We start from the raw sequence: 55,938 nt of genomic DNA, 5'->3' as shown, positions 1-55,938 counted from the left end.
CAGCGCCAACTCCTCGAGCCGCGCCTCGTCGGACCCTTCCTCGACCACTCCGAGCCGAACCTCTGACTCCACAGCCCCTCCCCACCCCCAAGGCCCCCACGTCTAACCATGCGCTCGCCCCGCCCCGACGACAAGGCGTGACGGGCGTCGGGCCCGGCGCACCGATAGGGTTCGGGAACCCGAAGGGGCAGGGCGAACGTCGGAGGGGCGTCATGGTTGGCAAGCGAGGACGCGTGATCGGCCGGATCGCACCGGGAATCGTCGGCGAGGTGATGCTGCCGGTCCGCGGTGCCACCGAGGCCTTCTACGCTTACCCCGCGGCCGACGAGGTCATCGAGGTGGGGACTCCGGTCGTGGTGGTCGAGTACGACCCGCCACGCACGGTCTACGTCGCCCGCGCCTTCTGATCCACGCTGCTCTGTTCCCTGGAGGGGAAATGCTCTGGACGTACCTGATCACCGGCGCCGTCGCGCTGGTGGTCCTCCTGATCCTGTTCCGGATGGTCTGGCGGGTGGCGGAGCCGAACGAGGCCCTGATCATCTCCGGGCTCGGCGCGCACTCGAGCACCGAGCAGGTCAACGAGACCCTCGGCTTCAAGATCGTCGTCGGCCGCGGTACCGCGGTACTGCCCGGTTTCCAGACCGTACGGCGGCTGCCGCTCGACATCCGGGCGACTCCGCTGACGGTCACCTGCGTCTCGAGCCAGGGCATTCCCCTGCACATCAAGGGCGTCACGGCGTACAAGGTCGGTGACGACTACGGCTCGATCGCGAACGCGGCCCGGCGGTTCCTGGAGCAGAGCGACGAGCAGGTGATGGGCACCATCCACGAGCTGTTCGCGGGTCACCTGCGCGCGATCGTCGGCTCCACCACGGTCGAGGAGATGCTGCACGACCGGGAGACGCTGACCACGAACATCCGCGGCTCGCTGGCCGGCGACATGGAGAAGCTCGGCCTGGTGGTGGACTCGCTGCAGATCCAGGAGATCGACGACGAGTCCGGCTACATCAAGAACCTGGGCAAGCCGCAGGCCGCCGCCGTCGAGGCGGCCGCCCGGATCGCGCAGGCCGAGCGGGACCGCGAGGCCACCGAGCGCGAGCAGGTCGCCGCCGCGGCCAAGGCGGCCGCAGTACGGCAGAGCTCGATCGCGCAGGCCGGCTACCAGGCCGAGGTCGACCAGGCGAACTCGAAGGCGTCGCAGTCCGGCCCGCTGGCCGAGGCGCTGGCCCGCCAGGAGGTCGTGGTCGCCGAGACCGAGACCGCGAAGCTGAACGCGTCGCTGGCCGAGAAGCAACTGGAGTCGTCGGTGCTGAAGCCGGCCGACGCCGAGGCGTACAAGCAGCGCACGCTGGCCGCCGCTTCCCGGGACGCGCAGATCGCGGCCGCCGAGGCACAGGCCCGTGAGGTCACCCTGCGCGGTGAGGCGGAGGCGAAGGCCACCGAGCTGAACGGTAAGGCCGAGGCGCTCGCGGTCCAGGCGAAGGCGATGGCGGAGGCAGCCGGTATCAAGGCGCGCGCCGAGGCGCTGGCCACCAACACCGACGCGGTCGTCGCCCAGCAGCTGGCCGAGGCCTACCCGGAGATCGTCCGCGCGGCGGCGGGCTCGTTCGAGAAGGTCGGCAACATGGTCGTACTGAACGGTGCCCAGGGCATCGAGGACACCCTGGTCAAGACCATCACGATGGGTGGCTCGGGCTTCGCGCTGGCCAAGCAGCTGATCGACTCGCTCAGCACCAATAGGACCCCGACGCTGGAAGCCGTACCGGACGAGAGCACCCCGGCCTGACCGCACTATTCGACCGTAGGTTAATCACTAACGTCTGATCGACACGATCAGTTCCTAAGTCACGGAGTCTGCGCTACCTTCAGTCCCATCACTCCAGGCGTCACGGACCTCACCGTCCGTGACCGGTCGCGTAGGGACTGATCCATAGTGCCGCTCAGACGATTCCTCGCTGTCCTCGCCTCGCTCCTGCTCGGTACCGCCACGCTGGTGGCGGTACCGACCCAGGCGCAGGCCGCGCCGAACTTCAAGGCCCCGTACCCCTGTGGCCAACGCTGGACCTACAGCCACCACTCCGCCGAGGTCCGCCGCGCTCTCGACTTCGTCCGCGCCGACGGCGGAACCACCAACGGCACGCCGGTACTCGCCTCCGCCGCCGGTACGGCGTACCGGTTCTCGGAGCCCACTGGCGCCGGCAACTACATCGCCATCGAGCACGGTGGCGGCTGGAAGACCTACTACTTCCACCTCGGCCAGTACTCCGTTGCCAATGGCGCCCAAGTCGCCCAGGGCCAGCAGATCGGGACGACCGGGAGCACCGGCAACTCCAGTGGTCCGCACATCCACTACGAGCAGTTGTACAACGGTGTCGGGCAGAACATCGTCATCAACGGCTCCGGCCTCGCCTACCCCGGCTCGTACAACCAGTACTACCTGACCAGCGACAACGGCTGCGGCGGTGGCACCGGTGGCGCCTTCATGACCTGGGGTTCCGGCATCCGGGTCCGCACCGACGCCCGGCTGTCCGCGCCGGTGGTCACCACCCTGGACGGGCCGACGTCGGTCTGGGTCACCTGCCAGAAGCAGGGCGACACCGTGACCGCCGAGGGCTACACCAACAACTGGTGGTCCAAGCTGCGCGACCAGGGCGGCTTCATCACCAACATCTACATCGACTATCCGGCGGCGCAGCTACCAGGCGTCCCAGTCTGCCCCTGACCGCCCTGGGCCCGGATCTACCTTGTTCGCAAGGCAGATCCGGGCTTGTCGTGCGGTGGAGAGAGTCAGGCGGTGTGGAGGGTCAGGCCGTAGGCGCCGAGGATCTCGTTGACCGGCTGGAACCAGGTCTCACCGCCGGTGCGGCAGTTGCCCCAGCCGCCCGAGGTGACACCTTGGGCCTGGTCGCCGGTGATGAAGGAGCCACCCGAGTCGCCGCCCTCGGCGCACACGTTGGTCTTGGTGGCGCCGTAGAACAGCTGGCCGTTGCCGTAGTTCACCGTCTCGTTCTTGGCCAGGATGGTGCCGCAGTGCCAGTGCGTCGTCGAGCCGCTGCGGCAGACCGAAGTACCGACGGGTGCTTCCCAGGAGCCGCGGACCAGTCGGTCGCTTACCTGGCCCCAACCGAGTACGACCGGCACTGTCCACCAGCCACTGTCGATCTGGACCCAGGCGTAGTCGTTGCCGGGGAAGGACGAGCCACGGAAGACTCCTTGGGCCGAGCCGTCCCAGCCCCGGGTCCTGGCGCCCGCGCCGGAGCAGTGCCCTGCAGTGACGTAGCCGCCATGCACGGAGAAGCCGATCGAGCAGCGGACGTTGCCGGTGTAGTACGGGTCTCCCCCGACGGTGCCGGCGGCGAAGGTCCGAGGCGCCTGGGCCACGACTTCCTTCACTGTGACGGCACCGGCCTTGGAGACCTTGGCGACGAAGGCGTCGACCGCCTGGGATCGCTTGCCTGCTTGGACATTGACCACCACGCTGCCGGTGCGCGGGTCAGCGGCCCAGCCGCTCACTGCCGCAGGCACAGCCTTTCCAGCCAGCTTGTCGACCGCAGCCTTCCGCTGATCCAACTGCTTCGCAGTAGCCGGTACTACGGTCGCCTCCGCACCAGCAGCCCGTACTGCGTCCGCAGCGGCTGAGCTGGTCACTCCGACGACCAGCTTCTGCGTGGCGGCGTCGTACCAGACACCTCCGAAGCTGGTTCCGGCGGCGCGCTGTGCGACGGGGACCAGCTTGGAAGCGGCTGACTCTGCCTTGAGTCGTTCCTGGACCTGCTGCTTGGTCAAACCCAGGCCTTGCTGCATGGCGGCTTCTTGCCGTGGCACTGTCAACGGCTGATCGGTCGTTGCCGCGACGGCCTGGCTTGGGACGGCCACCGCGCTCGCAACGAGCACGGCAGCTAGTAAGACCTTCATCGGACTCTCCTCACCTTCGGGGCGGATCGGGTGCGGTGAGAGCGCTCTCGCGACACAGCGTGCGGGATCGGACGCGAACCGTCAAGGCCTCATGTCATCGTTGTCAGCGCCAAACGGCGGGCAAGCGGTTGCAGGATTGTTTAGCCGACCACCCGGAGGGCACCCCAGCGCGGAGAGGAGCGAGGGTGACTTTGACGCAGCAGGTGACGACCGTCGTCGTGAGCCGCAACCGCAGGGCGGAGCTGTTGCGAAGCCTCGCCTACCACGATGATCCGGTCATCCTGATCGACAACGGATCCGACGACAGCACCGCCGAAGCCGTCGCGCGGCTCCATCCCGAGGTCCGCGTGGTCCGGCTGACCCGGAACCGGGGCGCACCGGCGCGGAATGTCGGCGTCCGCCTCGCCGCCACCCCGTACGTCGCCTTCGCCGACGACGACTCCTGGTGGGCGGCGGAGGCGCTGGCGGAAGCGACCCGCCTGCTCGCCGGCAATCCGCAGCTGGGACTCGTTGCCGCCCGCATCCTTCTCGGCGACGCGAACCTGGAGGATCCGCTGTGCCGGATCATGGCCTAGTCGCCGCTGATGGCAAGCCGCTTCGGGCACGATCCTGCGGCGCGTGCGGCAGCTCAGCAGGCAAGCCGGTTCTCGGGTTCGCGGCCTGTGGGGCGGTCATGCGTCGGGACGCATTCCTCGGCGTGGGTGGGTTCGATCCGGTGGTGTTCTTCGGTGGCGAGGAGACCAGAGTGGCGCTGGACCTGGCGGCCGACGGCTGGCAACTGCGCTACTTCCCCGAGTTGATCGTCCATCACCATCCGTCCAGCAACCGACAGTCCGAGGCCACGCACCGGGCGCGGATCGCCCGCAACCTGCTGCTGACCGCGGTGATGCGACGACCTTGGCCTGTGGTCGACGCGCATCTCAAGAACGCGGCCAGGTCCGGGCCCGGTCGGCGCGGTCTCGCCTCGGCCGCTCGCGCACTCCCCCGAGCCTTGGTCCGGCGCCGCCAAATCCCCGACTGGCTGGAGGCCGAGCTCCGTCACCTCGAGAATTGGGAAGCCGAGTTCCGCCGCAAACGCCTGAGCGAGCTGCCGAACTCCGGTTGACCCGTCAGAGCCCGAGGTGCGCCAGTACTGCGAGGACGCGCCGGTGGCCCGAGTCCGTCGGCGGTAGGTCGAGCTTGAGGAACACGTTGCCGACGTGTTTGTGGACGGCACCCTCGCTGATCACCAGCTTCTCGGCGATCGCGGTGTTGCCGAGACCCTCGGCCATCAGGGCGAGCACCTCCCGCTCACGCGGAGTCAGCCGCTCCAGCGGATCACTGCGCCTCACCATCAGCTGGCTGACCACTTCGGGGTCGAGGACGGTACCGCCCGCAGCGACCCGGCGTACGGCCTCCAGGAACTCGTCGACCCGGGAGACCCGGTCCTTGAGCAGGTAGCCGACCCCCTCACTCCCGGCAGCCAGGAGCTCCGCCGCGTACACCTCCTCGACGTACTGCGAGAAGACAAGCACCGGCAGACCCGGTCGCACCCGTCGGGCCTCGATCGCAGCCCGCAGACCTTCGTCCGTGTAGGTAGGCGGCAGCCGTACGTCGACCACCGTCATGTCCGGGTGGTGCTCCGCCACGGCCTTGGCGAACTCTTCGGCGTCACCGGCGACGGCGACCACCTCGAAGCCCGAGTTGCCCAGCAGCAGGCCGAGCCCTTCGGCCAGGATCGGGTTGTCCTCAAGGATCACTACTCGCACGGCAGGATCACCTCGACCGTCGTAGGCCCGCCGATGGGACTCTGCAGCTCCAGGTGTCCGTCGATCGCTTCCACCCGGTGCACCATGCCATGCAGGCCACTCCCCCGGCCCAGCAGGTCGGGCTGCTCGTTGATCCGGGCACCGCCGATCCCGTCATCGGTGATGGCGAGGTAGAGCTCTGGGCCACGCCGCTCGAGGAGGAGGTCGACATGGCCGGCTGCTGAATGCTTGGTGACGTTGGTGAGGGATTCGGCGACCACGAAGTACGCGGCTGCTTCCACGGAAGCAGGGACTGTTCCCAGGTCACCTACGCGGAGTTCTACCGAGATCGGGCAGCGGGCGGACAGTGCGGAGACAGCACCCGCCAGGCCGCGATCCGCGAGGATCGGCGGGTACATGGTTCGCAGTACGCCTCTGAGTTCAGTCATGGCCTGCTCGGCGCCGTCCCTGGCGTCGTCGAGCAGCTTGGCCGCCTTCTCGGGGTCCTCTGCCATCGTCTGCTTGGCGATGCCGATCCGCATGGCGAGTGAAACCAGCTGCGCCTGGGTGCCGTCGTGCAGATCTCGCTCGATCCGCCGCAGCTCGGCTCCATGCGAGTCCACCGCGCCGGCCCGAGTCCGGGTCAACTCCTCCACCCGCTCCGCCAGCCGCGCGGTCTCCAACTCGCCCGACGTCGGCGCGAGCAGGCCACGAACGGCCTTGGCATGTCGGGCAGCGACAGCGGGAACTCCCCAGCCGAGCAGGCCGATCCCGGTCAGAATCTGCAGCGGGCCGAAGAGCAGCGACTTCCACCAGCTGTCGATCGGTACGGCCATCAGGTTGAAGTTGCCGGGGTCGAGCGGCCAAAGGACCATGCTGCCCAGGGCAGCAGGCACCGCCACCAGCGCGACCACCACCACGATCAGCTCGGGAATCACCACCACGGGCAGCAGCAGGATCCGCAGGCTCCGGCGGAAGGCCTTGTCCCGGAACAGCGCGACGACGTTTCCCATCCCGCGTGGCGCCGCCGATGGCAGCGCCGGCTCCGGCAGGAGCCCGAGGTACTTCGACGCCTCCCGCTGCTCGCGATTGGCCAGCCTGACCAGCGCCGCGGTGACGTCGGGGCTCACCCAGCCCAGCAGCACGCTGAGCGGCAGGATCGCCAGCAGCGAGACACCGAGCAGAAACCGGGTGAGCAGGTATCTGCACGCCGGCCAGCCCCGGTGCAGGATCTTCGTGAGCATCGCAGGAACCTCTCGTCGTCGTCACCACGATCCTGCGACAACGGACCCCTCACCGTCGGTACAGCAGGCTCTACTCTTCACCAGGGCGCCTACTGGATCGTACCCAGACAGCAGCGGCCCAGGGTCCACCAGACGGGGACCCCGGACCGCTGTCGCTTCAGCTGTCTAGCTGGTGCAGATGGGCACACCTGGCAGCTGAGCCGCCGGATGGTCGATGTAGATGTTGGTCATGTACCCGCCCTGGTCGCGCAGCTTCGACCACCAGTTGTTGGTGGTGCCCTCGGCGGTGACCGGGTCACCCTGCTTCTGGCACGTCACGAACACCTGTGTCGGACCGGCCAGCGTGGTGACGATCGAGGCGGTCAGCTTCGCGTCCGAGCGGACCCGGACCCCGCTGCCGTAGGTGGTGAAGTTGTACGTCGGCGGGTTGCCGCCGTTGACCAACTGCATGTAGTAGGTCCAGTTCCAGTTCGGACCCGGGTCGGTGTGGTCGTTGTTCGGCATCTCGTTGTGGCCTCTGATGTGGGCCCGGTCCTTCGGGATGCCCCGCCGGTCGGCGATGTTGCGGGTCACCGCGGCGGACGACCGGTACATCGCGTCGGTGAACCAGGACGGCTGGTCCACGAAGCCCTCGTGCTCGAGGCCGATCGTGTACGGGTTGGCGCTGCGCACGTGCCAGGCGGTGTCCTTCTCGGCCACCATCTGGGTCACCTGGCCGTCGCTGGACCGGAGTACGTAGTGGGCACTGACCTGGGACGCCGGGTTCTTGAACCAGCTGATCGTGCCGGCGTACGAGCCCTGGGTCACGTGGATGACGATGGTGGAGATCGCGGCGGTCCGGCCGACCCGGTAGTTGCTGGTGCTGGCGGCGTTCCAGATCGCGCCCGGGTAGTCGACCGCCTGGATGGAGGCCGGCGTACGGGTGCCGAGCGGGGCCACCTTGGCGTAGGCGCCGCGGTCCGGGTTCACCGGCTTGGGCTCGGTGCGGACACCCGCGGCGCCGACACCCTGGCCGATGATCTTGTAGACCTCGTCGGTGTAGAGCCGGCCGGTCGGGGCGTCGGCGGAGTGCGAGTACTTCGCGATCATCGGGTACCACTTGGCCAGGTCCTTGCGGGCGTCTCCGGCGAGCCCGGCCTGGTCGGCGTACGCGTCGAGCACCGCGGCGGCGCCGGTGATGTTCGCGGCCGTGTCCTTGGCGAGTCGCTCGACCGGCATCCCGGTCAGCTTGGCCGCTTCGGACATGGTCGGGTTCAGCGGGTTGCTGACCAGGTGCATGACGCCGTATCCGTTGGACTGGCTCGGCTGTCCGTTGTGGCCGTCGAGATGCGACTCGGCGTACCCGATGCCGACGAGCACCTCACGCGGTACGTCGTACTGGTCGGCGGCGGTCTGGAAGGCCGTGGCGAGGTCGCTCGGCATCGCGGAGCCGGCCGGTTCGGGCGCTGGGGCGGCGTTGCCGGGGAGCGCGCCGCTGAGCGCGATCGCTCCGGCGGCCGCCGCGGCCAGCAACGCGGTCATCCTGGGCATGGTTCTGAGCGAAATTCTGGGCACTCGGGCGGTCTTACCCATCGGGGTTCGTTCCTTCCCTTGCGACGTCCGCCGCGCCTCCCGCGACGGACGTCCCGCCGAGGGGCGTCGGCGGGTGCGACTCACGGTAGGGCAAAATCTTCCGCCGCGACCAGTAGTTACGTGAATATTTCCCGTAACTCGCTGAAATTGTTCGGTCACACAGCCGTTCTGGCCGCGATCCTCGCAGATTCCGGGGTCAGGGCGTGTAGACGCGGCCGCGCAGGACGATATGGCGCGGGTGGCTGAGGATCGCCGGGTTCTTGCGAGGATCCTCGTCGTAGACGACCAGGTCGGCCGGTACGCCGGGAACCAGGTCGGCCGGCGCACCGAGCCACTCGCGGGCGGCCCACGAGCCGGCCGCCAGGGCCTGCTCACCGGTCAGGCCGATCGTGGTGAGGGCCTGGATCTCCTGGGCGACCAGACCGTGCCCGAGGACGCCACCCGCGTCAGTGCCGGCGTACACCGGTACTCCGGCCTCGAACGCCGAGCGCAGGGTGTCCCGACGGCGGACGTACAGGTCGCGCATGTGGTCGGCGTACACGGGGAACTTCGCGGCCGCCTGGTCGGCGTACAGGGGGAAGTTCTCCAACTGGACGACCGTCGGCACCACCGCCACGCCGTGCTGCGCCATCTGGTCGAGCATGTCCGGCATCAACCCGGTGCCGTGCTCGATGCAGTCGATGCCGGCGGCAAGCAAGTCCGGCAGGGCGTGCTCGCCGAAGACGTGCGCGGTGACCCGGACGCCGAGCTCGTGGGCCCGCGCGATCGCGGCGGTGAGGGCTTCCGCCGGCCAGCAGGGGGTCAGGTCGCCGGCGTCGCGGTCGATCCAGTCGCCGACCAGCTTGACCCAGCCGTCGCCCGCCCGCGCCTCCTGCTCGACGTACGCGACCAGTTCGTGAGGCTCGATCTCCCAGCCGTAGTTGCGCAGGTAGCGCTTCGAGCGGGCGATGTGGCGGCCGGCCCGGATGATCTTCGGCAGGTCCTCGCGGTCGTCGATCCAGTGCGTGTCCACCGGCGAACCTGCGTCGCGGACCAGCAGCGCGCCGGCGTCGCGGTCGGCGATCGCCTGCTGCTCCTGGACCTCCCGGTCGACGCCGCCGTGCTGGTCGAGGCCGATGTGGCAGTGCGCGTCCACCAGGCCGGGCACGATCCAGCCGCCGGTGCTGACGGTGGTGACGTCAGCAGTGGCGGGCCGGTCGACCACCAGCCCGCCACTGAGGTGAAGCTCCTGCTGCTCTCCGGCCGGCAGAACCGTGCCGGCGAGCCGTAGTACACCGGTTTCGGTCATACGGCGACCGTAACTGGAGTTGGGCTAGCCGTGCGAGCCGCTGCCCTGGGTGCAGGGAGTGGGGTTCGTCTCGGCGGAGCAGGGGTTGCTCGACGGGGTGCCCGTCGGAGTCGGGGTCGGGGTGGGCGTGGGGGTCGGCGTCGGGGTGGGAGTCGGCGTCGGCGTGGGAGTCGGCGTCGGGGTCGGCGTCGGCTTGTCCGTGGGCCGGTCGGTCGGCTTGAAGGTCGGGCGGCCGGTCGGCGTGTCCACCGGGTCCGGCACCGTCGGCTGGTCTGTGGGCCGGCTGGTCGGCTTCGGCGCCGGCGTAACTGTGGCGGTGTCGTCCGGGATCTCCGGCACCTCACGCGGGTCGACCTTGCGCACGGCGTTGCCGGTCGACTTCGGCGTCGGCAGCTTGCCGGTCGCGTTCGGCACCAGGACGGCGCTCTTGCTGTAGACGCGCATCCAGCGCAGTACGGTGGCGACGAAGTCCTTGGAGTGCTGGTAGCGCAGCAGGGCCGCGACCAGGTCCCGCGGGCGCTTCAGGTCGTCGCCCTCGGAGCACAGGTAGACGGCGACCGTGGTGACCGCGTCGTAGACGTTGTTCGGGTTGCGGAAGCCGTCACCGTTGCCGTCGGCGCCGAACTCGGTCCAGACACCCGGGATGATCTGCATCGGGCCGACCGCACGATCCCAGCCCGTGTCGCTGTCGTAGCGGCCCTTGTCGGTGTCCCTGACCCGGCCCATCCCGAAGCGGCCGTTCAGCACCGGGCCGAGGATCTTGCCCCGGGTGGTGCCGGCCACGTCGACCTTGCCGCCGCTGGCGTGGTCCGACTCGACCTTGCCGAGCCCGGCCAGCAGGGGCCAGGTGAGCCCACAGTTCGGGCGGACCACGGCGAGATTCGCGGTGGCCCTGCGGTACGCGGGGAAGACCCCGCGGGGGATGCCGTTGACGGCACCGGGTCGTCCCGGCCGGACCACGGACCGGCCGTCGGTCGCACCCTGCACGGGCACGTCGGCGAGGGCAGGTTTGTCGGATCCGACTTGGCCATCCACTCCTGGACGCTGGGGGACGATCATGGTCAGTTCGTCGAATTCACCGCTGTTCAGTCCGGCTCCAGGCGATGGGGCGACCGGGCTGTCCGCCGCGAGCTGGCCGGAGGCACCGGCTCCGCCCGAGGCGACTGTCACGATGGCCCCGACCAGGAGGGGGGCCGTGCACAGTGAAGCGATGATGATTTTGACCCGACGGTTTCCACTACGGGTTAGGCGCATAGTTCCCACAACGACCGACGCGCCGGAAAGTTACCAAGGTGCGACCCAAAGTTACCTGAGCCGATAGCCCAGCGGTCCGGCTCAGCCCTCGACCACGCTCAGCCGGGACTGCGGGGGCTCCGGCCGGTTGCCGACCGGAGGGGAAATCTTAACGTTCAGAGGCCGATTTCAGCCGCTCAGGAGGTCTTCGAGGTCCCGCCCGCGGACGGCACGGCGGTGGTCTCCGGCGCGGTGGTCTCCGGCGGCGCGGTGCAGGTCGGAGCCGGCTCCGAGGTGGGCGGCGGCGTCTCGGTCGAAGTACACGGCGTCGGGGTCGGTGTCGGCGTGGGAGTCGGCGTCGGGGTGGGGGTCGGCGTCGGAGTCGGAGTCGGCGTCGGCGTCGGCGTCGGCGTCGGCGTGGGAGTCGGCGTCGGTGTGGGAGTCGGCGTGGGGGTCGGCGTCGGAGTGGGCGTCGGCGTCGGCGTCGGGGTCGTCGTCGGCGTCCCCGGGGTGTTCGACGGCGTCGGCTTGGAGGGCGACGGCTTCGGGGTGGTCGGCTTCGTCGGCGACGGCGTCGGGGTCAGCGTGGGCGACCTGGTCGCGGTCGGCTGTACGGAGGTCGACGTGGTCGGGGTCGGCGTGTTCGGGACCTCGGTCCGGTCGTCGCCCTGCTCGACGTTGCCCGTCTCGTCGGTCGGCGGGCTGATCACGCCGTCCGTGTCCGGGATCTTCACGGTGGACTTGCTGTACGACTGCATCCACCGCAGCACCGTGGACACGTAGTCCATCGAGTGGTTGTACCGCAGTACGGCCTGGACCAGGCCCTGCGGGTCCTTCAGGTTGGCGCCACCGGAGCAGAGGTACTCCGCCGCGGCCCGGGACGCGTCGAACACGTTGTGCGGGTCCTTGACCCCGTCACCGTTGCCGTCGGCACCGAAACCGTTCCAGGTGCCCGGAATGAACTGCATCGGGCCGACCGCGCGGTCCCAGCGGGTGTCGCCGTCGAACCTGCCCTGGTCCGTGTCGCTGATCGCGGCCATCCCCGGGCCGCCGTCGAGCACCGGGCCGAGGATCTTGCCGCGGGTGACGCCGTTGGCGTCGACCCGGCCACCGCTCGCGTGGGCGGACTCGACCTTGCCGATGCCGGCCAGCAGCGGCCAGGTGATGCCGCAGTTGGGCTGTGAGACGTTCAGGTCGGCAGCGGCCTTCTGGTACGCCGCCAAAACGGTGCCCGGGATCCCCGACGCGTCACCGGTCACACCGGTGACGGGTGGCACGGTGCTGTCGACCGTGCCGGTCACCGGGACCTGGATCTGGGACTTCTCCTCGGTCGCGACGCTGCCGTCGACACCGGGCTGCTTCGGCAGGTCGTTGGCCAACTCGTCGAAGACCGAGTCCTGCCGCGGCTGGCTCAGCGCGTGCGCGTCGACGATGAACGTGTTCGAGGTGACTCCGCCGGCGACGAACACCGCCACCATCGCGGTCGGAGGCGCAAGACAGACCCAGGCGGCGGTCAACTTGCCCCGCCACGTATCCAGGTTTGCGAACTGCTGCCTCATCCGAACCGTCCCCACGTTCAGCAGTACTTCGTTACTTCGGGCGTAGCCACGATCTTATCCGCCGGTGGGGTTCCGGCAACCGCGGGCGAGTGGCCAGAGGTTTCTGCCCGACCGGAGACTTGCGCTCCGTGGCCGATCCATGGCAGCCCAGGTCGCCCGGCTACCGAGCGTAGCGACCGGGGGTTTTTCTCTCGAGAATGTTCTCGAACTGGTGCGGTTACTTACCGCCGAGCATCTTCTTCAGGTCGTCCGGCAGTTCGAAGCCGTCGCCACCCGCGGCGCCGCCGAACGCGGCCGGCAACTGACCCGGCTGCGGCTCGGCCGGCGCCCCGCCACCCTGGCCGGCCCGCTTGGCCGGGTTACCGGAACCGCGCTTGGGCTTGCTCTTCTTCGCCTGCTGCTTGCCCTTCTTCCCGCCGCCCATGCCCGGCATCCCGGGCATGCCCGGCATTCCGGGCATGCCCTTGCCGGACGCCATCGCCGACATCATCTTGCGGGCCTCGAAGAACCGCTCGACCAGGCCGCTGACGGTGGCCACCTCGGTGCCCGAGCCGTTCGCGATCCGCAGCCGGCGGGAGCCGTTGATGATGTTCGGGTCGGCCCGCTCGGCCGGCGTCATCGAGTGGATGACCGCCTCGATCCGGTCGATCTCGCGCTCGTCGAAGTTCTCCAACTGGTCCTTGAACTGGGACGCGCCGGGCAGCATGCCGAAGATCTTGGTCAGCGGGCCCATCTTGCGGACCGACTGCATCTGGGCGAGGAAGTCGTCCAGGGTGAAGTCCTTGCCGCCCTTCTTCTGCAGCTTGGCGGCCGTCTTCGCCGCCTCCTCGGCGTCGAACGACTGCTCGGCCTTCTCGATCAGGCTCATCACGTCGCCCATGCCGAGGATGCGCGACGCCATCCGGTCGGGGTGGAAGACGTCGAAGTCCTCGAGCTTCTCGCCGTTCGAGGCGAACATCACCTGGCGGCCGGTGACCTGCGCGATCGACAGCGCCGCACCACCGCGGGCGTCGCCGTCCAGCTTGGACAGGACCACGCCGTCGAAGCCGACGCCGTCGAGGAAGGCCTGCGCGGTGGTGACCGCGTCCTGGCCGATCATCGCGTCGACGACGAACAGGATCTCGTCGGGGGTGACCGCGTCGCGGATGTCCGCGGCCTGCTTCATCAGCTCCTCGTCGACACCCAGCCGGCCGGCCGTGTCGACGATGACCACGCTGTGCTGCTTGCTCCGAGCCTCGTCCATCGCCAGCCGGGCGACCTCGACCGGGTCGCCGACACCGTTGCCGGGCTCGGGCGCGAACACCGGTACGCCGGCCCGATCGCCGACCACCTGCAGCTGGGTGACCGCGTTCGGCCGCTGCAGGTCCGCTGCGACCAGCATCGGCGTCTGGTGCTTGGTCTCCTTCAGCCACTTGGCCAGCTTCCCGGCCAGGGTGGTCTTACCGGCGCCCTGCAGACCGGCGAGCATGATCACCGTCGGCGGCCGCTTGGCCATCCGCAGCTCACGGGTCTCGCCACCGAGGATGGTGACGAGCTCCTCGTTGACGATCTTGATCACCTGCTGCGCCGGGTTCAGCCCGCCGCGCACCTCGGCCCCCGCGGCCCGCTCCTTGACCGCCGCGATGAACGTCTTCACCACCGGCAGCGCGACATCGGCCTCCAGCAACGCGATCCGGATCTCCCGGGCGGTGGCGTCGATGTCGGCATCGGTCAGCTTGCCCTTGCCCCGCAGGTTCTTGAAGGCGGCGGAAAGGCGGTCGGAAAGGGTGTCGAACACGAGAGAGCAGTCCGTTTCTTTCGATGGAGCAAAGCCAGGATCCCGGCAACCCGACGAGTCTACCGGCCCCACCCGTCCAGCTCACGCCCGTACTACGCCCCCACTGCCACCTACCCCAGACCCTGTGGATAACCCGCCCTGACCGAGGACCAACCTGGATATCGTTACGGGCAGTACGCGACCGGTCATCAAGGAGGGGCTAATGCCACTGGATCTCCCGGAGTTCAACACGGCCTACTCCCGCGCCCGGGACAAGGTGAAGAACGAGCAGGGCACGGATGTCGCCGCCGAGCAGGCGAAGCTCCGCGCGCTCGTTCCCGACGACGCTTCTGACCACGACCGCTCGTGGACCAAGACCTTGATCGACGGCCTCGCCGATCCACCCGAGCCACCCAGGCAGTGGAGCGAGCTGTACCACGAGGCCGGCGAGGTCCACGCAGCCGCGTACCGCGCCGGCGGCACTGTCGAGGAGCAGATCGCGGCTCTTGAAGAAGCCCGCCGCAAAATCTGGGAGATCGCCGACCGGGCCGCCGCCGACGAGGCTCCCCATATCTACGCGATGACGCGCGTTCTAGAGCACCTCGAAGACGAGCTACGCGATCCGACCTGGCCCCTGGACGACCCCAAATCTCCTACCAGCTGACCAATGGGCGACGATCGGCTCGTCCCCCGAGACTCAGCCGTCTACCAGGAGTTCGCCCGGCTCTACCAGCTGGTCCGCGACATGCGGCCGACCAGCGTCGACCGCTGGAACAGGAACCTGTACGCCACGGACTCGAACCGTTGGGGTGGCTTCGACCCGAAGACCGGCGATATCCGTCTCTCGCAAGACCGCGCGTTGCGGCATCTCACCGGCCCTCCGTCGGCAAGCCATCCCGACGACCAGGCAGAGGCGCTGGCCACTGTCCTGCATGAGTCGACCCACGCGGGTATGGCTACCGATGCGCCGGCGGAGCCGAACGCGGTGCGCAGCGCTCATTCGCAGGGGGCGATGGAAGGGTTCGCCGAGTTGCGGGCGATGAACGACTTCGCCGCCTTCTCAGCCAACGCCGGATACCCGGGACTGACGCTGCCCACGCCCGCCTACCCCGGTGCGTACGCGGCGATGAACAGCTTGGTCACCCAAGCGTCCGGGCCCGCCAAGGACAGGTACGCGTTCATCGCCGAAGCCACGCATGGTCCTGGTGTCATGCACTTCGATCAGTTGGCTGATGGGGTGGTGCGGAATCGGTTGGCTGAGGTGGTTCCGGACGGGGATCGGGTGGCTGTGCGGGCGGCGTTGATCGAGGCTATGAAGCATGAGCACTGGCCGACGTTGCCGGAGAGGTCGGCGGGGACGGGTGAGGCGGTGGCGGAGGATATTCGGCGGAGTCTCAACGCGAAGGTCGAGGAGATCCGGCGGCATTACCGGGCGACGCCGGGGCAGCCTTTTCCGGCCGAGTCGCCTAATGCGGAGGTGGCGCGGAGTGGCGGGCCGCGAGGTGGGCTTGGGGCTGCGGCGGAGGTCGACGGGCACGTGCCGGGGGCGGCGGAGGCCGAGCGGCAGGCGCCGGCGGCGGCGGAGGCCGAGCGGCAGGCGCCGGCGGCGGTGGCCGAGCGGCAGGTGGCGGAGGTGGCGGGGGTGCGTGGGGAGATGCGGTTTCTCAGTGGGTTGGCGCCTGCGGGGCAGGCGACTTGGCGGGTGCCTTCCTTGGGGGACGGGGCGCGCGGGGCGGGGGCGTCTGTTGGCGGGGGTGCTGGGCGGAGTTGGCCTGGGCGGACCTCGACTGTGGATCGCGGGCGGGAGTGACAGGGCGAAGTACCGGGCTGTGGATCGGTGGGTGGTTGACAGCGGCGGTGAGGGCTGGGAGCTTCTAACCACTAGATTTGAATTAGTGGTTAGGAAGGTTGCCGTGGGGAAGAGCAGGGTTGTGGTGGATGGGCCGTCTAATCTCGGGCTCCGGCCGCCTGAGGCGGGGACCGTGCCGGGGTGTTACAAGCTGGCGGGAGCCGTGCGTGATCAGGGGTTTCTGAGTCGGATCGGGGCCGAGGACGCCGGATGCGTGACGCCGCCGCGGTATGACCGTGGGGACTGGAAACCCGGGGACGGCGTTTTCAACGCGGAGGCTATGGCCAGCTACAGCGGCAAGTTGGCCGACCGAGTCGGGAAGCTCGTTGACGACGGCAAGTTCGTGGTGTTGCTCGGGGGTGAGTGCAGCAATTTGCTGGGGCCGACGCTGGCGCTGAAGCGGCGCGGGCGGTACGGCGTGGCGTACCTCGACGGGCACTCCGACTTCCGCACGGTCGACAACGACGCCCACGTGGGTGCCGCGGGTGGCGAGGCGCTGGCCTTGGTGACCGGGCGGGGTCAAGCAGACCTGACTGACCTGGAGGACCTCAGCCCGTACGTCCGCGACGAGGACGCGGTGATGCTCGGCTACCGCGAGGACGAGGCGTACCTCGAAAGTCTGCGCGAGGCGGGGATCCCGGACTGGTCGGCGCTTGCGATCATCGACGACCCGGCAGGCGCGGCCGACGGAGTACTGCGCCACCTGGAGCGGGACGACCTCGACGGCTTCTGGGTGCACCTGGACGTGGACATCCTCGACGCAGAGGTGATGCCGGCCGTGGACAGCCCAGACCCAGGTGGGCTCCAGCACGAGCACCTTCGCCAGCTCCTGAAGCCGATCCTCGCCTCGCCCAAGTGCGTCGGCTTCGACATCGGCATCTTCGACCCGGACCTGGACCCGGACGGCCGGTACGCCGCCGAGCTCACGGACACCTTGGTCGCGGTACTGACCGACTGAGCTCATTCCCAGTGCGCGGGCAGCCCGTGGGGGTCGGAGCTGCCGAGGATGCGCGGCACTCCCCCGGGCCACACCTGCAGTACTACGAGGAACTCGGGCTCCGCCTCCGGAGTACGGCGCATCGGTTCGAGGCAGAGGTGGGCCAGCGGCGCCGAGGGGGTCGCGCGTGCTCCCAGCGCGGTGATCAAGTCGTCCGCCGCGGCCTGGTCCTCAGGAGTCAGGTACTGCCACATCACCGAGTGCCAGACGACCGTGACGTGCTCCTCGGCCAGTTCGAGGTTGCGCAGGAACGACAACGCGTCCTCCCGCCGTACGTCGGCCGGCACCTTCCGCGCGACCTCCAGCGCACCCCGCAGGCGTTCCAGCCGCGCAGCCATGTCGGGCCACACGTACGACGTGAGCGTGAGGGCGCCGTCCTCGCTCAACGGGTTCACCGGGGCGATGTCACTGCCGACGCGCTCCACGATCCGCAGGTCCGGCACCGGCGGGATCGGCCGCCCCGACCACGCGTTCTCGAACACCACCGGGCTGTCGGCGATGCCGTAGCTGGACCCGTCCGCCAGGTTGTAGCGGAACTGGTCAGCGCGAAGGTTCAGCCCGCCACTCGCGCCGATCTCGAACAGCCGCACCGGCAGCGGGACAACCTCGGCCAGCCGGAGCAGACCGCCGTACAGGGCGGTGGAGCGGCCAACCTCGTTCGTCTGAGGCGGCTGCGTCAGCAGACTGCGCAGCTCCGGCCCACGGGCTGTCAGGACCTGGTCGAACGCCTCCCAGCCGAGCCTCTGGTCCCACTCGCCGCCAACACTCGGGTAGAACGCCGCCAGCTCCGGAGCCTCCCCCGCGAGCACCATTCGATGCACAGAGCCCAACAGCCGCAGTGCGATCGCCGCGCCGGCCGGCTGGTCCTCATAGCCGACCAGCACGTCGCTCACCGAACCACCGATCTCGTACTCGTCCACCATCCGCCGCAGCAGGTCCGCGTACATAGGTGAGCCAAGGTCCTCGCAGGCCGCAGCCTGAAGCCGGAACGCCTCTACTAGATCCACCCCTCGACCCTAAAACGTCAAGCGATCAAGTACTGACTTGGCGGTGGTGCGCGCGTCTTCGTCCTCGAGAGGCGAGCCATCGCTGTCGGTCAGGTAGAAGACGTCCACGCACTCTGCGCCGAGTGTGCTCACGTGTGCCGAGCGGATGTCAGCCCCTGTCGAGGCGATGGCCGCAGTGACGTCGTAGAGGAGGCCCGGGCGGTCATGTGCTCGCACCTGCAGGACAGTCGCTGTCTCGGAGGCGTCGGGTAGCAGGTCGACGCGACTAGCCGCACTCTTCCCCTTGGCAGACGAGTCGCGCGCGGCCAAGCGCCGTACGAGATCGCTGTCGTCTCGCAGCGCCACAGCGAGCCGATCCCGCAAACGCACCGGGTCTGGAGCCGCGCCGGCCACCGACCACTGCGAGATCCCCAGTCCTTCAACCGAGGTAACAGCAGCAGACCGTACTGCGAGGCGCTCCACCGCCAGCACCCCGGCAACAGTCGACAGAGTGCCGACCTGGTCCGGTACTGCGACGTTCACCCGCACATCGCCGCGGTGCTCCGACACAGTCACCCCGAGTCGTCCCACCCCGACCACCTGGTGCAACTGCGGCACAGGGATCGGCGGAGCCTCCTGCCAGATACCAGCCCCTCCCCCAGACAGCTCACCCCGGACGCGCCGGGACAGCTCACCCACCAGGCGCAGACGCCACGGCGACGCGGCAGCAGGACCGGCAGCACGCGCGTCGGCGTACGTGAGGGCTTCCAGCAGGTCCAGCGTGTCCGTGTCGCGGACGATGCCCGCTACCAGCTCGACCGTCATCGGGTCGTCCAGATCCCGCCGGGTGGCTACCTGAGCCAGCATGAGGTGCTGCCGGACCAGCAGAGTGATCGTGTCCACGTCAGCCTCGGCAAAGCCGAGCCGCCGGGCGATGTCAGTCGCTATCACGGCCCCGGTGACGCTGTGATCGCCTTCGACGGCCTTGCCGAGGTCGTGGATGAGAGCGGCCACCAGCAGCAGATCTGGCCGCCGTACGTCGCGGACCATCTTGGAGGCCTCGACACAGGTCTCCAGCAGATGCCGGTCAACGGTGTACCTGTGGACGGCCGACTGCGGCGGCCTGAACCGCACGCTGTCCCACTCCGGCAGGATTCGCGAGATATACCCGGCCTGGTCCAGCGCCTCCCAGACCTCCAGGAGGCCCGATCCCGCGCCCAGCAACGCACAGAGCAGTCGCCGGGCCTCCGTCGGCCACGGCTCCGGCAGCATCGCAGCGGTGTTGGCCAGCCGCGCACACACAGCCGGCGACAACACCAAGTCCCGATCGGCGGCAACAGCCGCAGCCCGGAGCCCAAGCACCGCATCCCGCTCTGGCCGCGCATCCGGCATCAGAACCACTTCACCCTCGTGCTGCCCGACACCCTCGTCCAGAGCCAGCAGCAACGGGCCGCCACTACGGTGCCGACGCCGTGAGCGAGGCGGACGGGCCACCAGGCTCTCGATCCGCCGCCACGACACGTCGCACACATGCGCGAGCGTCCGGCCGGTCGAGTAGACGTGCCGGAGCAACGCATCCCGATCCGGCAAACCCAGGCCGGCCGCGACCTCACCAGCCACATCGGCAACCAACCGGTCGGTTGCACGCCCGGCCACCGAATGCAACTCGTCCCGAATGTTCAGCAGATCCAGCCGAGCCCGCTCCACCACGGGGTGCGGTACGTCGACCAGCCACGACGCCACCAGAGCCCGCAGTACGACGGCATCCCGCAACCCGCCGTACGCCTCCTTCAGGTCCGGCTCGGCCAGGTGTGCGAGCTCGCCGACCGTGTTGGCCCGGTCCCGGCACGCCTCCGCGAGGGCCGGCAGCCGCGTCTTCGCAGTACGGCGCCAGTCGGCCATCAAGGTCGACCGCAACTGCAACGTCAGGTGGGAATCCCCCGCGACGTGCCGCGCGTCCAGCAGCCCGAGCGCGACCCGTACGTCGTCGGCCGCTGCCTGCTGGGCCTCCGCGACCGTGCGGACGCTGTGGTCCAGCCTGGTCCGGGAATCCCACAGCGGATACCAGATCTGGGCGGCCAGTTCGTCGACCTGTGGATACCCCTCGGCGTGCAGGAGCATCACGTCGAGATCGCTGTACGGCGACAGCTCCTCCCGGCCGTAGCCGCCGACAGCGACCAGCGCGACGCCCTCGGTGGGAACACCGAGGGCGTCGCAGGCCTTGGAGAGGAGCAGGTACAGCAGCGCGTCGGCCTCATCGGCACGAGCGCGCCGCTGTGCTGCTCGATCCACCATTTACAGCGCGTCTCCGTCCAGCTCGCCGGTCCGGACCCGGACGATCGTCTCGACCGGGACGACCCACACCTTGCCGTCGCCGATCTTGCCGGTCTGCGCGGCCTTCACGATCACGTCCACCACGTCGGCGCTGTCACCGTCCTCGACGACGACCTCGAGCCGGACCTTCGGGACCAGGTCCACCTCGTACTCCGCGCCGCGGTACACCTCGGTGTGGCCCTTCTGCCGGCCGTAGCCGCTCGCCTCGGTGACCGTCATGCCGGTCACCCCGAACGTCTCCAGCGCGGCCCGGACGTCTTCCAGCTTGTGCGGCTTGACCACCGCGGTGATCAGCTTCATACCTTCGCACCTTCCTTCTCAGCGGTGTCGGTGTCGACGTCGTCCTGGGCAGTCGTGCGAACCACGGTGCTGTGTCCGCGCAGGCCCGAGCCCGCGGCCAGGAAGTCGTACGCCGTCTCGGCGTGCTCGACCTGGTCGACACCGGCGACCTCGTCATCCTCCTTGAGCCGGAAGCCGATGGTCAGGTCGATCAGCTTGGCCAGGATGAAGGCGACCACGAAGGAGTAGACACCGACGATCAGGTTGGCCAGCGCCTGCCGGCCCAACTGGTCGACGCCACCACCGTAGAACAGCCCGTCCACCGCCGAGGGGGCGGCCGCGGAGCCGAGGAAGCCGATCGCGAGCGAGCCGACCAGACCGCCGACCAGGTGCACGCCGACCACGTCGAGGGAGTCGTCGAAGCCCAGCTTGTACTTCAGCGAGACCGCGAAGGCGCAGATTCCACCGGCGACCACACCGAGGATCAGCGCTCCGACCGGCGTGACCGCGCCACAGGCCGGGGTGATCGCGACCAGACCGGCGATCGCACCCGAGGCCATGCCCAGCGTGGTGGCCTTGCCGTGCCGGATCCGCTCTACGATGAGCCAGCCGATCACGGCGGCCGCGGTGGCGACCTGGGTGTTGACGAAGGTGACCGCGGCGGTGGTGCCGGCGCTCAGCGCGGAGCCCGCGTTGAAGCCGAACCAGCCGAACCACAGCAGACCGGCACCAAGCACCACCAGCGGCAGGCTGTGCGGCCGCATCGGGTCCTTGCGCCAGCCGACCCGGCGGCCGAGCACGATCGCCAGCGCCAGCGCGGCGGCACCGGCGTTCACGTGCACCGCGGTGCCACCGGCGAAGTCGATCGCCTTGATCCCGGTTCCGATGAAGCCACCAGGGTTGTCACCGTCCAGGAACCAGACCGAGTGCGCGACCGGGAAGTAGACCAGCGAGGTCCACAGCGCCACGAACACGATCCAGCCGCGGAACGTCGCCCGGTCGGCGATCGCGCCGGAGATCAGGGCCGGCGTGATGATCGCGAACATCAACTGGAAGGCCACGAAGGCCAAGGTCGGAATGGTGCCGCTGACCGCTTCGGGGGCCATCAGCCCCTTCAGCCCGGCGACCGAGAAGTCACCGATGACGCGACCGGTGTCACCACCGAACGTGAGCGAGTAGCCGACCACCACCCACAGCACGGTGACGACGGCGATGGTGATGGCGCTCATCATCATCATGTTGAGCACGCTCTTGACGCGCACCATGCCGCCGTAGAAGAAAGCCAGGCCCGGTGTCATCAAGAACACCAGGGCGGCACTGACCAAGACCCAGGCGGTATCGCCGGCGTTGATCTCCATCAACGTCATCCCTTCCATCGATCTGGGGGTGGCCCGCGTCCTCAGTCGGGGAGCTCCACAACGCCGGGGAACTCAGCAGCACGGCCACACCGCAAACGGTGTCGGCGCGCCGTTTCAACCGATCGGTCCTCATGTTTCAGGCATGTGACAAAGCACTCCGTTAAGTGACATCGACGTGACATCGGCCCGGTTGTGGCAGTCTGGCCTGATCACACGGTCCGCAGCCGCGCCACTGCGACCGTCCGAGCTGGGGACAGTGAAATGGGGCAGAACAGCGGGGAGAGGCCGCGACGCGGCAGGCCACGGGACCCGGACGCAGAGCCGAGGATCCGGCGGTACGCCGTCCAGTTGCTGCTGGAGCGCGGCTTCGACGGAATGACGGTGGACGACGTGGCCGAGGCGGCCGGCGTCGGCAAGGCGACGATCTACCGCCGGTGGGCGAGCAAGGAACTGCTCGCCAACGACGCGATGGCGCTGATGTTCGACATCGAGATACCGGATGCCGACACCGGTTCCATCGCGGGCGACCTGCGGCAGGTCTACACGAGCGCGCTGACGTTCGTGAACAGCAAGGAAGGGGTCGCGCTGGTTCGCCTCGCGGTCACCGAGATGAACCGGGACGAGCAGTTCGCCGTGTTCTACCGGAACTTCCTGCAGCGCCGGATCGCGCTGACGGCCGCCGCCCTGGAGCGGGCCCGCCGGCGCGGTGAACCGATCCGCTCGACGGCGGACCCGGTGCTGATGGTCCAGTGGCTGGCCGGTGTGCTGATCATCCGTGCCCTGACGGGTGAGCAGATGCCGAGGCCGGAGGACGCGGAGCACCTGGTCGCGATGACGCTGCGGTGCATCCTCGAGGACGGCGCCGGCTAGCCGCGGAGACCGGGTCCGAGGGCGACAGCGCCGACCTCGAGCTCGGTGACGCGGCGTACCCGGCCGGTGCCCAGGTCCCAGCCGAGCACCCAGTCCTTGACCTGCAGCAGCACCGTGCGGTCGTCGTACCAGCCGAGGACGAAGCAGCAACCCGGTTCACGGACCTCGTCCGGGGTGGTGCGGCCCGGTGTCGGTGTCGCCGCCGGGGTCTCGCCGAGGACGAGGAGCCGGCCCGGCGATGTCTGCTGGGGCGAGATGGCCGCGACCACCTGCGGCCGGGACGCGGCGGTCGGCACCTGCGGCAGCTGGGTCGCGACGAACAACCTCGCGGCCATGTTGCCGACAGCAAACGTTTGACCCACCCAGGAGTCCACCGGCAACCGTGGACTTCCGACCGGATACCAGCCGTCACTGCGGGTGTACTGCATCATCACCACGCGCCCCTGCGGCCCGTCCAGCCGGTACGGCGCTGTCGCGGCCTCGGCATTGTTGCTAGCAGCAACCGCGACGACCTCCGGGTTCTCCCGGCTCTGAAGGTCCACCTCGACCCGGTAGGCCGAGCCCGGCCCGCTGACGAGCAGGTTGCGGCTGTTCGGCAACCAACTGACGCTGCGCAGGTCCGCCGCCGGCACCGGGATCTCCTTGGTGCTGTCGGTGCTCGCGTCGATCACCACGACTCCACCCGGCTGCGGGAAGGCGACCAGTCTGCCGTTCGGCGCGATCGATCCCGAGCTGAGAGGTTGGCCGGTCGCTATCGGCCGTAGCCGCAGGTTCGCCCGGACCCAGTCCGTGTTGGGCGCGAGCAGCAGGGGTGTGTAACTCCCGTTCAGCTCCGCCAGCACCACCGCGGCGACCTGGTCGACCGGGTTGTCCCGCAGCTCGTCCGGGTCCTCCGGGGTGCGCAGCAGATCGCCCAACGGCGTATCCATCCGATCCAGGAACCGCTCACTGCCCGCGGGTGGTGCGGTCCAGAAGTCGATCCCGGCGATCTGGCCGGTCGGCGGCAGGTAGCCAGGTGGGTGAGTCGGAGCGGTCGTGGGCGGCGCGATTCCGCTCCTGCCGCTCCCGCCGAGCGCGATGAGCACAGCCACGACCACCGCGATCACCAGCACCACAACGATTCCAGCGACCGTACTGCGACGCTGCCTCCGCCGGATCACCACGCCACCCGCCCAAGCCACGTCGGCCAGGTCCGGCTCCGGCAGCCGGTCCGAGGCCTGGTCGAGCAGGATCGGCACTCCCTCGCGCCTCACTGCTTCTCCCTGCCGGTGACATCACGCCAGTCCCCCGTGCCGAGCTCCAGGCGGAACCGACTCAGCGAGGACTGTGCGTGCGAGTGCACCGCGGCATGGGACATGCCCAGCACATCGGATACCTCGAACTCGGTGAGCTCCTCGAAGTGCAGCAGAACCAGTACTGCGCGCTGCGCGGCGCTGAGCGCGCCCAAAGCCTGCTTGACCTGGTCCTCGTCGCCGTCGAACGGCTTGGCCCGGGACCACCGCGACAAGGCCGACCGGTAGAGCAGTTGCTGCACGAACAGGTCCGGGTCGTCCACCCGGTCCCATCGCAGGGACAACCGGGTGAAGGCGCGCAGGAGTTGCTCCTCAGCACGTTCCAGGTCCCCGTAGACCAAGTACGCCGTACGGAGCCATCTGCCTTGCCGCGCATCGACGTACGAGGCGAATTCTGGGTCGACCGTGTCGCGCATCCACCCTCCCGCACCCATTGAACCTCTTTAGTCAGGCTTTCGCAGCCGACACCGCAGCAGAGGTTGAACGGCGGCCAGGCCACCGGCAGCCAGACCACAAATCGCCCAGAGACCGAATGACCCGACGCCTTCGATCAGCCAACTCCCGGCCAGTGGCGCGACCGCAGTGGCGAACCCCCAGCTGAGTCCGTAGGTGGCCAGGTAGCGGCCGCGTGCATGCTCGGGAGCCAGACCCGACACGATCGTCAGGGCTCGGCCCAGGAGAAGTAGATCCCCCAGGCTCCAGACCACCGCTGCCACGACGAACGCCGACAGACTGCCGGCGAAGCCAGTCGCCAGTAGCCCGACGGCCAGCAGCACGTAGCCGACGGTCATCACCTGGAAGTCATCCAGAACAAGACGTCGCAGCAGTGGCTGCCCCGCGATCTGAGTGAGAGCCGACACGGCCAGCACGATCCCGACTCCGGACGCAGGCACTCCCTCGTCGAGCATGGTCAGCGGCAGCCCGAACAGGACCTCCATGTAGAGCACAGCGAAGACCGTGCCGACGCCGAGCATGAGTAGCAGCTTCCGATCTCGCCAGGCTCTCGCGGCCCGGTTCAGCTGAGCACGGCGAGCGCCAGGCAAGGCCAGGCCGACCAGCACTGCGCAAGCAAGGCAGGTCGCCGCATCGACTACGAACAGCCAGCGGAGATCCCACTGCCCCAACCAGGCCGCCAGAAGCCCTGCTGCGACGGCCGCCACGGCCATAGCCGCACCAAGCAACCCGTACGCCGCTGGGCGGTCCGCGGGCCCGGTGACGTCCGCGATGATCGCCTGGCTCGGTGGTTCGTAGATCTCGAACGCCAACCCCAGCAGCACCACCGCGGGAATCGCCGACCACAGACCAGGCGACGCCGCGATCCACAACTGCGCCACCGCGCAACCACCCAGGCCCGCCACGATCGTCCACTTCCGGCCGATCCGATCGGCCAGGTGGCCGCCGAACAGCCGGGACGGGATCGTCGCCAGTCCGAACCCCGTCAGGATCAGTCCCGCCTGAGAAACCGTCGCTCCGAGCTCGACGGTCAGCACTACCGCGAGGAACGGCAGGGTGAAGGCGCCGAGCCGGTTCACCGCCCGCGCGACCACCAGCACCCAGACCGCCGGCGGCAGGCTCGACCAGGACATCGGCACCCTTTCCGCGTGACCGATGAAACCGATATGGTTAGTCACGACAGCGCGACTCTATGAGCCTTGGGAGTGACTGGTCAAGTGAAGTTCGATAGTCACGTCTTGAACCTGCTGACCGCTGCGGTCCAGCTGGTCAACCGCTTGACGCCCGGCCGGTCCGGCGGTGCCGACGCCACCGCACCAACAGGCGAGGCGCTCACTGTCGCCGCTGCCGACGCGCTGGGCGGTGACGGCCGGCGCAGGCCCGAGGTGAGCGCGTCGGAGGCGAAACAACTGGCGGCGGTGGCGGTCAGGATGCGGGTGGTCTTCGAGGCTGCGCACGCCGGCGACGCGGACCGCGCCGCGACCGAGATCAACGCGCTGCTGCTGGAGACGAACGCCAGACCACAACTCGATCGCACCGACGGCTGGAACCTGCACTTCCACGGCGCCGACGACAGCCTGGCCAACGGGTGGGCCGCCGGGTGCGCGGCCGGGCTCGCGATGGCGGTGGGCAGCGACCTCGCAGGCCGGCTGGGCGTTTGCGCCGCGCCGGCCTGCGATCGGGTGTTCGTGGACGCCTCCCGCAACAGCAAGAAGCGGTTCTGCTCGCCGCAGTGTCAGAGCCGGGTCAAGGCCGCCGCCCACCGCGCCAGGCAACAGACAGCCGGCTAGACGACAGACACAGTGACACCGGCGCGGTAGGCGTCGACGGCTTGCTGGGTGTCTTCTGCCAGCAGGTCGGCATTGAGCATGGCACCGGCCGCAAGGCCGGCGGCGGCCGAGGTGATCACCTGACTCATCGGGTCGGTCACGTTGCCGGCCACCCAGACGCCCGGAACCTCGGTCTTCCCGGTGGGGTCGGAATCGATCGCCGTGCCGATGATCATCCCCCGGGCTTCACGCTCGACCGCCTTGAGGCCGAGATCGTCCAGGAAGTCCGCACGCGCGCGCAGCCGGGTCTGGACCACCAGCGCCTGCCGCGGGATGACCCGGCCACCTTCCAGCCGGAGGCCCGTGAGCCTGTCGTCGGCGACCTCGACAGCCTCGACTTTCCCTTGCACGACAGAGATTCCGCGCGCTGCGAGCTGCTTCCACTCCTCCTCGGTCGGCTGCGGACCCTCGTGCAAGAACAGCGTCACGTCCTCGCTCCACTGCCGGAACAGCAGCGCCTGGTGGATCGCCATCGCACCCGTCCCCAGTACTCCGATCGCTTGGTCGCGCACCTCCCACCCGTGGCAGTACGGACAGTGCAGGACGTCGCGCCCGAACCGCTCAGCCAGCCCGGGGACGTCAGGCAACTCGTCCACCACACCTGCGGTCACGAGCAGCCGCCGAGCCTCGACCGGCTCGCGTCCGGCCTGCTCCACCACGAAGCCGGACGGCTCGGCCGGACGCACCGAGGTCACCGTGCCGATCACGACCTCACCCCCGTACCCCGTGACCTCCTTCCGGCCGATCGCGTAGAGCTCGCCCGGCGGGACCCCGTCGCGGGTCAGGTAGTTGTGCACGTGCTCGGCCGGCGCGTTGCGCGGCGTGCCGTTGTCGATCACCAGCACCGATCGGCGCGCCCGGACCAACGCCAGCGCGCCGCTCAGTCCCGCGGCACCGCCCCCGACCACCACCACGTCGTACTTCTTCATGCCCAGCTCCTTCGTCGATGTCTACCTGACCGACGATGCGTCGCTTTCTCGAAAACGACAAGAAAGTTTGCCAGAATGGCAATCATGGAAACCTACGACGAGGTCCTGGAAGCGGTCGGCCCGCGGTTGCGCAAGCTCCGCCAGGAGCGCGGTACGACGTTGTCCCAGCTGTCCACGGACACGGGCATCTCGGTGAGCACGCTGTCGCGGCTGGAGGCCGGTCAGCGCCGGCCGACGCTCGAACTGCTGCTGCCGCTGGCCCGCGCCCACCAGGTGCAACTGGACGAACTGGTCGACGCGCCGCCGACCGGCGATCCCCGCATCCACGCGAAGCCGATCAAGCACCACCACGGCGCGACGGTGATCCCGTTGACCCGGCGTCCGGGCGGACTGCAGGCCTTCAAGCAGATCGTGCCGGCGGGATGGCCGGGAGGCGAGCCGAACCAGAAGACCCACGAGGGCTACGACTGGGTCTACGTGCTGTCAGGGCGGATCCGGCTGGTGCTGGGCGACCAGGACATCATCCTGGCCGAGGGCGAGGTGGCCGAGTTCGACACCCGGATCCCGCACTGGTTCGGCAACCCGGGGCCGGGGGCCGCCGAGATGCTCTGCCTGTACGGCCCGCAGGGCGAGCGGATGCACGTCCGCGCTCGCTCCAAGTAGTGGTAGCTTGCCGGGCGGTTGTCACCCCGAAAGCTGTCGCCCCGAAAGCTTCTGTCACCCCCGAAAGGACGGCCCCTCCGTGAGCGTTGCGTTGTTCACCCTCGGCGGCACCATCTCGATGGCCGGCCGGACGTCCGAGGGCGTGGCCCGGCTGACCGGGGCCGATCTGGCCGCGGCGGTTCCCGGCCTGGCGGAACTGCCGGTGCCGCTGGAGGTCCAGGACGTGGAGGCCGTGCCGAGCGCGAACCTCACGCTCGCCACAATGCTCGACGTCGTCGACGCGGCGTCGAAGGCGGTCAGCAACGGTGCCACCGGCGTCGTCGTCACCCAGGGCTCGGACACCCTGGAGGAGACGGCCTTCCTGGTCGACCAGGTCTGGCCGCACCCACAGCCGTTCGTGCTGACCGGCGCGATGCGCAACCCCACTCTGGCCGGCCCCGACGGTCCGGCGAACCTGCTCGCCGCGACCCGGGTGGCCTGCTCTCCCGCCGCCCGCGACCTCGGCGCGCTGGTCGTCTTCAACGACCAGATCCATGCCGCCCGGTGGGTCCGCAAGACCCACAGCACGAGTACTGCGACGTTCGCCTCCCCCAACGTCGGACCGATCGGCCAGCTCGTCGAGGGCCAGGTGAGGATTCTCGCCCGGCCCAGCCGGCAGGACGGAGTACCGGGTCGGGCTGAGCCGGCGGAGCTGGATGCGGCGCGGGTGGCGCTCTACACAGTCACTCTCGACGATGACGGGCTACTGCTCGAGGGACTGGCCGAGACTCACCAGGGGTTGGTCGTAGCGGGCTACGGCGTCGGGCACGTGCCGGCTGCCCTAGCGCCGGTGTTCGGCGCATTGGCCGAGCGCATGCCAGTGGTGCTGACCTCCCGGACCGGTGGCGGCTCAGTGCTGCGCAACACCTACAGCTCAGTGGGCTCGGAGTCCGATCTCCTCAGCCGCGGCCTGATCGACGGCGGCTTCCTCGACCCCTACAAGGCACGCGTACTCCTCAGGTTGCTGCTGGCAACGGGTGAGGGCCGCGACGAGATCACTGCGGCTTTCGCCCAGCACCACTGACCTCAGCCGCCTTGGTGGTCAGGTAGTCGCGCTCCGGGAGGCTCGTAGTACGCCGGGCCGCCGTGCTGAAGTACTTCGCCGCAGTCTCGAGGTCTCCGATCTGCTCGAACAGATGACCTCGTACTGCGTCCAGCCGGTAGTGCCCCGCGAGCTTGTCGTCCAGTGGCTCGAGGAGTTCCAAGCCAGCCTTGGGACCGTCCACCATCGCCACAGCGATCGCGCGGTTCAGGGTCACCATCGGGTTGCCCGACAGGTCTTCCAGCAGGTCGTAGAGCGCGACGATCTGGGGCCAGTCGGTGTCCTCCGGCCGGTCCACCTCGTCGTGCAGCGCGGCGATCGCGGCCTGCAGTTGGTACTCGCCCAGCGGCTTCCTGCCGAACGCGTCGACTGCCAACTCCAGCCCTTCACTGATGAAGTCCTTGTCCCACAGCGACCGGTCCTGGTCCGCCAGCGGGATCAGCTCCCCCGCCGGTCCGGTCCGGGCCGGGCGGCGGGCATCGGTCAGCAACATCAGCGCCAGCAGCCCAGTGACCTGGCCCTGCACCTGCTGACCCCACCCCGCCACCCCGGTCAGCCACTCCGGCAACAATCCATGCACCATCCGGGTCAACCGGATCGCCTCGCCGGACAGGTCGGCGCGATGCAACTCTGCTCCGCCGCTGCTCGTGTAGCCCTCGTTGAACAGCAGGTAGAGCACGTGCAGCACCTGCCGCAGCCGTTCCTCGCTGGGCTCCAGGTCGAAGTCCATGCCCTTGAGCTTCAGCTTCGCCCGGGTGATCCGCTGCGCCATCGTTGCCTCAGGCACCAGGTACGCCCTGGCGATCTCGGCCGTGGTCAGTCCGCCGACGGCGCGCAGGGTGAGCGCGATCGCCGAGGCCGGGGTCAGCGCGGGGTGGCAGCACAGGAACAGCAGCCGCAGCGTGTCATCCTTCTCCTCGACGTCCTCGGCCGGCACGTCGCGCTGCGCCGCCAGTTCCTCTCGCTTGCGCCGGGCCCGCTCCTGGCGGATCTCGTCGATGAACCGCCGCGACGCCGACTGGATCAACCACCCGCGCGGGTTGCCCGGGATCCCCTCCCGCGGCCACGTCCTGGCCGCCGCGATCAGCGCCTCCTGGACGGCGTCCTCCGCCGCGGTGAAATCCCCGGTACGCCGCACCACCGCGCCCAGCACCTGCGGGGTCAACTCCCGCAGCAGCGTCTCCAACTCGGCCTCGTCCACGGACCCATTCTGTCGATCCCACCGGCAGGCTCGGGACAGGCAGTGTCCAGTGGTCAAATGCGCAACTGAAAATCGGGCTTGCCGTTGCCTAAGGCAATCAATAGCACGTGCCCCCGGCGGCCTAGATTGACCTTGCGGAGCAGGGTTGTCAACGTCACGAACGGACTACGGACGGATCTTTTCGAATCTCTTGCGATCGCTTGACCAACCCCTGGTTCAAGTGTTCGGATCGGGTCCGCTCGGGGATCGATTCCACACATGGGAGAGGGTTGCTCCGTGGTTGAGCAGACAAGTGATTACGCCGCCGTCGGCGGTGGCGCGGCGATCTCGTCGGTCGTGGATTTGTTCTACCAAAGCGTGCTCGCCGACCCCCGGCTGGCCGGGTACTTCGAGGGCACCGACCTGGCCCGGCTGAAGCGCCACCAGGTGCAGCTCGTCTCCCAGGTGATGGGCGGCCCGGTCTCGTACGAGGGCGCCGACCTCGCCGAGGCGCACCGCGGCCGCGGCATCACCGACGCGGACTTCGGCCGGGTGGTGGAGCACCTGATCGCCGCGCTGGAGGCGCACAGCGTGCCGGACGACATCATCGGCCGGGTGGTCAAGGCGCTCGGCGCCACCCAGGACGACATCGTCACCGCGCACTGACGCGGGGATGGACCCGGCCGCGCTGAAGAACAGCTGGGCCCTGGTCGCCAAGTCCGGTGACGAGGTCCCGCTGTTCTTCTACTCCCACCTGTTCCTTTCCCATCCCGAGGTCCGGGAGATGTTCCCGGTCTCGATGGCCGCCCAGCGGGACAAGCTCGTCGGAGCGCTCGGAGCCGTCGTCAGCAACGCCGCACAACTCGACGAAGTGGTGCCCTTCCTGCAGCAACTCGGCCGGGACCACCGGCGGTTCTCGGTGATCGCGGAGCACTACTCGGCGGTCGGCGCGTCCCTGCTCGCCACCCTTCAGCACTTCCTCGGCGCGTCCTGGACCTCTGAGCTCGCGGCCGACTGGGCCGAGGCGTACGGCCTGGTCGCGACGGTGATGGTCCAGGCGGCCGAGGAGTCCGCCGAGGAGACCCCGGCCTGGTGGCCCGGCGAGGTGCTCGGTGTGGACCGCCGCACGATGGACGTGACGATCGTGCAGATCCGGCCGGAGCAGCCGCTCACCTACCAGCCGGGCCAGTCCGTCGCGCTGGAGATCCCGTACCGGCCCCGGAGGTGGCGCTATTTCAGTCCCGCGAACGCCCCGCGCGACGACGGGTCGATCGAGCTGCACATCGGGTTGGTGCCCGGCGGCCAGGTCAGCGGACCCGCGGTACGGTCGCTGAAGAAGGGGGATCCGGTTCGCCTCGGTGCGCCGGTCGGCGACACCCTGAAACTGCCGGACGACGGCCGGCGGAACCTGCTGATGGTCGCCGGTGGCACCGGGCTGGCTCCGCTGCGGGCGATGCTGGAGCAGCTCGACCGGCGGACGCAGCCGGCTGACATCCCGATGGTGCACCTGTTCCACGGAGCCCGGATGCCGTGGAACCTCTACGAGCACCAGCAACTCACCAGGCTCGCCAAGCGGCCCTGGTTCAGCTACACGCCAGTGGTGTCGGACGACAGGTCATACCCGGGCCAGCGAGGTCTGGTCGGCTCAGTGGCCGCCGAACACGGCCCGTGGACCGGACACACCGCTCTGGTGTGCGGGTCCCCGGCCATGGTGGCTCACACCGTCGACGAACTCACCGGAGCCGGCACCCCGGCGGCAGAAATCCGCATCGAGTCCTTCGGGACCACGACCTCGCCAGGGGGCCAGCAGTGACGCGCGAAGACCCGTTCGCCCGGAGACCCGTCCAGTCGCCGAACGCGATCCGGCACCAGACCTTCGGCACCCGCCGCAAGGGCCTGGACCCGGACGAGGTGGCGGCGTACCTGGGTGCGCTGGCGGAGCAGATCGAGTACGCGGACGCGGACCGGGCGGAGCTCAGGGCCGAGCTGGAGCGCTACCGCAACAGCACCCCGGACGAGGACCAGCGGGCGCACATCACGGCGCACGCCGTCGGCCTGCTGAGCCAGGCCCAGCAGATCGCGGACAACCTGGTCGCCGAGGCCGAGCAGTACGCCAAGGACCTGGTGGAGTCGGCCCGGCACCAGCAGCGCGACGTACTGCAGCAGGCGCACGACTCGGTGGAGACAGCGGTCAAGCGCCTGCCTGTGAGTGACGCGCAGGCAGCAGAACTGGAGTACGTCCGGACGTTCACCCAGGTGGCCCATGTTCAACTGCGCTCGGTTCTGGACGCGCTGGCAGAGCAGGTGGAGCGTCTGGGTCAGCTTCCGCAGCCGCCGCGGAACCAGCAGCCCGCACAGGTCGAAGGTGACGTGCAGTGGTGGACGGATCTTTCTACTGATGCCGCCGGGTCCGCTCGGGACTCGCTGTCTCCAGGGGGACATCGACGGCCGGGATGACCGCCAGGTTGGTGGTCTGCCGGGCCAGTGCCGCGTCGAAGAGCCAGTCGCTCGCGGTACGGGCCCGGTTCCCCGGCATGGAGAGCAGGTGGTAGCCACGGGTCACCACCTTGGCCGGCAGGCCCGCTAACGGGATCTGCAGCGGGTTGGCTGCCGCCTGCTTGCCGCCCAGGTCCACCACGAACCCGAGATCCTTGTGCACGTACCGCTTCCGTTCACCCTTCCCGAAGGTCGCAGCGACGTTGCGTGCGGCCTGCCTACCCTGTCGCTCGGCATGCTGCGCGGTCATCGGCGTCACCTCACCAGGCCGGGTCAAGTCCGGTACTGCGGCCGCATCCCCGCATGCGAACACATCGGGATGACCCGGCACGTTCAGGTACTCGTCGACGACCAAGCGGCCCTTCTCGGTCTTCAACCCGAGCCCGTCGACCATCGGGTCCGGCCGGACCCCGACACACCAGACCAGCGTCTGGGTAGGCACGAACTCCTTGTTGGTGAGCCGTACCCCGTCCATCGTGGCCTCCTCCACCGACAGTCGCATCCGTACGTCGACATCCCGCTGGCGGAGCACCTTGTCCGCAGTACGGGACAGGCGAAGGTCCAACTCGGGCAGTACCCGGTCGGCGACGTCCAGCAGCATCCAGCGGATCCGCTGGTGCCGTAGCCGCGGCCGTCGCTTCTTCAGCAGGTCGGTATAGAGCACGCCGTGTGCGGCGACCTCTGTGCCCGTGTAGCCGGCCCCCACCACTACGAAGGTGCACAGCGAGTCCCGCTCGGCCTGGTCGTTCGAGGCGTCGGCCAGTTCCAGTTGCTGGGTCAGGTGGTCCCGCAGGAAGACAGCCTCAGGGATCCCCCGGAACCCGCGCGCGTGCTCGGCGACGCCCGGGATCGGCAGCAGCTTGTTGACGCTCCCCGCGGCGATGATCAGCCGGTCGTACTCGATCTCCCCGCGACGGTCGGCCGGATCGGCGTACCGGACCTTGCGGTTGTCCAGATCGAGGCCGTCCACCTCCCCGAGGACCAGGCGGACGTTGGGCAGCGAGTCCGCGATCGACACCGTGATCCGGCGCGGCTCCAGGATGCCGGTGGCCACCTCGGGCAGCAGCGGCACGTAGAGGAAGTAGTCGGTCGTGTTGACCACCACGACCTCGGCTCGGTCGCCTGCCAGCCGGCAGAGGGTCTTGGCTGCGTGATAGCCGGCGAACCCGGCCCCGATGATCACGATCCGCGGCTTCATTGTTCCTTGGTACCTGATCGTCGCCCGGGCAACCAGGGCTAAGCTCCCGCGCATGACCGGGGACACGCGCTGGTGTTCGGCGAGATCGCGGCGGAGTACGACCGGGTCCGGCCGAGCTATCCGCCCGAGCTATCCGGCCGAGCAGATGGTGGCCGAGCTGGAGGCGCTGCTGTCTGAATCGGTCGTGGTGGACGTCAGCACGCAGTTGTTCCTGGCCAAGAAGCTCTAGTCCAGCAGGGCGTCGACGAACTGCTCGGCGTCGAAGGGGGCCAGGTCGTCGGCGCCTTCGCCGAGGCCGACCAGCTTGACCGGCACGCCCAGCTCGCGCTGCACAGCGATCACGATGCCGCCCTTCGCGGTGCCGTCCAGCTTGGTCAGCACCAGACCGGTCACGTTGATCACCTCGGCGAACACACGGGCCTGGGTGAGACCGTTCTGGCCGGTGGTGGCGTCGATGACGAGCAGCACCTCGTCCACCTCGGCCGTCTTCTCGATCACCCGCTTGACCTTGCCGAGCTCGTCCATCAGGCCGGTCTTGGTGTGCAGCCGGCCGGCCGTGTCGACCAGGACGACGTCGGCCTGCTCCTCGATGCCCTGCTTGACCGCGTCGAACGCGATGCTGGCCGGGTCGCCGCCCTCGGGGCCGCGGACGGTCCGGACGCCGACCCGCTCGCCCCAGGTCTGCAACTGGTCCGCGGCGGCGGCGCGGAAGGTGTCGGCCGCGCCGAGGACGACGTGCTTGTCCTCGGCGACCAGGACCCGGGCCAGCTTGCCGACCGTGGTCGTCTTGCCGGTGCCGTTGACGCCGACCACGAGGACCACCGCAGGCTGGCTGTCCCCGCGCTCGACCTTCAGCGAGCGGTCCAGCGACGGGTCGACCAGCGCGATCAGTTCCTCGCGCAGGATCGTCCGCGCCTGCTCACCGGTGACGCCCTCGACCCGGACCCGGGTGCGCAGCTTCTCCACCAGTTCCTGGGTCGGGGTGACGCCGACGTCGGCCGTGATGAGCGTGGTCTCGATGTCCTCCCACGCCTCGTCGTCGAGCTTGTCCCGCGACAGCAGCGCGAGCAGGCCCTTGCCGAGCGAGCCCTGCGAACGGGCCAGCCGGGCGCGCAGCCGGACCAGCCGGCCCTGCGCGGACTCGGGCTTCTCCAGGGTCGTTGTCGTCGCTTCGGGCAGCTCGGTGTCCTCGAGCGTCCGGGTCGGCGTGTCGCGCGGTTCTTCCGCGTCGTCGCCGACCTGAGGCTCGGTGATCTCGGGAGTCGGCTTGGTGGCCGGCAGCTCCGCCCTGCGGCGCCTGGTGACGACCAGACCGGCCGTACCGGCGACCAGCACGACGGCGATCGCCGCGATGATAGCTAGCTGATACGAAGCCCACCCCACCGCCCCGGTCAGGGCCTGGTCGGTGAGCAGGGTGACAAGCTGAGAGGTCAACACGATCCCCCATCTTGGCAGACGCCCGGCCCGCCTCCCGCATCCCTCACGGCAGGTTGGTTGCCGGTAGCAGCGGGTGAGGAGTAGGCCCGGCGAGGATCTCCACCGGCTGCGTGAGCTCCGGAGCCAACTCCGGCCGATGTGTGAGCAGTACGACGGTACGTCGGCCCGCAGCAGCGAACAGGTCCATCAGCAGGACGCGGGCGGTGTCCTCGTCGAGATGCTCGGTGGGCTCGTCCAGCACGAGCACGTCGTGATCCGCCAGCAGCAGGCGGGCGAACGCCAGCCGCTGCCGCTCTCCCCCGGACAACCGCGCCCCGTGCTCCCCCACCATCGTGTCGAGCCCTTCCGGCAGGCTCTTCACGAACTCCCCGAGCCGAGCCTGGTACAGCGCCTTCCACAACCTCAGGTCGCTGGCCCCGGGCTTCGCGAGCAGCAGGTTCTCCCGGATGCTCGTGTCGAACACGTGGCTCTCCTGAGTCAGCAGCCCCACCACCGACCGCACCTCGTCGCCCGCCAGTTGGCTGACATCCACCCCACCCAGCAACACCTGGCCACCCCACGGCTCCAGGAACCGCAGCAACACGCTCGCCAGCGTGCTCTTCCCCGCGCCACTGGCTCCCGTGACAACTACGCGGCTCCCGAAGGGGACCGTCAGGTCTACGCCCCGCAAGACCGCGGCCTGGGGGTTGTAGCCGGCATCTAGTGACCGCACTACCAGGTCGCGGCCCGACGGTAGGGGCTTCGGCGTCTCTGGTTCTCTTACCGGAGTCCGAGTGTCCAGCACCTCCTGGACCCGCGAGAGGGACGACCTGACGCGGGTGGCCAACTGTGCTGCAGCGGGGAGTCCACCGAGGACGTCGGCCAGGGCCAGGGGCGTCAACACCAAGACGGCGAACACCGGCCCGGAGATGTCTGCGCTACTACCAAGCACCAGCCCCGCCAAGCTCGCACCGCCGACACACAGAACCAGCAGCGCGTTCCCGAACCCAGCGCTCCAGGCCGACCGTCGCTCAGCTGCCGCCAGTCGTGCATCCGCCGCACCGAAGGCTCGGAGCACGTCGTCGACAGCGCTGAAGGCGACCACATCGGCTGCGGTCAGCAACGTCTCCGTCGCTGACGCGGCCACCTCTCCGCGAGCCCCGGCGATTGACCTCTCCGCCCGTCGTGCAGTCGCGGACGTCACCCACGGCACCACCGTGCACGCGAGCGCCACAGCAACCGCCACGGCGACGCCCGCCGACGGCAAGAACACCACCAGCAGCGCAACCGTCGCAGTTCCGGTCAGAGCTGCCACCAGCACAGGCAAGACGACCCGCAGCCAGAGATCCAGCACAGCATCGACGTCCAGCAGCAGGCGAGCCAGCAGATCCCCGCTGCGCAACGATGACAACCCGGCAGGTGCCAGTTCCTCGAGGCGTGCGGTGATCCGCGACCGCGTCTCTCCCAGCACCCTGTACGCCGCGTCGTGCGCCGCGAGGCGTTCGACGTACCGGAAGAAGCCTCGCCCCACGCCAAAGGCCCGGACTGCCACGATCGCCACCAGCAGGGTCAGCACGGGTGGTTGCGCGGCCGCCGTCGTGATGAGCCACGCGGACGTCGCCAACAACGCCACCGCGGAGCCGGACGCCAGCACCCCAGCCAGCAAGGCAAGCGCCAGCCTCGGCGTAGTCGTCCCCTCCGGCTTGGCAAGCCCCAGTGCTGTACTCACACCGCCACCATCCTGTTCGCCGCAGCTCCAACAGTCACTACGCGGTCTGCAGCGGCCAGCAGTGCGGGCCGATGCGCGACCAGCAGCACCGTGCGCCCGCTCGCCCGGAGGTTCGCCACTACAGCCGCTTCAGATGACGCGTCCAGCCCAGCAGTCGGCTCATCCAGCAGCAGTACCGGCGCCTCGGTGATCAGGGCTCTGGCCAGCGCCACCCGCCTCCGCTGACCACCTGACAGCAACTGTCCGCCCTCACCGACAGGCTTGGCCGGGTCCAGCTCCGAGGCGCCTGCCTCAGCCAGCGCGCGCAGTACCTGCTCGTCGGTAGCAGTAGGTCGGCCGAGCCGGACGTTGTCCGCAATAGTTCCCACACGCAGGCCTGGACGCTGTGGGACCCAGCCGAACTGCGCCCGCCACAGGTCCGGCTCGAACTCGTCCGCCGCACTGCCGCCGGCCACCATCACCCCGGACTCAGGAACCACGAAGCCGAGCACAGCGGCGATCACCGTCGACTTCCCGGCCCCACTAGGACCGGCGAGCGCGACAACCTCCCCCGGCCACAGATCCAAGTCGAACGCCTTCAGCGCCGGCTCGTCCCGCCCCGGATAGCGCACGGTCACGTCGTGCAGGTGCAACGAGGTCACCCGCAGGTCCGGCACATCGGTCCGCTCACCTCGTTCAGGCAGCGGCGTCTCCAGCACCCGGAACACTTCCTCGCTTGCGGCAACCCCGTCAGCGCTCGCGTGGAAGTGCGCCCCTACCTGCCGCAGCGGCAGGTAGGCCTCGGGCGCCAGGATCAACACCAGCAACGCCGTCTCCAGGCCGAGCTTCCCCTCCACCAGCCGCAGCCCGACTCCCACCGCCACCAGAGCCACCGAGATGCTCGCCAACAGTTCCAGCACGAACGACGACAGAAACGCCAGCCGCAGGCTCTTCATCGACGCCACCCGGTGCCTGTCCGTCACCCGCCGTACTGCGCCCGCCTGCCCCTTCGCCCGGCCGAACAGCTTCAGCGTCGGCAGCCCCGCCACCACGTCCGAGAAGTGATGAGCCAGTACTGCGAGCGCGTGCTGCCGGCGACGGCTGTGTGCCTCCGTCGCCCAGCCCACCAGCGCCATGAAGATCGGGATGAGCGGCAGAGTCACCAGCACGGTCACGGCGGCCAGCAGGTCACCAGTCGCCATCCAGGCGACCACCCCAGCCGGCACCGTACCTGCCAGAACCAACTGCGGGAGATAGCGGGCGAAGTACGGGTCGAGGTCGTCCAAGCCCTTGGTGAGCAAGGTGGTCAGCTTGCTGCTTCGCTCCCCACTGAGCCAGGCCGGGCCGAGTTTCAGCGAGTGCTCCAGCACCTGCCGACGCAGCGTCGACTTGACGGCAGCAGCCGCCCGCTGAGCGACGACCTCCTGCAGCCACTGCAGACCCGCCCGCGCCGCGATGACCACTGCGAGCAGGAGAGCCACCTGGCCGACGCCCTCGTTTCGCAGTACGACATCGGCGATGCCGTGGGCCAGTAGTACGGCTTGGAGGATGATCAGCAGACCGGTTGCGACCCCGATGAGCACGGAGCCGGCCAAGAACACTCGGGCGGCTCGTGCCCGCCGCAACAGCCTGGGGTCGAGCGGCTTCATGACACCGCGACCGTGACGCGCTTACGGAACACCCAGTAGGTCCAGCCCTGGTACAGCAGCACCAACGGCGTACTGATCGCCGCGATCACCGTCAGCACCTTCAGCGAGTAGGGCGACGAGGCTGCGTTGACTGTATTGAGGCTCCACGCCGGGTCCAGCGACGACGGCATCACCGCGGGGAACATCGCCACGAACAGGGACGCCACTGCGAGTCCGATCGCCACTGTGGTCCCCACGAAGGCCCAACCCTCGCGGCGCATCCTGTTGGCGACCAGCCCGGCCACCAACGCGCCAGCGGCACCTACCGCCAGCACAGTCGACCAGAGATCGCCGCGCTGCCCATGGGCCCAGGTCAGGAAGCCCACAGCCAGTACTCCCGCCGCCAGGCCGCACACCGAGGCGAGCCGATTGGCCCGCTCCCGCAACTCCCCCGTCGTCTTCAGGGCCAGGAAGATCGCCCCGTGCGCCACGAACAACGCCGTGAGCGTCACCCCGCCCAGCAGCGCGAACGGGTTGAGCAGCGACCCCAGACTCCCGACGAACTCATGCGAGGCATCCAGCGGTACGCCGCGGACCAGGTTGGCGAAGGTGATCCCCCACAGCAGCGCCGGGACCAGCGACCCGACCGTGATCAGGGTGTCCATCCGCCCACGCCAGAGCAGGTCGTCGCGCTTGCCGCGGTACTCGATCGCGACGCCGCGCAGGATCAGCGACACCACGATCGCGAACAGCGGCAGGTAGAACCCGCTGAACAACGACGCGTACCACTCGGGGAAGGCCGCGAAGGTCGTCGCGCCGGCCACGATGAGCCAGACCTCGTTGCCGTCCCAGACCGGCCCGATCGTGGTGATCGCGGCGCGCCGCTCGGGCTCGTCCCGGCCGAGCACCCGGACCAGCATCCCGACCCCGAAGTCGAAGCCCTCGAGCACGAAGTACCCGATCCAGAAGAACGCGATGACGAGGAACCAGACGGTTGTGAGTTCCATTGCTCAGACCACCTCTAGTATGCGAAGGAGAGCGGTTTGCCGGAGTCGTCCGGCTCGGGTGGCGTGTCCGGCTCCGGCGCCACCCCGGCCAGCCCGGCCCGGATCGCGCGGAACATGAGCTTCACCTCGACCACCGCCAGGGCGCCGTACAGGAGCAGGAAGCCGATCATCGAGATCAGGATCTCGGTCGTGGTGGTGCCCGGCGACACCCCGGCGGAGGTGGGCAGCAGGCCGAACACCAGCCACGGCTGCCGGCCGGTCTCGGTGAAGATCCAGCCGAAGGTGTTCGCGACCAGCGGCAGCAGCGGCAACGGCAGCGCCAGCCAGACCAGCCGGCGGTCCGGCGCCCGTCCCCTCCTGGTTGCCCAGAGCAACAAGAGGGCCAGCGCCACAGACGTCATCCCCACCCCGATCATCAGCCGGAAGGTCCAGTAGGTGAGCGGGATGTTCGGCTTGTACGAGCCCGGGCCGTAGAGCTGCTCGTAGGCCTGCTGCAGCGAGTTGATCCCCTTCACCTCGCTGTCGAAGTCGCCGTTGGCCAGGAACGACAGCAGGTAGGGCACCTTCACCGAGTAGATCTCGCGGGAACCGTCCAGGCTGCCGACGGTGAAGATCGAGAACGCGGCCGGTTTCTCCGACTCGTAGAGCGCCTCGGCCGCGGCCATCTTCATCGGCTGCACCTCGGTCATCACCTTGCCCTGCTGGTCGCCGCTGAGGGCGACGCCGGCGCCGGCCACCAGGACCACCACCGCGCCGAGGCGGAGCGCAGTACGGAAGGCTGGGACGTCCACGCCCGGCCTGCGGACCAGGTGCCAGACCGCGACACCTGCGACGAACGCACCACCGACCAGGAACGCGGCGAAGATCGTGTGCGGGTAGGTGACCAGCACCACCTTGTTGGTCAGCACCGCCCAGAAGTCGGTGAGCTCGGCCCGGCCGCGCTCGGCGTTGTAACGGAAGCCGACCGGGTTCTGCATCCACGAGTTGGCCGCCAGGATGAAGTACGCCGACAGTTGCGTGCCCAGCACCACCATCCAGATGCAGGCCAGGTGCACCTTCTTCGGCAACCGGTCCCAGCCGAAGATCCACAGGCCGATGAAGGTGGACTCGAAGAAGAACGCCAGCAGCCCCTCCAGCGCCAGCGGGCCGCCGAACACGTCGCCGACGAAGCGCGAGTAGTCGCTCCAGTTCATCCCGAACTGGAACTCCTGGACGATCCCGGTGACGACTCCCATCGCGATGTTGATCAGGAACAACTTGCCGTAGAACTTGGTCAGCCGCAGGTCCTTGTCCTTGCCGGTCCGGTACCACGCGGTCTGCAGGCCGGCCGTGATCGCGACCAGCGAGATCGTCACCGGGACGAAGAAGAAGTGGTAGACGGTGGTGATCGCGAACTGCCAGCGGGCCAGATCCAGGGTGTCCACGAGGCCTCCCGAGCCATCTACGACGTTACGTAGTAGATGCTAGCCGAGATCTACTACGACGTGTAGTTACACTGGTCACGTGACCACCGACCCGAAGGCTCCCCGCCCCCTCGGAGACCTCGAACGCCTGGTGATGGAGCAGCTCTGGGCAGCCGACGGCGCTCTCACCGTCCGGGAGGTCCACGAGCAGCTGTCCCGGACCCGCGAGCTGGCCTACACGACCGTGATGACCGTGCTCGACCGGCTCGCCAAGAAGGACCTGACCGAGCGCGAACGCGACGGCAAGGCCTGGCGCTACAAGGCGGCCGCGCCGCGCGAGGAACTGGCCGCCGACCTGATGCGGGACGCGCTGGACCGGGCCGGCGATCGCCGCGAGGCCCTGGTCCGCTTCGTCGGCCAGGTCAGCGACGAGGAAGCCGCACTCCTCCGCGACGCGCTGGCTCGGCTGGAGGCGCGGGACGGGTGATCACCCCGCTCCTGCTTGCCGCACTCGCCCTGGTCCTGACCGGACCGGCTCCAGCACTCCTTGCCCGCTCCAACTGGCCCTACCGGATCCCCCGCGCCGCTGTGGCGCTATGGCAGGCGATCGCGCTAGCCGCAGTACTGGCTGCTTTTGGGGCTGGGATCGCGCTGTCCTACTCCACGGCGGGCGAGCCCGGGGAACCGCGCTTCGACCCGTCGTCACCTCGGGACTTGGCTGCGGGCGCAGTACTGGCTTTGACTGCGCTGGTCGGTGTCCGGCTGCTCTGGGCCGCTGGTCGAGTCGCCGTCGGGACTAGAGCGCGCCGCAAGCGCCACCGAGACTTAGTAGACGTACTGGCCACCCCGGACGGGTTGATCCCCGGCCTGCGGGTTCTGGCCGAGGAGACCCCGCTGGCCTACTGCTTGCCTGCACTGCGCGGCTCGCGGGTCGTCGTGTCGGTTGGTGCGCTGGACCGCCTGGACGACAGCGAGCTACGGGCAGTGCTGGCTCATGAGCAAGCTCATCTCCGCGCGCGCCACGACCTGGTATTAGAGGCCTTCACCGCGATTCGGAGGGCCTTTCCTCGCTGGGTCCGCAGCGACCTAGCCCTGGAACAGGCCCGCACCCTGGTGGAGCTCCTGGCCGACGACGACGCCCGCCGCCGCATCGGCCCGCTCCCCCTGGCCCGAGCCCTGGTCGCCCTGGCCGGCTCTCCTGCCCCCGAGGCCGCCATGGCCGCCGCCAAGTCCTCCACGGTCCTCCGGGTCCAACGCCTGGCCGACCCAGAACCCGACGCCAGGCTGCTCTCCGCCGCCACCTACACCGCCGCGGTGCTGCTCCTGGTCGTCCCCACCTTTACGGTGGCGGCTCCCATCGTGAGAGCGGTCGTCAACGCGGTCAGCTGATACTCAGCGCCGGTTGCGCGGGTGGTTCTTCCCCATCCGCTCGTTGCCGCGTTTGTAGTTGCCGGTCCACCGCGCCATCACTTCCTGCGGGTCCTCGTCAACCTCTCCGAGGAACTCCCCGGCCCGGCTGCCCCGCAGTACGGTCGCGGGCTTGCCGTGATGGGTGATCCGCACCGTGCCGTCAGGCCGGGCCACGTAGTCGAATCCGTTGGGTGCGGGCACGCCGGCATCCTAGTTCGGGCGGTAGCGGAGTACGACGCCATTTCCAGCCCAGGGGGTGGCTTCCAGGAGCTCCAAGGAGACCTGCGCGGAGGGGAAGACCGGCTTGCCCCCGCCCAGCAGCAACGGGCAGACGCGGAGTTGGACCTCGTCGACCAGGCCGGCGGTCAGCAGCGAGTGGAAGAGCGAGATGCTCCCCCACAACACGATGTCCTTGCCGTCCTCGCGCTTCAGCGCGGACACGGCGCCGACCGCGTCGGTGACCACCTCGCCCGGCTCCCACTCTCCCCACGGCGCCGACTCGAGGGTCGACGAAACGACCACCTTGCGCAGGCGGTTGAGTTTCGGCGCGAGCTCATCGGTTGCCGTCGGCCAGTAGCCGACGAACAGCCGATAGGTGGTCGCGCCGAGCAGCATCGTGTCCACACTGTCGAGCAGCAGCAGGTTGTCACGGTCGTCCTGATCCGTGACGGTGTCGAAGAACGAAAGATCGTCCCCCGGCCCCGCGGCATACCCGTCGAGTGACACGTATTCCTGAAAGATGAGCTTCCTCATCGGGCCAACCTACTTAATGGCCGATTCCCCTGCCCTCACCTCGGGCGACCGCCAGGAGGACGAGCCCCGACAGAACCAGCAGAACCACCATGGTGATGACGAACGTCAGCACTAGTTACTTCTCTCCCCGTTTGTTGCCGTGCACCAGCCTCACATCCAGTGCTACGAGCTCAGTCTTCCAGAAGTTCCCCGAAAGCCTTCGCCGCCTCGTCGACCTGCCACCGCAGCGTGGCCGGCATCACCACCAGCTCGATGTACGACCACCCCGGTACGTCGGCCGGCCGCCAGGTCCAGGACGTGAGCGACTCCCGGGTCGACTCCATCCGGCGGATCGTGGCGAGCTCCATCCTCTCCGCGGATCGCGGCGCGAAGAGCCGGAACGAGTTGGTGTGCGGCGGTTCGGGGAAGACCCGATATCCCACGCTCTGCAGGGAAACCGCGAGCTCGACCGCACGCTCGTGGAGGTCCCCCATCACCGGCAGGATGGTGCGGAGCCCCTCGCGCGCGGACACGGCGTACGGGAACAGGGTGAAGAGATTGCCGCCGAGCCTGCGCTGCCAGCGGCGTACTTCGGCGATGAGGTCCTCGGGGCCTGCCACCGCAGCCCCGCTCAAGCCGCCCAAGCCCTTGTAGAAGGACACGTACACCGTCGAAGCCAGTGCAGCGACCTCAGCCAGGCTGTGCCCCAAGTACGGCGTACTCTCCCAAAGCCGGGCCCCATCCAGATGCAGCGGCACTCCGCGCTCCGCGCAAGCGTCGGCGAACACCACCAGCTCATCCCAGCTCGGCAACACGTAGCCACCATCCCGCAGCGGCAACTCCAACGTGACAGCGGCCAACTGCCCCGGGATGGCGGCCAACTCGTCCGGCCGCGGCTGACGCGGGTCAGACGTCAACCGCTCGATCCGCAGATGGTGCACTTCCTCCAGCGCGTTCAACTCGTGCAGCAGCAAGTGCGACAACCCATGTACTGCGACGCGCTGCGTCCCCGCGCGGTCGGCGTACACGCGGAGCACGCTCTGCTGCGCCATGATCCCGCTGGGCATGAACACGGCCGCCGGCTTGCCCAGCAGGTCCGCGACCTCCTTCTCCAGCAGCTCGACCTCGCCGCCACCGCCGTAGACGTCCCAGTCGTCCTCGGTCGCCACCTGGGCGAACGCGCTCAGCGCGTCACTCACCAGAGCCTTGCGGCCACCCAGCCAGCGGGTGCAGTCAGCCGCGGCCGCCTTGCGCCTCGACCGGAGATCTTCGGGAGCTTCAGTAGTCGGGGAGTTCACCCTTCAATCCTCTCCGACCCGGCAACCGGATTCTCAGACGGGTGTGGTGACCACGTTCTCGCCCTGGACGGTCCTCACCTGGACCGACGTCACCTGGTCGATCGGGAGCAGCACGCCGCCGCTGAAGCGGCTGCCTTCGCGTGCCGCCTTCTCGGAGATCACCCAACTGCCGGCCACGTAGGTCTTACCGGCCTTGTCGGTGACGAGCATCTCGCACTCGGCGCCGGCCTTCAGGCCACCGGTGATCTTCACGTTGATCCAGCTCCAGCCGGCCCGCGGCTCCACCGTCGTCGCCATCGTCGCGCCGGTCGTCGCGTCGGTCGCGGTGACCACCTTCGACCCGGCGGGCGGAGTACCGGCTGTGTCGTCGACCGACTGCCGGCCGATCAGTACGCCGCCGCCCAGCGCGCCCGCGATCAGCACGAGCGCGGCAGCGACCAGCAGCCAGACGTTGCGCTTCTTCTTCTCCACGACGGGAGCGGGCTCGGCGGCAGCCGAGCGAACCTCGCGCAGCGTGCGCTGCAACAGCAGGTCGCCGTCGGGCGGCGGACCGTCCAGGAACGCCTCGGGCGGTACCTCGCCGAGGAACTCCTTCATCTCCTCGAGCTCGGCCAGCTCCTGGCGGCAATCGGCGCAACCGGCCAGGTGCTCGTCGACCTCGCGGACCTCGTCGGGGTCCAGCGCGCCGAGGGCGTAGGCACCCAGCTGCGAGTGATCGTGATCGCTCATCGGGCCACCTCCGCTTCTGGTCCGGCCATCACCGCGCGGAGCGCTCGGAGGGCGTAATACGATCTCGATTTCACGGTACCGGGCGGTACACCCAGCTCCTTCGCCGCCTCCGTCACGGACCGGCCGCGGTAGTACAGCTGCACCAGCACCTCGCGGTGTTCCGGCGACACCTGGTCGAGCGCCTCCAGCACCACCATCGTGTTCACCACGGACTCGGAGTGGTCGCCCTCCACCGGTGGGCGGTCCTCCACCTCCGCCACCTCGGCCGGCCGGACAGCTCGCGCCCGGGCCCGATCGGTGACGATGTTGCGGGCGACCGTGAGCAGCCAGCCGCGGACGGACCCCTTGCCCTCGACCAGGTCGTCGGCGTGCTTCCACGCGCGCACCAGAGTCTCCTGGACGACGTCCTCGGCGGCAGCCCGATCACCGGTCAGCCTGGTCGCGTAGGCGAGCAGGCTGCGGCCGTGCTCGGAGTACAGCGAGCGGATCAACGCTTCTGCTGCCTCTGGACGGCGGTCCGTGGTCCCCACCGCTGTCCTCCCGGCCTCGACTGTCGCGGTCGATCGTACGATAGGCGATTCGCCGACGGCACGGACCGCAGGGCCCCATGCGGGGTCCTGCAGCACGCAACCGGTCGACTCCATCGGGTCAGCCTGCTTGCTTGCTCAGTAGCCGCTGTTGCCGGAGCCGGAGGCCTCCTTGGTGATCTTCTTGCCGTCCGGGCCCACCACCCACCAGACGCCGCCGACGGCCTGACCCTTGGCCTCGCCCGCCTTCGTGTCCTGGTCGAACTGATAGAGCGGCAGACCCGCCAGGGTGATCTGCTTGCTGCCGTCCGTCCGGGTCACGGTGCCGACCAGTGACGCGTCGACTCCGTCCAGTTCCGGCGTACCGGTACCGGCGAGCGCCGGCGGCCACTTCGTCGCGCAATCGCCGTCGCAGTTGGATTTCGACGGGTCGGCGGTGTCCTTGTCGAACACGTAGAGCGTCCGGCCGGTGCCGTCGACGACGATCTTGCCGAAGTCGCCGACGTCGGCCGTGGCGAGCTTCGCGTTCGCGGCCGCGGGGGCCGACTGGCTGGTTCCGGGGCCGGAGGCGGGGGTGTCCTCATCACCACCGCAGGCGGTCAGGGCGGCCAGGCCGAGGACGGCCGAGCCGATGACGACAGCGATGCGCTTCATGGGGTTTCTCCTTGGCTAGTTGACCGTTCGACACCCTCCACACGGATGGGCGGCCGGACCGGTTCACAGGCGAACCCCTGGTTATCGTTACGTTATGAGTATTGACGAGAGCGTGCCGGCCGCTGTCCGGCGGATCCTGACCGCGGTGGACGAGCAGGACGCCGACGCGTTCGTCGCCGCCTTCGCCCCCGACGGTTTCGTCGACGACTGGGGCCGGCAGTTCCGCGGCCCGGAGCGGATCCGGTCCTGGAGCGACAACGAGTTCATCGGCAAACGCGTTACCTTCTCCGGCACCGAGGTATCCACTCCGGGCAACCCGATCACCCTCGCCACCCAGGTCGGCGGCGACGGCTTCAACGGGCCCTCGCACTTCACCTTCGACGTTCAGGCCGACCTGGTGGCGTCGATGACGATCACGGCCTGAACAGGATCTTCCCCGAGCGTCCCGGCTGCCGCGCGTGGTCGAGCGCCTTGCGGTACTCGGCCACCGGGTAGGTCGCCTCGACCCTGCCCTGAAGTGTGCCGTCGGCAACAGTTCGACCGGCTCGACGTAGGTGTTCTCGATCTCCTCCCGCGGGCGCGTTCGGCAACCAGTTCGGGATCCAGAGCCCGCGCACCGCCACCTGCCGATAGATCGTGTCCGCCAGTCCGACCCGCGCCGGCTGACCCGTCACGGACGAGTAGCTGACCACCGTGCCCTCGAACTCCAGCGCCTGTGCCAGCGCACCCGTGGTCGCGTCACCAGTCCCGTCGAGCACCAGCTTCAACTGCTGCTGCCCCAGCGCCGCTTTGATCCGCTCGGCCAGGTCATTGCCATCGACAACCACCAGGTCCGCCCCCGCGGCCCGCAACTGCTCCGCCGCCTCTTCCCGCCGTACTACGCTCAGCGTCTTCACCCCGGCCCGCTTCGCGAGCGCGATCACGTACTGACCCACGGCCGAGTTCCCCAGGTTCTGGCCGACCCAGTCCCCCGGCTTCAGATCGACGTACTTCGTCAGCGCCAGATGCGCGGTCAGCGGGTTGACCCCCACCTGCTCCACCTGCTCCACGTCGCCCCCGTCATGGTTCAGACCGCGAGCAGGCTGCGGAAGGTGAGGTCGAAGAAGCTGTCGAACACGTCGGCCGACTTGAACGCGCGCGCCTGGATCAGGGTGCCTTCCCAGGCGCTCAGGAGGAAACGCGCGGTGGCGTCAGGATCGAGATCGGCCCGGACACTGCCGGCCTCCTGTCCTTCGGCGAGCGCGGCGCTGAGCAACCCGGCCCAGTCGACGAAGCCCTGATGGACCGTTTCCCGGATCGCCTCGCTGTGGTCGGCGATCTCGGTGCCGAAGTTGCCGAGCATGCACCCCCTGGCGACTCCCGCGCCGACCGTCTGGTCGCGGAGGAACTCGAAGTGCCCCCGGATCCGGGCGACCGGCTCCACCGACCTGTCCGCGAGATCCGGCATCCGGGTGCTGTCGCCGTACCGCTTCAGGGCCACGATCGCGAGCGCTTCCTTGCTCTCGAAGTGGTTGTAGAACGACCCCTTCGGGACTCCGGCGCGATCGGTGATGTCCTTCACCGCCGCCGCGTTGTATCCCCGCTCGTGGAACTGCGCGAGGCCCGCCTCGACGATCTCTTCCCGCATGCTCTGCCGTGCCATGTCTCCAATATGACCGACCGTCTTAACCAAGTCAAGCGGTCACCTGGTCAGCACTGATTCAGCCGGACAAGGCGGGGTACTCGCCGGGGTACACGACCATGTTCCGGAGAGGAAGCCATGTCCTGGTGGTCCCGGGTGACAGAGAAGCTGTCGCGCAAGAAGCTGGGTCATGAGCTCGGTGAGAGCGACGCTCCGGCCGACACCGAGCACGAGGCGGCCACCCGTGCGACCGGCGGCGTGGCCGGCTCCGACGACGGGGATCGGCTGAGCACGACCGGCACCGGCCCGAACGAGACCTTTGTCGGCCGCGCGTCCGGCGGCGACGACCTCGGCTACGCGGGCGAGACCGGCGCCGAAGCCCGGGCCGAGGCCGAGAAGCGCGACGAGCCCAGCTAGGTTCCCGCAGAACGGAACCGAGCCGGGCTGAAGTCAGGCAGGTTCTGACTCGCGGATGCGCTGGGAGATGACGGCGGAGACGCCGTCGCCGCGCATCGTCACGCCGTACAGGGCGTCGGCGACCTCCATGGTGCGCTTCTGGTGGGTGATCACCAGCAGTTGGCTGTTCTCGCGCAACTCCTCGTAGATCTCCAGCAGGCGGCCCAGGTTGGTGTCGTCCAGCGCGGCCTCGACCTCGTCGAGGATGTAGAACGGCGACGGGCGCGCCTTGAACAGGGCGACCAGGAACGCCACCGCGACCAACGACCGCTCACCACCGGACAGCAGCGACAGCCGCTTCACCTTCTTGCCGGGCGGCCGAGCCTCGACGTCGATCCCGGTACTGAGCATGTCGCTCGGGTCGGTCAGCACCAGCCGGCCCTCACCACCGGGGAACAACCGGCTGAAGACGTGCTCGAAGGCGACCTCGACGTCGCGGTAGGCCTCGGTGAAGACCTGCTCGACCCGGTCGTCGACCTCCTTGACGATGTCCATCAGGTCGCGGCGGGACTTCTTCAGGTCGTCGAGCTGCTCGGACAGGAAGCGGTGCCGCTCCTCCATCGCGTCGAACTCCTCCAGCGCGAGCGGGTTGATCCGCCCCAGCTGGTTCAGCGCCCGCTCGGCCTGCTTCAGCCGCTTCTGCACCTTGGCCCGGTCGAACGGCTCGCCCTCGAGCTCCAGGGTGTTCTCGTCGCCGTCCTTGGGCAGCGGCGGCACCAGCTGGTCCGGCCCGTACTCCGCGATCAGTGCCTCGACCTCGGTGCCCAGCTCGCCCAGCGCCTTCTCGTACAGGGCCTCCAGGCGCATCTTCTGCTCGGCCCGGGCCAGCGCGTCCCGGTGGACGGTGTTCGTCAGCTGCTCGAGCTCGCTGCTCATATTCCGGGTCGTCGAGCGGGCCTGGGCCAGCGCCTGCTCCCGGTCGGCCCGCTGCGCCTGGATCGCCGAGCGCTCGGACGCCGCCATTTGCAGGGAGTTCTCCAGCCGGGCGAGCACGTGCCCAGCTGCCAGATGCACGGCCTGCGCGGCCTCGGACTGACGCGCCCGTCGTGATGCGCGAGCGATCGCCCGGGCCCGCGCCTCGCGCTCCTGGCGGGCAGCACGCTCCAGCGAGTCGGCCCGCCCGGACAGGGCCCTCGCCCGCTCCTCGGTGGTCCGCAGCGCCAGTCGCGCTTCCATCTCCGCGGCCCGGCCGGCCTTGGCCTCTTCGGCGAGCCGGTCGCGCTCGGTCGGGTCGGGCTCGTCGCCCTCGTCGTCGCCGTACTGCTCGACGTCGTTCAGGCGCTGTTCGAGGTCCGCGAGGCCGGTCAGGTTCCGGTCGCGCTCGGCCTCGGCGGCCGCGATCGCCTCGCCCATCCGCTGGGCCTCACCGCGCGACGCCTTCGCCAGCGACCCGAACTGGGCCAACTGCTCGGCGACCGCCGCCATCGAGGCGTCCGACTCGTGCAGCCGGGCAAGCGCGATCTCGACGGACTCCTTCTGCCGCGACCGCTCGTCCTCCATCGCCGACAGCTCGAACCGCAGCCGCTCGCTCCGCGCGGTGGCCTCGGTCAGCTTCTCCGACGCCTCGTCGATCGCGGCCTGCACCTCGATCAGGCTCGGCGCCGCGTCCGACCCGCCGTACGCGAAGTGCGCACCCAGTACGTCGCCCGCGCGGGTGGTCGCCAGAACGTCCGGCAGGTGCCGCACCAGTGACTGCGCCGCGGGTACGTCATCGACGACGGCGACCTTGCGCAGCAGGCGGCGAAGCGCCGGACGCAGCTTCTCCGGGCAGTCCACGACCTCGACCGCGTACGTCGCGCCGTACGGCAGCGAGGGCCACGACGCGGAGTCATCAGCAGGGGCGTCACCGAGGAGCAGCCCGGCGCGGCCGAGATCGTGCTCCTTCAGGTGCCCGACCGCCTCAAGCGCGGCCTGCGTGTGGGTCACGGCGACCGCGTCGGCGGCTTCTCCCAGCGCTGCGGCGATGGCGGTCTCGTAGCCGGCTCGCACGCTCAGCAGCGCGGCCACCGAGCCCATCAGGCCGGTCACTTGCTCGGAGGCGGCCAACAGGGCGCCGGCACCGTCCTTGCGGCTCAGACCCAGCTCCAGGGCCTCCTTGCGGGCGGCCAGGCCGGTCCGCTCCCGCTCGGCGTCGCGCTCCTCGGCCCGCAGCTTGGTGAGGCGCTCCTCCAGCTCGTCCAGGACGCTCTGGGCTGCCTCGTACTCCTCGTCCAGGCCGCGTTCACCGGCGTCGAGCCCAGCCACCTGGGTCTCCAGCGCGGTGAAGTCGTGCTGAGCCTTCGCGGCCCGCTGCTCCGCTTCCCGCATGTTGGCGGCGAGCCGCCCGATCTCGGACTCGGCGGCAGACGCGCGGCTCTTGAGCGCGTTCACCTGGCCGGTCAGCCGGGCCATTCCCTCCCGGCGGTCGGCGGCGGCCCGGATCAGCGCCGCGATCCGGCGCTCCTCCTCGGCATGCTGCGCCTCCAACTGCTGGCGACGCTCGATCGCCTCGGCGAGCAGCTCGGAGTGGGCCTCGACCTCGGCCTCGATCTGCGACTCGGTCTCCCGGACCCGGGCGGCCTCCAGCTCGAGCTCCTCGGGGTCCCGCCCGGTGCGAGGCTCCTCGGCCTCGTCGTTCAGCGACCGGATCCGGTCCGCGGCGATCCTGGCGGTGCCCTTGATCTTTTCGCTGAACCCGGACAGCTGGTACCAGGTGTCCTGCGCGGCCTGCAGGGCCGGCGCGTCGGTGCGCAGCGCGTCCTCCAGCTCGGCCTCGAGATCCCGTGCCTCCCGCAACGCGGCCTCGATCTGAGTGCGCTTCTCGGTCAGTGCCGCCTCGTCCTTGAGCTCGGCCTCGAGCGCGGACTGGGCCTGCACGATGTCGTCGGCGAGCAGCCGGGACCGGCCGTCGCGGACCTCCGCCTGGATCGTCACCGCCCGCCGCGCCACCTCCGCCTGGCGCCCGAGCGGCTTCAACTGGCGACGGATCTCGGCGATCAGGTCACCGAGGCGGTGCACGTTGCCCTCGGTGGACTCCAGCTTCCGCAGCGCCTTCTCCTTGCGCTTGCGGTGCTTCAGCACCCCGGCGGCCTCCTCGACGAAGCCGCGGCGGCCCTCGGGGGTGGCGCGCAGGATCGAGTCGAGCTGGCCCTGGCCGACGATGACGTGCATCTCGCGGCCGATACCGGAGTCGCTGAGCAGTTCCTGGACGTCCAGCAGCCGGCAGTTCTGGCCGTTGATCTGGTAGTCGGAGCCGCCGTTGCGGAACATCGTCCGGGAGATGGTGACCTCGGCGTACTCGATCGGCAGCGCGCCGTCGGTGTTGTCGATGGTCAGCACCACCTCGGCGCGGCCCAGCGGGGCGCGGCCGGAGGTGCCGGCGAAGATGACGTCCTCCATCTTGCCGCCGCGCAGGGACTTCACGCCCTGCTCGCCCATCACCCAGGCGAGACCGTCGACGACGTTGGACTTTCCGGAGCCGTTCGGGCCGACGATGCAGGTGATCCCCGGTTCGAAGTTCATCGTCGTGGCCGACGCGAAGGACTTGAAACCTCGGAGCGTCATGCTCTTCAGGTACAAGGCGAAGCTCCCAACCCGTGAAAGGACAGACGATACCGAAAGGAACCGTCGTAACTGCTGGTGACGCTGCCGCTACCCGGGGGAAGTAGTTCCACTGGTGAGTCTACCTAGGGCAGACATGAAACCGGCGGAGGCCCGGACGGGGGCCGCCGCCGTGGGTGGTGCGGACGGTGATGTGGTGCGGCTTCGGTGGTTCAGACCGAAGCGGGGGCGCGCAGAGCCTCGTCTACTGTGAGCAGACGTCCGTCGTGTACGGCTGCGACCAGATGGTCGTTCTCTGCCTGCAGGCGCATCACGTGCGCCTCCAGATCGGCGACACGCCTATTGAGCAGACGAACCTGCTCGAGCATGCGCGGGTCAGTGCCTCCAAGGTGCCCTAGAAGAGCCTTGGCCATTGTGCTGTCCTCCGGAAGGGTTCTGGCAGTTTGGCGCCCCTGGTCCGCGGAGCGCAGAATTGTGTGCCGTCTTTCAGGGTGACACCGCCTACGCCAAGGGTCAACCTGAGCTACGTCAATTAACGATATCTCGCTCACCACCGGGCGTGTCGCGGCGCCGGCTGACACTTCGGGCAGCGGAACGAGGAACGGTTCATGAACGCTTCGCGACGAATCGGCCGGCCGTCGCGCGGGCACGGCGAACCTTCTTGTCCGTAGACCGCGAGACCCCGCTCGAAATAGCCGGATTCCCCGTTCACGTTGACGTACAGCGCGTCGAAACTGGTCCCGCCGACGTCCAGCGCGGCCGCCATCACTTCCCGGGCGTGGCGCAGGATTTCCCTTATCTGCAAGGGTTTCAGCGTCTCCGTGGCCCGGGCGTAGTGCAGCCTGGCACGCCACAAAGCCTCGTCGGCATAGATGTTCCCGACTCCGCTGACCAGCGACTGGTCCAGCAGCGCGCGCTTCAGCCCGGTCTTCCGCGCCCTCACCCGGGCGACGAAAAGGTCCTCGTCGAACAGGGGATCGAACGGGTCGCGGGCGATGTGAGCGATCTCCCCGGGCAGTTCGGCGCCACCCTCGGAGTACGACAGACCACCGAACATCCGCTGGTCCAGAAAACGGACCTCTCCACCGTCGTCGGCGAACCGGAATCGCACCCTCAGGTGCTTCTCGTCCGGCGTGCCGACCGGCTGGACCCGGAACTGCCCGCTCATCCCCAGGTGGGCCAGGACGGCGTCCCCGGACTCCAGCGGCAGCCACAGGTACTTGCCGCGCCTCGCCGGCGCCGCGAACGTCTGACCCTTGAGCTTGGCGACGAAATCGTCCGGCCCGGCGAGGTGACGGCGTACCGGCCGGGGGTGCAGCACCTCGACGCCGTCGATCGTCCGGCCGGCGGTGAAATCCGCGAGTCCGCGGCGAACGACCTCTACCTCGGGAAGCTCAGGCACCGGGCACTAGGGCTGCTGGGACGGGTCTGTGCTGTCGGGGTGGGCGGCCCTGAGGGCCTTCCACGCCGTTTCGGCGGCCTGCTGCTCGGCTTCCTTCTTGCTCCGGCCGATGCCGTGCCCGTAGGTGTCCGACCCGATCCGCACCCGCGCCTCGAAGGTCTTGGCGTGGTCGGGACCGGACTCGGCGATCACGTACTCCGGCACGCCGACGCCCAGCTGCGCCACGAGCTCCTGCAGGCTGGTCTTCCAGTCCAGGCCGGCGCCCAGCCGTGCCGACGACTCCATCAGCTCGTCGAACAGCGTGTGCACCACCCGGCCGGCGACCTCGAAGCCACGGTCCAAGTAGACCGCGCCGATCAGCGCCTCGACGCAGTCGGCCAGGATCGACGACTTGTCGCGCCCGCCGGTGGCTTCCTCGCCGCGGCCGAGCCGCAGGTACTTGCCGAGCTTCAGCTCGCGGGCGACGCCCGCCAGCGCGCGCATGTTGACCACAGCGGCGCGCAGCTTGGCGAGCCGGCCCTCGGAGAGGTCCGGATGATTGCGGAACAGCGACTCCGTGACGATGACGCCGAGCACGGAGTCCCCGAGGAACTCCAGCCGCTCGTTGGTCGGCAACCCACCGTTCTCGTACGCGAACGAACGATGAGTGAAGGCGTGCTCCAGTAGTTCGTCAGCCAGCGATACGCCGAGCCGCTGGTTCAGCTCGGCGTAGAGCCCCGTCTCGTTGACCGAATTATTCACTGGGTGGTGCCGTTTAGCTCTCGACGACCTGGCGACGCTCGCCCTTCGCGCCGTACTGGCCGCAGGTCGGGCAAACGGTGTGCTGCAGGTGCTTGGCGCGGCAGGCGGGGTTCACGCAGGTGACCAGGGCCGGCACAGTGGCCTTCCACTGGGCCCGGCGGTTCCGGGTGTTGCTGCGCGACATCTTCCGCTTCGGAACGGCCACGGTTATGACTCCTCGGTTCGGCCGGGGGCTTGCGACCCGGCCGGCTGGCTGGTGAATGTCTTGGTCTAGCGGTCTTGCGGTCGTTCATCCTGCTGCGGGAGCAGGCCACTCAGAGCGGACCAGCGTGGGTCTACCCCATCCTCGTGCTTGTGCCCGGGCTCGTCCGACAGGCGCACCCCACACTCGGGGCACAATCCCGCACAGTCGTCCGTGCACAGCGGCTGGAACGGCAGTGCGAGCACCACCTGGTCCCTGAGCGCCGGCTCGAGGTCGATCAGATCGCCCTCCATCCGGCTGGCCTCGTCCGGCTCGGCGTCACTCTCCGGGTAGACGTACAGCTCCTGGACGTCGGCGAGGAACTCCTCCTCGACATCGACCAGGCACCGCGCGCACTCCCCGACCAGACGGCCACTGGCCGTACCGGTGACGAGCACCCCTTCGACAACCGCTTCCAGCCGTAGATCGAACTGGATCGGGTCGCCCTCGGGGACGCCGATCACGTCGATCCCGAGATCGGCCGGTGCCGGTGCCGTGAAGGAGACTTCGCGCTGGGACCCGGCGCGGCGCGACAGCTCGTGGGTTTCGATCACGAGTGGGGACCGCGGGTCCAAGACGCTCAGGACATCCCTTTCAGGCGTGGGCAGGCAGAATCTCGGTCTCAACAAGACCGGTGGACAACACTACCAAGTTCCCACCGTCCGGCCCAATCCGGGGCGGCTCAGAGCGTGCCGAGCAACCTCTGATGGACGATCGGCGGCAGGAAATCCTCCACCGGACCGCCGAGTCTCGCAATCTCCTTGACCAGGCTGGAGGAGATGTAAGCGTTCTCCGGCGCCGTCGGCAGGAACAGCGTGTCGACCCCGGACATCTTGCGGTTCATCTGGGCCATCTGCAGTTCGTAGTCGTAGTCGCCGCCCGCGCGCAGGCCCTTGACGATCACCTGGGCCTGCTCGGCCCGGCAGTAGTCGACCAGCAGCCCCTCGAAGGTGCCGATCCGGACGTTGCCGAACGGCTCGGTGATCGCGGTCAGCATCTCGAGCCGTTCCTCGACGCTGAACAGCCGTTTCTTGGACTGGTTCACCCCGGCCGCGACGATCACCTCGTCGAAGGCGACGGCCGCCCGGGCGATGATGTCCAGGTGCCCGTTGGTGGGCGGGTCGAAGGTCCCCGGGAAGACCGCTCTACTCATGGCGGTGACCGTACCAAAGCCGGGCTTCGCCGTACTTGCGATCGCGCAGCGCCGTGAACCCCTCCGGCCACTCCCACGGCTCCCGTTTGCCCCGCTCGACCACCACCACCGCGTCCGCCGCGAGCCAGCCGTTCGCGACCAGCGAGGTCAGCACCCCCTGCAGTTCAACGGTTTCCAGCAGGTA

General features: G+C 69.0%; 59 protein-coding genes (2 of these 59 cut by a window edge). 20 read left to right on the top strand and 39 right to left on the bottom strand.

The genetic code is table 11. The features are described 5' to 3' along the window. Nucleotides 1-72: the beginning of a hypothetical protein gene (locus ABD255_RS15480; protein WP_344214306.1), read on the bottom strand. The gene continues 312 nt to the left of window position 1, outside the view; 72 of the gene's 384 nt are visible here — the first part of the coding sequence; the start codon lies at nt 70-72; its stop codon lies off the left edge, out of view. 140 nt (nt 73-212) lie between these two features. Here ABD255_RS15480 and ABD255_RS15475 point away from each other — a divergent pair, with 140 nt between their 5' ends. The 3 genes from ABD255_RS15475 (at nt 213) to ABD255_RS15465 (ending at nt 2,722) form a co-directional block, all read left to right on the top strand. After that, on the top strand, nt 213-407 hold the full coding sequence (locus ABD255_RS15475) for a hypothetical protein (protein WP_344214304.1): 195 nt from the start codon (nt 213-215) through the stop codon (nt 405-407). Between the two features lie 29 nt (nt 408-436). Next, nucleotides 437-1,786 carry a flotillin family protein gene (locus ABD255_RS15470; protein ID WP_344214302.1) on the top strand — a complete coding sequence of 450 codons (1,350 nt, stop codon included), beginning with the start codon at nt 437-439 and terminating at the stop codon, nt 1,784-1,786. Nucleotides 1,787-1,933: 147 nt separating this feature from the next. After that, nucleotides 1,934-2,722 (top strand): peptidoglycan DD-metalloendopeptidase family protein, encoded by a 789-nt coding sequence (locus ABD255_RS15465; RefSeq protein WP_344214300.1) that lies wholly within the window; start codon nt 1,934-1,936, stop codon nt 2,720-2,722. A 65-nt stretch (nt 2,723-2,787) separates the two neighbouring features. Here the strand turns inward: ABD255_RS15465 and ABD255_RS15460 are convergent, their stop codons facing one another. Continuing rightward, entirely contained in the window at nt 2,788-3,915 is a 1,128-nt protein-coding gene (locus ABD255_RS15460) for a S1 family peptidase (RefSeq protein WP_344214298.1), read from the bottom strand. A 185-nt stretch (nt 3,916-4,100) separates the two neighbouring features. Here ABD255_RS15460 and ABD255_RS15455 point away from each other — a divergent pair, with 185 nt between their 5' ends. Beyond that, the gene (locus tag ABD255_RS15455) at nt 4,101-4,490 is read left to right on the top strand and encodes a glycosyltransferase family 2 protein (RefSeq protein WP_344214296.1); all 390 of its coding nucleotides are present in this window, start codon (nt 4,101-4,103) and stop codon (nt 4,488-4,490) included. Between the two features lie 98 nt (nt 4,491-4,588). Then, a complete protein-coding gene (locus ABD255_RS15450; RefSeq protein WP_344214294.1) occupies nt 4,589-5,020 on the top strand; it encodes a glycosyltransferase family 2 protein in 432 nt (143 codons plus the stop codon). Between the two features lie 4 nt (nt 5,021-5,024). Here the strand turns inward: ABD255_RS15450 and ABD255_RS15445 are convergent, their stop codons facing one another. The 7 genes from ABD255_RS15445 to ffh form a co-directional block, all read right to left on the bottom strand. Further along, on the bottom strand, nt 5,025-5,663 hold the full coding sequence (locus ABD255_RS15445) for a response regulator (RefSeq protein WP_344214292.1): 639 nt from the start codon (nt 5,661-5,663) through the stop codon (nt 5,025-5,027). Further along, nucleotides 5,654-6,886: a sensor histidine kinase gene (locus tag ABD255_RS15440; protein ID WP_344214290.1), complete on the bottom strand. Its 1,233-nt coding sequence runs from the start codon at nt 6,884-6,886 to the stop codon at nt 5,654-5,656. The genes ABD255_RS15445 and ABD255_RS15440 overlap by 10 nt, the downstream gene beginning before the upstream one ends. 165 nt (nt 6,887-7,051) lie before the next feature. Beyond that, nucleotides 7,052-8,416 (bottom strand): N-acetylmuramoyl-L-alanine amidase, encoded by a 1,365-nt coding sequence (locus tag ABD255_RS15435; protein ID WP_344214288.1) that lies wholly within the window; start codon nt 8,414-8,416, stop codon nt 7,052-7,054. Between the two features lie 238 nt (nt 8,417-8,654). Next, nucleotides 8,655-9,746 carry an amidohydrolase family protein gene (locus ABD255_RS15430; protein ID WP_344214286.1) on the bottom strand — a complete coding sequence of 364 codons (1,092 nt, stop codon included), beginning with the start codon at nt 9,744-9,746 and terminating at the stop codon, nt 8,655-8,657. Between the two features lie 24 nt (nt 9,747-9,770). Continuing rightward, nucleotides 9,771-10,739 (bottom strand): lytic transglycosylase domain-containing protein, encoded by a 969-nt coding sequence (locus ABD255_RS15425; protein WP_344214284.1) that lies wholly within the window; start codon nt 10,737-10,739, stop codon nt 9,771-9,773. Between the two features lie 437 nt (nt 10,740-11,176). Next, a complete protein-coding gene (locus ABD255_RS15420) occupies nt 11,177-12,538 on the bottom strand; it encodes a lytic transglycosylase domain-containing protein (protein ID WP_344214282.1) in 1,362 nt (453 codons plus the stop codon). A 217-nt stretch (nt 12,539-12,755) separates the two neighbouring features. After that, nucleotides 12,756-14,315: a signal recognition particle protein gene (gene ffh, locus ABD255_RS15415; RefSeq protein WP_344214280.1), complete on the bottom strand. Its 1,560-nt coding sequence runs from the start codon at nt 14,313-14,315 to the stop codon at nt 12,756-12,758. A gap of 202 nt (nt 14,316-14,517) precedes the next feature. Between ffh and ABD255_RS15410 the strand changes: the two genes are divergently transcribed. Genes ABD255_RS15410 through ABD255_RS43690 form a run of 3 tightly spaced genes read left to right on the top strand, consistent with a single transcriptional unit; the run spans nt 14,518 to nt 17,101 of the window. Continuing rightward, entirely contained in the window at nt 14,518-14,958 is a 441-nt protein-coding gene (locus ABD255_RS15410) for a hypothetical protein (protein WP_344214278.1), read from the top strand. A 3-nt stretch (nt 14,959-14,961) separates the two neighbouring features. Beyond that, nucleotides 14,962-16,104: a hypothetical protein gene (locus ABD255_RS15405; RefSeq protein WP_344214276.1), complete on the top strand. Its 1,143-nt coding sequence runs from the start codon at nt 14,962-14,964 to the stop codon at nt 16,102-16,104. Continuing rightward, nucleotides 16,049-17,101: an arginase family protein gene (locus ABD255_RS43690; RefSeq protein WP_425554423.1), complete on the top strand. Its 1,053-nt coding sequence runs from the start codon at nt 16,049-16,051 to the stop codon at nt 17,099-17,101. The genes ABD255_RS15405 and ABD255_RS43690 overlap by 56 nt, the downstream gene beginning before the upstream one ends. Before the next feature lie 2 nt (nt 17,102-17,103). On the opposite strand, the gene ABD255_RS15395 is transcribed toward ABD255_RS43690, so the two are convergent. The 4 genes from ABD255_RS15395 to ABD255_RS15380 are packed head-to-tail and all read right to left on the bottom strand — an operon-like array spanning nt 17,104 to nt 22,106. Next, the gene (locus tag ABD255_RS15395; protein WP_344214272.1) at nt 17,104-18,147 is read right to left on the bottom strand and encodes a DUF2332 domain-containing protein; all 1,044 of its coding nucleotides are present in this window, start codon (nt 18,145-18,147) and stop codon (nt 17,104-17,106) included. Nucleotides 18,148-18,156: 9 nt separating this feature from the next. Beyond that, on the bottom strand, nt 18,157-20,421 hold the full coding sequence (locus ABD255_RS15390) for a [protein-PII] uridylyltransferase (RefSeq protein ID WP_344214270.1): 2,265 nt from the start codon (nt 20,419-20,421) through the stop codon (nt 18,157-18,159). Next, entirely contained in the window at nt 20,422-20,760 is a 339-nt protein-coding gene (locus ABD255_RS15385) for a P-II family nitrogen regulator (protein ID WP_344214268.1), read from the bottom strand. It lies immediately after the preceding gene. Continuing rightward, nucleotides 20,757-22,106: an ammonium transporter gene (locus ABD255_RS15380; protein WP_425554422.1), complete on the bottom strand. Its 1,350-nt coding sequence runs from the start codon at nt 22,104-22,106 to the stop codon at nt 20,757-20,759. The genes ABD255_RS15385 and ABD255_RS15380 overlap by 4 nt, the downstream gene beginning before the upstream one ends. Before the next feature lie 252 nt (nt 22,107-22,358). Between ABD255_RS15380 and ABD255_RS15375 the strand changes: the two genes are divergently transcribed. Continuing rightward, nucleotides 22,359-22,967, top strand: coding sequence for a TetR/AcrR family transcriptional regulator (locus ABD255_RS15375; RefSeq protein ID WP_344214264.1), 609 nt, complete (start codon nt 22,359-22,361; stop codon nt 22,965-22,967). On the opposite strand, the gene ABD255_RS15370 is transcribed toward ABD255_RS15375, so the two are convergent. The 3 genes from ABD255_RS15370 to ABD255_RS15360 are packed head-to-tail and all read right to left on the bottom strand — an operon-like array spanning nt 22,964 to nt 25,845. Then, a complete protein-coding gene (locus ABD255_RS15370; RefSeq protein ID WP_344214262.1) occupies nt 22,964-24,220 on the bottom strand; it encodes a hypothetical protein in 1,257 nt (418 codons plus the stop codon). The two genes, ABD255_RS15375 and ABD255_RS15370, sit on opposite strands and share 4 nt — an antisense overlap. Beyond that, on the bottom strand, nt 24,217-24,675 hold the full coding sequence (locus ABD255_RS15365) for a sigma factor-like helix-turn-helix DNA-binding protein (protein WP_344214260.1): 459 nt from the start codon (nt 24,673-24,675) through the stop codon (nt 24,217-24,219). Before ABD255_RS15365 ends, ABD255_RS15370 begins: the two co-directional genes overlap by 4 nt. 27 nt (nt 24,676-24,702) lie before the next feature. After that, on the bottom strand, nt 24,703-25,845 hold the full coding sequence (locus tag ABD255_RS15360; protein WP_344214258.1) for an MFS transporter: 1,143 nt from the start codon (nt 25,843-25,845) through the stop codon (nt 24,703-24,705). An 84-nt stretch (nt 25,846-25,929) separates the two neighbouring features. Here ABD255_RS15360 and ABD255_RS15355 point away from each other — a divergent pair, with 84 nt between their 5' ends. Beyond that, nucleotides 25,930-26,502: a CGNR zinc finger domain-containing protein gene (locus ABD255_RS15355; protein WP_344214256.1), complete on the top strand. Its 573-nt coding sequence runs from the start codon at nt 25,930-25,932 to the stop codon at nt 26,500-26,502. On the opposite strand, the gene ABD255_RS15350 is transcribed toward ABD255_RS15355, so the two are convergent. After that, on the bottom strand, nt 26,499-27,470 hold the full coding sequence (locus ABD255_RS15350) for an NAD(P)/FAD-dependent oxidoreductase (protein ID WP_344214254.1): 972 nt from the start codon (nt 27,468-27,470) through the stop codon (nt 26,499-26,501). The genes ABD255_RS15355 and ABD255_RS15350 overlap by 4 nt on opposite strands. An 84-nt stretch (nt 27,471-27,554) precedes the next feature. Here ABD255_RS15350 and ABD255_RS15345 point away from each other — a divergent pair, with 84 nt between their 5' ends. Continuing rightward, complete coding sequence (locus ABD255_RS15345) at nt 27,555-28,133, top strand: helix-turn-helix domain-containing protein (protein WP_344214252.1); 579 nt, start codon at nt 27,555-27,557, stop codon at nt 28,131-28,133. Between the two features lie 79 nt (nt 28,134-28,212). Beyond that, complete coding sequence (locus tag ABD255_RS15340; RefSeq protein ID WP_344214250.1) at nt 28,213-29,196, top strand: asparaginase; 984 nt, start codon at nt 28,213-28,215, stop codon at nt 29,194-29,196. Here ABD255_RS15340 and ABD255_RS15335 read toward each other — a convergent pair. Then, nucleotides 29,168-30,415, bottom strand: coding sequence for an RNA polymerase sigma factor (locus tag ABD255_RS15335; RefSeq protein ID WP_344214248.1), 1,248 nt, complete (start codon nt 30,413-30,415; stop codon nt 29,168-29,170). The genes ABD255_RS15340 and ABD255_RS15335 overlap by 29 nt on opposite strands. 276 nt (nt 30,416-30,691) lie before the next feature. Here ABD255_RS15335 and ABD255_RS15330 point away from each other — a divergent pair, with 276 nt between their 5' ends. The 3 genes from ABD255_RS15330 to ABD255_RS15320 are packed head-to-tail and all read left to right on the top strand — an operon-like array spanning nt 30,692 to nt 32,851. Beyond that, nucleotides 30,692-31,060, top strand: a complete 369-nt coding sequence (locus ABD255_RS15330) for a group I truncated hemoglobin (protein ID WP_344214246.1) — start codon at nt 30,692-30,694, stop codon at nt 31,058-31,060. Between the two features lie 7 nt (nt 31,061-31,067). Then, on the top strand, nt 31,068-32,207 hold the full coding sequence (locus ABD255_RS15325) for a globin domain-containing protein (protein WP_344214244.1): 1,140 nt from the start codon (nt 31,068-31,070) through the stop codon (nt 32,205-32,207). Continuing rightward, complete coding sequence (locus ABD255_RS15320) at nt 32,204-32,851, top strand: DivIVA domain-containing protein (protein WP_344214242.1); 648 nt, start codon at nt 32,204-32,206, stop codon at nt 32,849-32,851. Before ABD255_RS15325 ends, ABD255_RS15320 begins: the two co-directional genes overlap by 4 nt. Here the strand turns inward: ABD255_RS15320 and ABD255_RS15315 are convergent. Next, entirely contained in the window at nt 32,787-34,088 is a 1,302-nt protein-coding gene (locus ABD255_RS15315) for an NAD(P)/FAD-dependent oxidoreductase (RefSeq protein ID WP_344214240.1), read from the bottom strand. The genes ABD255_RS15320 and ABD255_RS15315 overlap by 65 nt on opposite strands. 52 nt (nt 34,089-34,140) lie before the next feature. Between ABD255_RS15315 and ABD255_RS15310 the strand changes: the two genes are divergently transcribed. Further along, nucleotides 34,141-34,317: a hypothetical protein gene (locus ABD255_RS15310; protein ID WP_344214238.1), complete on the top strand. Its 177-nt coding sequence runs from the start codon at nt 34,141-34,143 to the stop codon at nt 34,315-34,317. Here the strand turns inward: ABD255_RS15310 and ftsY are convergent. The 5 genes from ftsY to ABD255_RS15285 form a co-directional block, all read right to left on the bottom strand. Further along, nucleotides 34,314-35,471 (bottom strand): signal recognition particle-docking protein FtsY, encoded by a 1,158-nt coding sequence (gene ftsY, locus ABD255_RS15305; RefSeq protein ID WP_425554431.1) that lies wholly within the window; start codon nt 35,469-35,471, stop codon nt 34,314-34,316. The two genes, ABD255_RS15310 and ftsY, sit on opposite strands and share 4 nt — an antisense overlap. A 97-nt stretch (nt 35,472-35,568) precedes the next feature. Then, a complete protein-coding gene (gene cydC / locus ABD255_RS15300; RefSeq protein WP_344214234.1) occupies nt 35,569-37,233 on the bottom strand; it encodes a thiol reductant ABC exporter subunit CydC in 1,665 nt (554 codons plus the stop codon). Next, nucleotides 37,230-38,861, bottom strand: coding sequence for a thiol reductant ABC exporter subunit CydD (cydD, locus tag ABD255_RS15295; protein ID WP_344214232.1), 1,632 nt, complete (start codon nt 38,859-38,861; stop codon nt 37,230-37,232). Before cydD ends, cydC begins: the two co-directional genes overlap by 4 nt. Then, nucleotides 38,858-39,847, bottom strand: coding sequence for a cytochrome d ubiquinol oxidase subunit II (cydB, locus tag ABD255_RS15290; RefSeq protein WP_344214230.1), 990 nt, complete (start codon nt 39,845-39,847; stop codon nt 38,858-38,860). Before cydB ends, cydD begins: the two co-directional genes overlap by 4 nt. Before the next feature lie 14 nt (nt 39,848-39,861). Continuing rightward, nucleotides 39,862-41,271, bottom strand: coding sequence for a cytochrome ubiquinol oxidase subunit I (locus ABD255_RS15285; RefSeq protein ID WP_344214228.1), 1,410 nt, complete (start codon nt 41,269-41,271; stop codon nt 39,862-39,864). A 79-nt stretch (nt 41,272-41,350) separates the two neighbouring features. Here ABD255_RS15285 and ABD255_RS15280 point away from each other — a divergent pair, with 79 nt between their 5' ends. After that, the gene (locus ABD255_RS15280; RefSeq protein ID WP_344214226.1) at nt 41,351-41,737 is read left to right on the top strand and encodes a BlaI/MecI/CopY family transcriptional regulator; all 387 of its coding nucleotides are present in this window, start codon (nt 41,351-41,353) and stop codon (nt 41,735-41,737) included. After that, nucleotides 41,734-42,639, top strand: coding sequence for a M56 family metallopeptidase (locus tag ABD255_RS15275; RefSeq protein ID WP_344214224.1), 906 nt, complete (start codon nt 41,734-41,736; stop codon nt 42,637-42,639). Before ABD255_RS15280 ends, ABD255_RS15275 begins: the two co-directional genes overlap by 4 nt. A 3-nt stretch (nt 42,640-42,642) precedes the next feature. Here the strand turns inward: ABD255_RS15275 and ABD255_RS15270 are convergent, their stop codons facing one another. The 6 genes from ABD255_RS15270 to ABD255_RS15245 all read right to left on the bottom strand — a co-directional run bounded on the left by ABD255_RS15270 (nt 42,643) and on the right by ABD255_RS15245 (nt 46,600). Continuing rightward, entirely contained in the window at nt 42,643-42,861 is a 219-nt protein-coding gene (locus ABD255_RS15270) for a hypothetical protein (RefSeq protein WP_344214222.1), read from the bottom strand. A gap of 9 nt (nt 42,862-42,870) precedes the next feature. Further along, on the bottom strand, nt 42,871-43,413 hold the full coding sequence (locus ABD255_RS15265; protein WP_344214220.1) for a dihydrofolate reductase family protein: 543 nt from the start codon (nt 43,411-43,413) through the stop codon (nt 42,871-42,873). 170 nt (nt 43,414-43,583) lie between these two features. Next, nucleotides 43,584-44,690, bottom strand: a complete 1,107-nt coding sequence (locus ABD255_RS15260) for a threonine aldolase family protein (protein WP_344214218.1) — start codon at nt 44,688-44,690, stop codon at nt 43,584-43,586. A gap of 33 nt (nt 44,691-44,723) precedes the next feature. Next, nucleotides 44,724-45,419 (bottom strand): anti-sigma factor family protein, encoded by a 696-nt coding sequence (locus ABD255_RS15255; RefSeq protein WP_344214216.1) that lies wholly within the window; start codon nt 45,417-45,419, stop codon nt 44,724-44,726. After that, a complete protein-coding gene (locus tag ABD255_RS15250; protein WP_344214214.1) occupies nt 45,416-45,949 on the bottom strand; it encodes a sigma-70 family RNA polymerase sigma factor in 534 nt (177 codons plus the stop codon). The genes ABD255_RS15255 and ABD255_RS15250 overlap by 4 nt, the downstream gene beginning before the upstream one ends. Nucleotides 45,950-46,084: 135 nt before the next feature. Beyond that, nucleotides 46,085-46,600: a hypothetical protein gene (locus ABD255_RS15245; protein ID WP_344214212.1), complete on the bottom strand. Its 516-nt coding sequence runs from the start codon at nt 46,598-46,600 to the stop codon at nt 46,085-46,087. 94 nt (nt 46,601-46,694) lie between these two features. Here ABD255_RS15245 and ABD255_RS15240 point away from each other — a divergent pair, with 94 nt between their 5' ends. Continuing rightward, nucleotides 46,695-47,024 carry a nuclear transport factor 2 family protein gene (locus tag ABD255_RS15240; RefSeq protein ID WP_344214210.1) on the top strand — a complete coding sequence of 110 codons (330 nt, stop codon included), beginning with the start codon at nt 46,695-46,697 and terminating at the stop codon, nt 47,022-47,024. On the opposite strand, the gene ABD255_RS15235 is transcribed toward ABD255_RS15240, so the two are convergent. Together ABD255_RS15235 and ABD255_RS15230 are read right to left on the bottom strand one after the other, a co-directional pair. Continuing rightward, nucleotides 47,014-47,649, bottom strand: a complete 636-nt coding sequence (locus tag ABD255_RS15235; protein WP_344214208.1) for a zinc-binding dehydrogenase — start codon at nt 47,647-47,649, stop codon at nt 47,014-47,016. The genes ABD255_RS15240 and ABD255_RS15235 overlap by 11 nt on opposite strands. Nucleotides 47,650-47,666: 17 nt before the next feature. Then, the gene (locus tag ABD255_RS15230) at nt 47,667-48,242 is read right to left on the bottom strand and encodes a TetR/AcrR family transcriptional regulator (RefSeq protein ID WP_344214206.1); all 576 of its coding nucleotides are present in this window, start codon (nt 48,240-48,242) and stop codon (nt 47,667-47,669) included. Nucleotides 48,243-48,377: 135 nt separating this feature from the next. On the opposite strand from ABD255_RS15230, the gene ABD255_RS15225 reads away from it, so the two are divergent. After that, the gene (locus ABD255_RS15225; RefSeq protein WP_344214204.1) at nt 48,378-48,638 is read left to right on the top strand and encodes a hypothetical protein; all 261 of its coding nucleotides are present in this window, start codon (nt 48,378-48,380) and stop codon (nt 48,636-48,638) included. A 33-nt stretch (nt 48,639-48,671) separates the two neighbouring features. Here the strand turns inward: ABD255_RS15225 and smc are convergent, their stop codons facing one another. From smc to rsmD, 7 genes are all read right to left on the bottom strand, one after another. Continuing rightward, on the bottom strand, nt 48,672-52,220 hold the full coding sequence (smc, locus tag ABD255_RS15220) for a chromosome segregation protein SMC (protein WP_425554421.1): 3,549 nt from the start codon (nt 52,218-52,220) through the stop codon (nt 48,672-48,674). A gap of 544 nt (nt 52,221-52,764) precedes the next feature. After that, on the bottom strand, nt 52,765-53,619 hold the full coding sequence (gene mutM, locus ABD255_RS15215) for a bifunctional DNA-formamidopyrimidine glycosylase/DNA-(apurinic or apyrimidinic site) lyase (RefSeq protein ID WP_344214200.1): 855 nt from the start codon (nt 53,617-53,619) through the stop codon (nt 52,765-52,767). Nucleotides 53,620-53,625: 6 nt separating this feature from the next. Continuing rightward, on the bottom strand, nt 53,626-54,360 hold the full coding sequence (rnc, locus tag ABD255_RS15210) for a ribonuclease III (protein WP_344214198.1): 735 nt from the start codon (nt 54,358-54,360) through the stop codon (nt 53,626-53,628). A 13-nt stretch (nt 54,361-54,373) separates the two neighbouring features. Beyond that, nucleotides 54,374-54,565, bottom strand: coding sequence for a 50S ribosomal protein L32 (gene rpmF, locus ABD255_RS15205; protein ID WP_344214196.1), 192 nt, complete (start codon nt 54,563-54,565; stop codon nt 54,374-54,376). A gap of 65 nt (nt 54,566-54,630) precedes the next feature. Beyond that, a complete protein-coding gene (locus ABD255_RS15200; RefSeq protein ID WP_344214194.1) occupies nt 54,631-55,155 on the bottom strand; it encodes a YceD family protein in 525 nt (174 codons plus the stop codon). A gap of 128 nt (nt 55,156-55,283) precedes the next feature. After that, complete coding sequence (gene coaD / locus ABD255_RS15195; RefSeq protein WP_344214192.1) at nt 55,284-55,754, bottom strand: pantetheine-phosphate adenylyltransferase; 471 nt, start codon at nt 55,752-55,754, stop codon at nt 55,284-55,286. Beyond that, on the bottom strand, nt 55,747-55,938 hold the final stretch of the coding sequence (gene rsmD, locus ABD255_RS15190; RefSeq protein ID WP_344214190.1) for a 16S rRNA (guanine(966)-N(2))-methyltransferase RsmD. 372 nt of this gene lie beyond the right edge of the window; 192 of the gene's 564 nt are visible here — the last part of the coding sequence; the start codon falls outside the window, past its right edge; its stop codon occupies nt 55,747-55,749. Before rsmD ends, coaD begins: the two co-directional genes overlap by 8 nt.

Origin of the sequence: Kribbella sancticallisti (assembly GCF_039530625.1) — a bacterium.
Lineage (GTDB): Bacteria > Actinomycetota > Actinomycetes > Propionibacteriales > Kribbellaceae > Kribbella > Kribbella sancticallisti.
The sequence above is the reverse complement of the archived record's forward strand: the minus strand, read 5'-3'. Positions and strand labels throughout refer to the sequence as shown.

Coding starts and splice junctions, on each gene's coding strand:
- ABD255_RS15475 (WP_344214304.1), top strand. CDS start 213: ATGGTTGGCAAGCGAGGACGCGTGATCGGCCGGATCGCACCGGGAATC.
- ABD255_RS15470 (WP_344214302.1), top strand. CDS start 437: ATGCTCTGGACGTACCTGATCACCGGCGCCGTCGCGCTGGTGGTCCTC.
- ABD255_RS15460 (WP_344214298.1), bottom strand. CDS start 3,915: ATGAAGGTCTTACTAGCTGCCGTGCTCGTTGCGAGCGCGGTGGCCGTC.
- ABD255_RS15450 (WP_344214294.1), top strand. CDS start 4,589: ATGCGTCGGGACGCATTCCTCGGCGTGGGTGGGTTCGATCCGGTGGTG.
- ABD255_RS15440 (WP_344214290.1), bottom strand. CDS start 6,886: ATGCTCACGAAGATCCTGCACCGGGGCTGGCCGGCGTGCAGATACCTG.
- ABD255_RS15435 (WP_344214288.1), bottom strand. CDS start 8,416: ATGCCCAGGATGACCGCGTTGCTGGCCGCGGCGGCCGCCGGAGCGATC.
- ABD255_RS15430 (WP_344214286.1), bottom strand. CDS start 9,746: ATGACCGAAACCGGTGTACTACGGCTCGCCGGCACGGTTCTGCCGGCC.
- ABD255_RS15420 (WP_344214282.1), bottom strand. CDS start 12,538: ATGAGGCAGCAGTTCGCAAACCTGGATACGTGGCGGGGCAAGTTGACC.
- ABD255_RS15410 (WP_344214278.1), top strand. CDS start 14,518: ATGCCACTGGATCTCCCGGAGTTCAACACGGCCTACTCCCGCGCCCGG.
- ABD255_RS15405 (WP_344214276.1), top strand. CDS start 14,962: ATGGGCGACGATCGGCTCGTCCCCCGAGACTCAGCCGTCTACCAGGAG.
- ABD255_RS15390 (WP_344214270.1), bottom strand. CDS start 20,421: ATGGTGGATCGAGCAGCACAGCGGCGCGCTCGTGCCGATGAGGCCGAC.
- ABD255_RS15385 (WP_344214268.1), bottom strand. CDS start 20,760: ATGAAGCTGATCACCGCGGTGGTCAAGCCGCACAAGCTGGAAGACGTC.
- ABD255_RS15380 (WP_425554422.1), bottom strand. CDS start 22,106: ATGACGTTGATGGAGATCAACGCCGGCGATACCGCCTGGGTCTTGGTC.
- ABD255_RS15375 (WP_344214264.1), top strand. CDS start 22,359: ATGGGGCAGAACAGCGGGGAGAGGCCGCGACGCGGCAGGCCACGGGAC.
- ABD255_RS15365 (WP_344214260.1), bottom strand. CDS start 24,675: ATGCGCGACACGGTCGACCCAGAATTCGCCTCGTACGTCGATGCGCGG.
- ABD255_RS15360 (WP_344214258.1), bottom strand. CDS start 25,845: ATGTCCTGGTCGAGCCTGCCGCCGGCGGTCTGGGTGCTGGTGGTCGCG.
- ABD255_RS15350 (WP_344214254.1), bottom strand. CDS start 27,470: ATGAAGAAGTACGACGTGGTGGTGGTCGGGGGCGGTGCCGCGGGACTG.
- ABD255_RS15345 (WP_344214252.1), top strand. CDS start 27,555: ATGGAAACCTACGACGAGGTCCTGGAAGCGGTCGGCCCGCGGTTGCGC.
- ABD255_RS15325 (WP_344214244.1), top strand. CDS start 31,068: ATGGACCCGGCCGCGCTGAAGAACAGCTGGGCCCTGGTCGCCAAGTCC.
- ABD255_RS15315 (WP_344214240.1), bottom strand. CDS start 34,088: ATGAAGCCGCGGATCGTGATCATCGGGGCCGGGTTCGCCGGCTATCAC.
- ABD255_RS15310 (WP_344214238.1), top strand. CDS start 34,141: ATGACCGGGGACACGCGCTGGTGTTCGGCGAGATCGCGGCGGAGTACG.
- cydD (WP_344214232.1), bottom strand. CDS start 38,861: ATGAAGCCGCTCGACCCCAGGCTGTTGCGGCGGGCACGAGCCGCCCGA.
- cydB (WP_344214230.1), bottom strand. CDS start 39,847: ATGGAACTCACAACCGTCTGGTTCCTCGTCATCGCGTTCTTCTGGATC.
- ABD255_RS15265 (WP_344214220.1), bottom strand. CDS start 43,413: ATGAGGAAGCTCATCTTTCAGGAATACGTGTCACTCGACGGGTATGCC.
- ABD255_RS15255 (WP_344214216.1), bottom strand. CDS start 45,419: ATGAGCGATCACGATCACTCGCAGCTGGGTGCCTACGCCCTCGGCGCG.
- ABD255_RS15245 (WP_344214212.1), bottom strand. CDS start 46,600: ATGAAGCGCATCGCTGTCGTCATCGGCTCGGCCGTCCTCGGCCTGGCC.
- ABD255_RS15240 (WP_344214210.1), top strand. CDS start 46,695: ATGAGTATTGACGAGAGCGTGCCGGCCGCTGTCCGGCGGATCCTGACC.
- ABD255_RS15230 (WP_344214206.1), bottom strand. CDS start 48,242: ATGGCACGGCAGAGCATGCGGGAAGAGATCGTCGAGGCGGGCCTCGCG.
- smc (WP_425554421.1), bottom strand. CDS start 52,220: ATGACGCTCCGAGGTTTCAAGTCCTTCGCGTCGGCCACGACGATGAAC.
- coaD (WP_344214192.1), bottom strand. CDS start 55,754: ATGAGTAGAGCGGTCTTCCCGGGGACCTTCGACCCGCCCACCAACGGG.